At 47.3% G+C, this 57,671-nt stretch carries 58 protein-coding genes, 1 tRNA gene and 1 riboswitch (2 of these 60 cut by a window edge); of the genes, 22 read left to right on the forward strand and 37 right to left on the reverse strand.

Features of this window, described 5'->3' with window-relative positions; genetic code table 11:
* Together putP and C3B52_RS13360 are read left to right on the forward strand one after the other, a co-directional pair.
* Positions 1-444: the 3' end of a sodium/proline symporter PutP gene (gene putP / locus C3B52_RS13355; RefSeq protein ID WP_164684776.1), read on the forward strand. 1,020 nt of this gene lie to the left of the window's left edge; the window shows 444 of its 1,464 coding nt (coding positions 1,021-1,464); its start codon lies beyond the left edge, outside the window; its stop codon occupies positions 442-444.
* Between the two features lie 167 nt (positions 445-611).
* Complete coding sequence (locus C3B52_RS13360; RefSeq protein WP_103106584.1) at positions 612-1,184, forward strand: GNAT family N-acetyltransferase; 573 nt, start codon at positions 612-614, stop codon at positions 1,182-1,184.
* A gap of 83 nt (positions 1,185-1,267) precedes the next feature.
* On the opposite strand, the gene C3B52_RS13365 is transcribed toward C3B52_RS13360, so the two are convergent.
* The 4 genes from C3B52_RS13365 to C3B52_RS13380 all read right to left on the reverse strand — a co-directional run bounded on the left by C3B52_RS13365 (position 1,268) and on the right by C3B52_RS13380 (position 7,093).
* The gene (locus C3B52_RS13365; protein WP_103106585.1) at positions 1,268-1,708 is read right to left on the reverse strand and encodes a zinc ribbon domain-containing protein; all 441 of its coding nucleotides are present in this window, start codon (positions 1,706-1,708) and stop codon (positions 1,268-1,270) included.
* Positions 1,709-1,860: 152 nt separating this feature from the next.
* Positions 1,861-3,207, reverse strand: a complete 1,347-nt coding sequence (locus C3B52_RS13370) for a PepSY-associated TM helix domain-containing protein (RefSeq protein WP_103106586.1) — start codon at positions 3,205-3,207, stop codon at positions 1,861-1,863.
* A gap of 272 nt (positions 3,208-3,479) precedes the next feature.
* Positions 3,480-5,447, reverse strand: a complete 1,968-nt coding sequence (locus C3B52_RS13375) for a dynamin family protein (protein WP_103106587.1) — start codon at positions 5,445-5,447, stop codon at positions 3,480-3,482.
* A complete protein-coding gene (locus C3B52_RS13380) occupies positions 5,444-7,093 on the reverse strand; it encodes a dynamin family protein (RefSeq protein ID WP_103106588.1) in 1,650 nt (549 codons plus the stop codon). Before C3B52_RS13380 ends, C3B52_RS13375 begins: the two co-directional genes overlap by 4 nt.
* Before the next feature lie 197 nt (positions 7,094-7,290).
* Here C3B52_RS13380 and C3B52_RS13385 point away from each other — a divergent pair, with 197 nt between their 5' ends.
* The 4 genes from C3B52_RS13385 to C3B52_RS13395 are packed head-to-tail and all read left to right on the forward strand — an operon-like array spanning position 7,291 to position 11,174.
* Positions 7,291-8,868, forward strand: a complete 1,578-nt coding sequence (locus tag C3B52_RS13385; RefSeq protein ID WP_103106589.1) for a spore germination protein — start codon at positions 7,291-7,293, stop codon at positions 8,866-8,868.
* A complete protein-coding gene (locus tag C3B52_RS13390; protein ID WP_103106590.1) occupies positions 8,865-9,971 on the forward strand; it encodes a GerAB/ArcD/ProY family transporter in 1,107 nt (368 codons plus the stop codon). Before C3B52_RS13385 ends, C3B52_RS13390 begins: the two co-directional genes overlap by 4 nt.
* Entirely contained in the window at positions 9,964-10,158 is a 195-nt protein-coding gene (locus tag C3B52_RS37310) for a hypothetical protein (RefSeq protein WP_235615702.1), read from the forward strand. Before C3B52_RS13390 ends, C3B52_RS37310 begins: the two co-directional genes overlap by 8 nt.
* Positions 10,158-11,174: a Ger(x)C family spore germination protein gene (locus C3B52_RS13395; protein WP_235615703.1), complete on the forward strand. Its 1,017-nt coding sequence runs from the start codon at positions 10,158-10,160 to the stop codon at positions 11,172-11,174. The genes C3B52_RS37310 and C3B52_RS13395 overlap by 1 nt, the downstream gene beginning before the upstream one ends.
* A 223-nt stretch (positions 11,175-11,397) precedes the next feature.
* Here the strand turns inward: C3B52_RS13395 and C3B52_RS13400 are convergent, their stop codons facing one another.
* The 6 genes from C3B52_RS13400 to C3B52_RS13425 form a co-directional block, all read right to left on the reverse strand.
* Positions 11,398-11,931 carry a type 1 glutamine amidotransferase domain-containing protein gene (locus C3B52_RS13400; RefSeq protein ID WP_103106591.1) on the reverse strand — a complete coding sequence of 178 codons (534 nt, stop codon included), beginning with the start codon at positions 11,929-11,931 and terminating at the stop codon, positions 11,398-11,400.
* Positions 11,932-12,096: 165 nt separating this feature from the next.
* Positions 12,097-12,179, reverse strand: a tRNA-Leu gene (locus C3B52_RS13405).
* Positions 12,180-12,332: 153 nt separating this feature from the next.
* Positions 12,333-13,541 carry a cytochrome P450 gene (locus C3B52_RS13410; protein ID WP_103106592.1) on the reverse strand — a complete coding sequence of 403 codons (1,209 nt, stop codon included), beginning with the start codon at positions 13,539-13,541 and terminating at the stop codon, positions 12,333-12,335.
* An 87-nt stretch (positions 13,542-13,628) separates the two neighbouring features.
* Positions 13,629-14,645 (reverse strand): anti sigma factor C-terminal domain-containing protein, encoded by a 1,017-nt coding sequence (locus C3B52_RS13415; RefSeq protein ID WP_103106593.1) that lies wholly within the window; start codon positions 14,643-14,645, stop codon positions 13,629-13,631.
* Positions 14,635-15,159 carry an RNA polymerase sigma factor gene (locus tag C3B52_RS13420; protein ID WP_103106594.1) on the reverse strand — a complete coding sequence of 175 codons (525 nt, stop codon included), beginning with the start codon at positions 15,157-15,159 and terminating at the stop codon, positions 14,635-14,637. The genes C3B52_RS13415 and C3B52_RS13420 overlap by 11 nt, the downstream gene beginning before the upstream one ends.
* A gap of 55 nt (positions 15,160-15,214) precedes the next feature.
* Positions 15,215-15,718 (reverse strand): hypothetical protein, encoded by a 504-nt coding sequence (locus C3B52_RS13425; protein ID WP_103106595.1) that lies wholly within the window; start codon positions 15,716-15,718, stop codon positions 15,215-15,217.
* A gap of 135 nt (positions 15,719-15,853) precedes the next feature.
* Here C3B52_RS13425 and C3B52_RS13430 point away from each other — a divergent pair, with 135 nt between their 5' ends.
* Positions 15,854-16,087, forward strand: a complete 234-nt coding sequence (locus C3B52_RS13430) for a hypothetical protein (RefSeq protein ID WP_103106596.1) — start codon at positions 15,854-15,856, stop codon at positions 16,085-16,087.
* A gap of 112 nt (positions 16,088-16,199) precedes the next feature.
* The gene (gene fosB, locus C3B52_RS13435; RefSeq protein WP_103106750.1) at positions 16,200-16,625 is read left to right on the forward strand and encodes a metallothiol transferase FosB; all 426 of its coding nucleotides are present in this window, start codon (positions 16,200-16,202) and stop codon (positions 16,623-16,625) included.
* 4 nt (positions 16,626-16,629) lie between these two features.
* Here fosB and C3B52_RS13440 read toward each other — a convergent pair whose 3' ends face one another.
* On the reverse strand, positions 16,630-16,809 hold the full coding sequence (locus C3B52_RS13440; protein ID WP_103106597.1) for a hypothetical protein: 180 nt from the start codon (positions 16,807-16,809) through the stop codon (positions 16,630-16,632).
* Positions 16,810-17,087: 278 nt separating this feature from the next.
* Here C3B52_RS13440 and C3B52_RS37780 point away from each other — a divergent pair, with 278 nt between their 5' ends.
* Both C3B52_RS37780 and C3B52_RS13445 read left to right on the forward strand, forming a co-directional pair.
* Positions 17,088-17,213, forward strand: a complete 126-nt coding sequence (locus tag C3B52_RS37780; RefSeq protein ID WP_268811886.1) for a hypothetical protein — start codon at positions 17,088-17,090, stop codon at positions 17,211-17,213.
* Complete coding sequence (locus C3B52_RS13445; protein ID WP_201264884.1) at positions 17,210-18,808, forward strand: methyl-accepting chemotaxis protein; 1,599 nt, start codon at positions 17,210-17,212, stop codon at positions 18,806-18,808. The genes C3B52_RS37780 and C3B52_RS13445 overlap by 4 nt, the downstream gene beginning before the upstream one ends.
* Here C3B52_RS13445 and C3B52_RS13450 read toward each other — a convergent pair.
* From C3B52_RS13450 to C3B52_RS13475, 6 genes are all read right to left on the reverse strand, one after another.
* Positions 18,805-19,923: a hypothetical protein gene (locus C3B52_RS13450; protein ID WP_103106598.1), complete on the reverse strand. Its 1,119-nt coding sequence runs from the start codon at positions 19,921-19,923 to the stop codon at positions 18,805-18,807. The genes C3B52_RS13445 and C3B52_RS13450 overlap by 4 nt on opposite strands.
* Positions 19,924-20,120: 197 nt before the next feature.
* The gene (locus C3B52_RS13455) at positions 20,121-21,428 is read right to left on the reverse strand and encodes a nucleobase:cation symporter-2 family protein (RefSeq protein WP_103106599.1); all 1,308 of its coding nucleotides are present in this window, start codon (positions 21,426-21,428) and stop codon (positions 20,121-20,123) included.
* A 64-nt stretch (positions 21,429-21,492) separates the two neighbouring features.
* Positions 21,493-22,062 carry a xanthine phosphoribosyltransferase gene (locus C3B52_RS13460; RefSeq protein ID WP_103106600.1) on the reverse strand — a complete coding sequence of 190 codons (570 nt, stop codon included), beginning with the start codon at positions 22,060-22,062 and terminating at the stop codon, positions 21,493-21,495.
* A 223-nt stretch (positions 22,063-22,285) separates the two neighbouring features.
* Positions 22,286-22,387, reverse strand: a riboswitch (purine riboswitch).
* Positions 22,388-22,795: 408 nt separating this feature from the next.
* Positions 22,796-23,881 carry a ribosome small subunit-dependent GTPase A gene (gene rsgA, locus C3B52_RS13465; protein WP_103106601.1) on the reverse strand — a complete coding sequence of 362 codons (1,086 nt, stop codon included), beginning with the start codon at positions 23,879-23,881 and terminating at the stop codon, positions 22,796-22,798.
* A 246-nt stretch (positions 23,882-24,127) separates the two neighbouring features.
* Positions 24,128-24,370: a hypothetical protein gene (locus C3B52_RS13470; protein WP_103106602.1), complete on the reverse strand. Its 243-nt coding sequence runs from the start codon at positions 24,368-24,370 to the stop codon at positions 24,128-24,130.
* Positions 24,371-24,526: 156 nt separating this feature from the next.
* On the reverse strand, positions 24,527-25,768 hold the full coding sequence (locus tag C3B52_RS13475) for an MFS transporter (protein WP_103106603.1): 1,242 nt from the start codon (positions 25,766-25,768) through the stop codon (positions 24,527-24,529).
* Positions 25,769-25,976: 208 nt separating this feature from the next.
* Between C3B52_RS13475 and C3B52_RS13480 the strand changes: the two genes are divergently transcribed.
* Positions 25,977-26,699: a HutD/Ves family protein gene (locus C3B52_RS13480; RefSeq protein ID WP_103106604.1), complete on the forward strand. Its 723-nt coding sequence runs from the start codon at positions 25,977-25,979 to the stop codon at positions 26,697-26,699.
* Between the two features lie 51 nt (positions 26,700-26,750).
* Here the strand turns inward: C3B52_RS13480 and C3B52_RS13485 are convergent, their stop codons facing one another.
* The 8 genes from C3B52_RS13485 to C3B52_RS13520 all read right to left on the reverse strand — a co-directional run bounded on the left by C3B52_RS13485 (position 26,751) and on the right by C3B52_RS13520 (position 34,179).
* Positions 26,751-27,377, reverse strand: a complete 627-nt coding sequence (locus C3B52_RS13485; RefSeq protein ID WP_103106605.1) for a YcnI family copper-binding membrane protein — start codon at positions 27,375-27,377, stop codon at positions 26,751-26,753.
* A gap of 12 nt (positions 27,378-27,389) precedes the next feature.
* Positions 27,390-28,670, reverse strand: coding sequence for a copper resistance CopC/CopD family protein (locus tag C3B52_RS13490; protein WP_103106606.1), 1,281 nt, complete (start codon positions 28,668-28,670; stop codon positions 27,390-27,392).
* Positions 28,671-28,843: 173 nt separating this feature from the next.
* The gene (locus C3B52_RS13495; protein WP_103106607.1) at positions 28,844-29,152 is read right to left on the reverse strand and encodes a YmaF family protein; all 309 of its coding nucleotides are present in this window, start codon (positions 29,150-29,152) and stop codon (positions 28,844-28,846) included.
* Positions 29,153-29,348: 196 nt separating this feature from the next.
* Positions 29,349-30,401 (reverse strand): ABC transporter substrate-binding protein, encoded by a 1,053-nt coding sequence (locus tag C3B52_RS13500; RefSeq protein ID WP_103106608.1) that lies wholly within the window; start codon positions 30,399-30,401, stop codon positions 29,349-29,351.
* Positions 30,402-30,422: 21 nt separating this feature from the next.
* Complete coding sequence (locus C3B52_RS13505; protein WP_103106609.1) at positions 30,423-31,214, reverse strand: ABC transporter permease; 792 nt, start codon at positions 31,212-31,214, stop codon at positions 30,423-30,425.
* On the reverse strand, positions 31,211-32,014 hold the full coding sequence (locus C3B52_RS13510) for an ABC transporter permease (RefSeq protein ID WP_235615712.1): 804 nt from the start codon (positions 32,012-32,014) through the stop codon (positions 31,211-31,213). The genes C3B52_RS13505 and C3B52_RS13510 overlap by 4 nt, the downstream gene beginning before the upstream one ends.
* A 44-nt stretch (positions 32,015-32,058) precedes the next feature.
* Entirely contained in the window at positions 32,059-33,045 is a 987-nt protein-coding gene (locus C3B52_RS13515) for an ABC transporter ATP-binding protein (protein WP_103106611.1), read from the reverse strand.
* A 189-nt stretch (positions 33,046-33,234) separates the two neighbouring features.
* Positions 33,235-34,179 carry a DMT family transporter gene (locus C3B52_RS13520; RefSeq protein WP_103106612.1) on the reverse strand — a complete coding sequence of 315 codons (945 nt, stop codon included), beginning with the start codon at positions 34,177-34,179 and terminating at the stop codon, positions 33,235-33,237.
* A 131-nt stretch (positions 34,180-34,310) separates the two neighbouring features.
* Between C3B52_RS13520 and C3B52_RS13525 the strand changes: the two genes are divergently transcribed.
* Together C3B52_RS13525 and C3B52_RS13530 are read left to right on the forward strand one after the other, a co-directional pair.
* The gene (locus tag C3B52_RS13525) at positions 34,311-35,660 is read left to right on the forward strand and encodes an aminotransferase-like domain-containing protein (protein WP_103106613.1); all 1,350 of its coding nucleotides are present in this window, start codon (positions 34,311-34,313) and stop codon (positions 35,658-35,660) included.
* A 159-nt stretch (positions 35,661-35,819) separates the two neighbouring features.
* Positions 35,820-37,013 (forward strand): multidrug effflux MFS transporter, encoded by a 1,194-nt coding sequence (locus C3B52_RS13530; RefSeq protein WP_103106614.1) that lies wholly within the window; start codon positions 35,820-35,822, stop codon positions 37,011-37,013.
* Between the two features lie 58 nt (positions 37,014-37,071).
* Here C3B52_RS13530 and C3B52_RS13535 read toward each other — a convergent pair whose 3' ends face one another.
* The 4 genes from C3B52_RS13535 to C3B52_RS13550 form a co-directional block, all read right to left on the reverse strand.
* Positions 37,072-37,554, reverse strand: coding sequence for an HPP family protein (locus tag C3B52_RS13535; RefSeq protein ID WP_103106615.1), 483 nt, complete (start codon positions 37,552-37,554; stop codon positions 37,072-37,074).
* An 84-nt stretch (positions 37,555-37,638) separates the two neighbouring features.
* Positions 37,639-38,544, reverse strand: coding sequence for a hypothetical protein (locus C3B52_RS13540; protein ID WP_103106616.1), 906 nt, complete (start codon positions 38,542-38,544; stop codon positions 37,639-37,641).
* A gap of 9 nt (positions 38,545-38,553) precedes the next feature.
* Positions 38,554-39,021, reverse strand: coding sequence for a GNAT family N-acetyltransferase (locus tag C3B52_RS13545; protein ID WP_201264885.1), 468 nt, complete (start codon positions 39,019-39,021; stop codon positions 38,554-38,556).
* Between the two features lie 170 nt (positions 39,022-39,191).
* Positions 39,192-40,046 (reverse strand): manganese catalase family protein, encoded by an 855-nt coding sequence (locus tag C3B52_RS13550; RefSeq protein WP_103106618.1) that lies wholly within the window; start codon positions 40,044-40,046, stop codon positions 39,192-39,194.
* A gap of 190 nt (positions 40,047-40,236) precedes the next feature.
* Between C3B52_RS13550 and C3B52_RS13555 the strand changes: the two genes are divergently transcribed.
* From C3B52_RS13555 to C3B52_RS38195, 3 genes are read left to right on the forward strand one after another with little or no spacing between them, the layout of a single operon-like run.
* Positions 40,237-40,782 carry a GNAT family N-acetyltransferase gene (locus C3B52_RS13555; protein ID WP_103106619.1) on the forward strand — a complete coding sequence of 182 codons (546 nt, stop codon included), beginning with the start codon at positions 40,237-40,239 and terminating at the stop codon, positions 40,780-40,782.
* Positions 40,783-40,812: 30 nt separating this feature from the next.
* Positions 40,813-41,241, forward strand: coding sequence for a DUF2243 domain-containing protein (locus tag C3B52_RS13560; RefSeq protein ID WP_373419725.1), 429 nt, complete (start codon positions 40,813-40,815; stop codon positions 41,239-41,241).
* Between the two features lie 32 nt (positions 41,242-41,273).
* A complete protein-coding gene (locus C3B52_RS38195) occupies positions 41,274-41,747 on the forward strand; it encodes a CBO0543 family protein (RefSeq protein ID WP_103106621.1) in 474 nt (157 codons plus the stop codon).
* An 8-nt stretch (positions 41,748-41,755) separates the two neighbouring features.
* On the opposite strand, the gene C3B52_RS13570 is transcribed toward C3B52_RS38195, so the two are convergent.
* Positions 41,756-43,897, reverse strand: a complete 2,142-nt coding sequence (locus C3B52_RS13570; protein WP_103106752.1) for an ATP-dependent Clp protease ATP-binding subunit — start codon at positions 43,895-43,897, stop codon at positions 41,756-41,758.
* A gap of 259 nt (positions 43,898-44,156) precedes the next feature.
* Between C3B52_RS13570 and C3B52_RS13575 the strand changes: the two genes are divergently transcribed.
* On the forward strand, positions 44,157-44,702 hold the full coding sequence (locus C3B52_RS13575; protein WP_103106622.1) for a PadR family transcriptional regulator: 546 nt from the start codon (positions 44,157-44,159) through the stop codon (positions 44,700-44,702).
* 91 nt (positions 44,703-44,793) lie between these two features.
* On the opposite strand, the gene rbsK is transcribed toward C3B52_RS13575, so the two are convergent.
* Positions 44,794-45,696 (reverse strand): ribokinase, encoded by a 903-nt coding sequence (gene rbsK / locus C3B52_RS13580; protein WP_103106623.1) that lies wholly within the window; start codon positions 45,694-45,696, stop codon positions 44,794-44,796.
* Between the two features lie 337 nt (positions 45,697-46,033).
* Between rbsK and C3B52_RS13585 the strand changes: the two genes are divergently transcribed.
* Positions 46,034-46,888, forward strand: coding sequence for an alpha/beta fold hydrolase (locus C3B52_RS13585; protein WP_103106624.1), 855 nt, complete (start codon positions 46,034-46,036; stop codon positions 46,886-46,888).
* Between the two features lie 145 nt (positions 46,889-47,033).
* On the opposite strand, the gene C3B52_RS13590 is transcribed toward C3B52_RS13585, so the two are convergent.
* From C3B52_RS13590 to C3B52_RS13605, 4 genes are all read right to left on the reverse strand, one after another.
* On the reverse strand, positions 47,034-48,416 hold the full coding sequence (locus C3B52_RS13590) for a M14 family zinc carboxypeptidase (RefSeq protein WP_103106625.1): 1,383 nt from the start codon (positions 48,414-48,416) through the stop codon (positions 47,034-47,036).
* A 39-nt stretch (positions 48,417-48,455) separates the two neighbouring features.
* Positions 48,456-48,947 carry a GbsR/MarR family transcriptional regulator gene (locus tag C3B52_RS13595; protein ID WP_103106626.1) on the reverse strand — a complete coding sequence of 164 codons (492 nt, stop codon included), beginning with the start codon at positions 48,945-48,947 and terminating at the stop codon, positions 48,456-48,458.
* 75 nt (positions 48,948-49,022) lie between these two features.
* The gene (locus tag C3B52_RS13600; RefSeq protein WP_103106627.1) at positions 49,023-50,252 is read right to left on the reverse strand and encodes an MFS transporter; all 1,230 of its coding nucleotides are present in this window, start codon (positions 50,250-50,252) and stop codon (positions 49,023-49,025) included.
* 270 nt (positions 50,253-50,522) lie between these two features.
* Positions 50,523-51,452 carry an NAD(P)-dependent alcohol dehydrogenase gene (locus tag C3B52_RS13605; RefSeq protein ID WP_103106628.1) on the reverse strand — a complete coding sequence of 310 codons (930 nt, stop codon included), beginning with the start codon at positions 51,450-51,452 and terminating at the stop codon, positions 50,523-50,525.
* A gap of 206 nt (positions 51,453-51,658) precedes the next feature.
* On the opposite strand from C3B52_RS13605, the gene nfi reads away from it, so the two are divergent.
* Both nfi and C3B52_RS13615 read left to right on the forward strand, forming a co-directional pair.
* Positions 51,659-52,336, forward strand: coding sequence for a deoxyribonuclease V (gene nfi / locus C3B52_RS13610; RefSeq protein WP_103106629.1), 678 nt, complete (start codon positions 51,659-51,661; stop codon positions 52,334-52,336).
* A 49-nt stretch (positions 52,337-52,385) separates the two neighbouring features.
* Complete coding sequence (locus C3B52_RS13615; protein ID WP_103106630.1) at positions 52,386-52,757, forward strand: VOC family protein; 372 nt, start codon at positions 52,386-52,388, stop codon at positions 52,755-52,757.
* 44 nt (positions 52,758-52,801) lie between these two features.
* Here the strand turns inward: C3B52_RS13615 and C3B52_RS13620 are convergent, their stop codons facing one another.
* Entirely contained in the window at positions 52,802-54,046 is a 1,245-nt protein-coding gene (locus tag C3B52_RS13620) for an MDR family MFS transporter (RefSeq protein ID WP_103106631.1), read from the reverse strand.
* A gap of 139 nt (positions 54,047-54,185) precedes the next feature.
* On the opposite strand from C3B52_RS13620, the gene C3B52_RS13625 reads away from it, so the two are divergent.
* Positions 54,186-56,039, forward strand: coding sequence for an SgrR family transcriptional regulator (locus tag C3B52_RS13625; RefSeq protein WP_103106632.1), 1,854 nt, complete (start codon positions 54,186-54,188; stop codon positions 56,037-56,039).
* A gap of 94 nt (positions 56,040-56,133) precedes the next feature.
* On the opposite strand, the gene C3B52_RS13630 is transcribed toward C3B52_RS13625, so the two are convergent.
* Complete coding sequence (locus C3B52_RS13630; RefSeq protein WP_103106633.1) at positions 56,134-56,721, reverse strand: DJ-1/PfpI family protein; 588 nt, start codon at positions 56,719-56,721, stop codon at positions 56,134-56,136.
* 178 nt (positions 56,722-56,899) lie between these two features.
* Between C3B52_RS13630 and C3B52_RS13635 the strand changes: the two genes are divergently transcribed.
* Positions 56,900-57,671: the 5' portion of a LysR family transcriptional regulator gene (locus tag C3B52_RS13635; RefSeq protein ID WP_103106754.1), read on the forward strand. It continues 116 nt past the right edge of the window; 772 of the gene's 888 nt are visible here — the first part of the coding sequence; the start codon lies at positions 56,900-56,902; its stop codon lies off the right edge, out of view.

The following is a 57,671-nucleotide window of genomic DNA, read 5'->3' on the forward strand; positions in this document are numbered from 1 at the left end:
GTGACCTCCAGCTCTTTGACCGAGGACATTTTCAAAACGTTTTTGAAGCGCTCCGCATCAGACAAGGAGCTGGTCATGGTTGGCCGCTTCTCCGTTCTGCTTGTAGCCGTTATTGCCTTTTTACTCGCTCTGAATAAAAACGATACGATTCTCGATCTTGTAGGCTACGCGTGGGCTGGTTTTGGAGCTTCGTTTGGTCCCGTCATTCTCTTGTCTCTCTACTGGAAGCGCATGAATAAATGGGGTGCTCTTGCCGGAATGATCGGCGGTGCCTTGACCGTCATCATCTGGACCCGTTTCGATGTATTAAAGGACTTTTTGTATGAGATGGTGCCTGGTTTTGCAGTTAGCCTGCTTGCCATCGTGATTGTAAGCCATCTGACAAGTAAGCCTTCGAACGAAGTATCCCAGCAGTTTGACAAGTACAAAAGCATGACAGAATAATTTCGTGCCCCCTTTCGTTGAACGATCGTTCAACATGAAGGGGGCATTTCTTTGAAACTGCTCTTTCAAAAAGGATGATTTCCTGACATTTTAGAGCTATGAATTGGAGCCAGCTTGTTTTACATTTATTGTAACCAAGAGACTAGTAAGGAGAGAGGAGTACATAAATGAACGTACATCTACAAGGCAAAAAAGTGGTACTTCGCGATATCAGACCTGAGGATGTCCCAGAAATTTACTATTGGAAATACGAAGCAGAAGATCGCGAGCATCTCAACTGGAATGGACCATACAAACCTTTAGACCCGCTCACAAAAGAAGAATATGTCAGTCTCCCCCGCTACGCCGAATCATTGGCGCTTGTGGGAACGGATGCCGCTCGAACCGAGCTAATCATCGAGATAGATGGGCAGCTAAAAGGCAGCGTGGGTCGCTACTGGATATCTGAAGAAACAAACTGGTGCGAAATTGGCATCGTCATTTACGACTCGCGGTACTGGTCGAATGGATACGGCCGTGAAGCTTTCCAAATGTGGATCGATTACTTGTTTACACACATGGATACGGTCCGTCTGGGGATTGGCACCTGGTCTGGAAATGAGCGCATGATGCGGCTGGCAGCTTACTGCGGAATGATCGAGGAAGCGCGGGTTCGCAAAGCAAGAATTGTGCGCGGAGAGTACTATGACGCAATCAAGATGGGGATGCTGCGCGAGGAATGGGAAGCACGCCAGGCATAGGTGGGCAAAACCATGTGGATTTGGAAAAGAAGAGAGCCCTCCTTTGTAGAAAAACCTGCAAAGAGGGCTCATCTTTATTTCGATCAAGAACGTGAATCGTTCCTTGGATCAGTAGTATTCTTCGTTTCATGAAGCGGTGGCACAACCGCCGAGATATCAATGATCTCTGGCGGCATACTAAATTGATGACCGCAGGTTGGGCAAAATTTTGTTTCGAGGGCGACGATCTTTCCGCAAGCGCACTCCTTTTCGTTGTTCAGCTCCTTGATTTTGATATGGAGCTGCTTGATTTCCCCCTGTATCGTCACAATCTCTTCGCAGTAGCCTTCGATTTCGGGTGTAGCTGTCACTGCTTGATTTCGGGAGAACCGCTCAAAAACGACCTCACCAATCTTGGCTTGCTTTTCTTCTACCTGCTTTTGCAAGTCCTGTGCCTGGAGCTTCAGGCGATTGATTTCCACGACCGTCTTTGCCTTTTGCCCTGCATCGGTTACTCCCTGCTTCAATTTATCTAGAAAGCTCATATGGACCTCCTCTCTTCTTCTCTGGCGAACACCTTTTGCTTCGTGCCTTGCCTGATTTCATCCACGTTTTATTACTCTATATGGATATGGATATTCGTCATTGCTCCAGCCGATTACTGCGGTACTAGCGTTGGCTGTCCGCTGTCAGTACGTCAGGCTGTTCGCCCTCTTTTTCCTCTCGTGATGTGTAAAATACCTTCAATCAATGCCACGACGAGCAAAGAGATGCCAAACAAAGGCATGATCACTCCTAAAACCACAACAAAACTGAGGAACCCAAAGGAAATTGGGCTGGAAACCTTTGGTGGAGCAAACTCCTGCTTCTCTGCCTTGCGTGATAGCCATGTCTTAATACCCCAGAAAATAACAAGCAGGAAAGCGAGGCAAACAACCGTATTCAGCAGCTTATTTGCCCAACCAAACAAATGTCCCTCATGCAATGGAATTCCCCACGTAAACCATTTTGCTAAAATGCCATAATCTTCATAGCCAGTTTGCGCAATCAATCTTCCACTATACTGATCGAAATAGGCGGTCATTTCCTCATAAGGACTGACATCCAAGCCTGTAACTCCTGTATTGCTGCTTTTGGACACGGTGTACACACCATCATCGCTGCCTGGATAAACAATGGAATATGGTTTGGAGATGCGAGCTTCCTCTATTTTTTGCATCAGCTGTTCAATCGGCAGCCGATTGCTTTCATTGGTCAATTCTGTAGCAGCATTCATCCCGCCGTGATGAGCATGTGCATCGGTAGAGGCTGGCGCTTCATTTTTACGGGTAGCCCATGGAACCTCGCTCATGTCAGAAGTGAGTGCCTCTACCTGCGGCTGCCCGAGTGAAGGATATTTTTGCGAGGCTGTGTAAATGAAATCTCCCATAAAGGCAGACCAGGGCAAGCCGGTAAAAATAATGATGATCATCGGAATCGTAATGATCGTTCCAACAATCGCGTGACGCTTCTTTTTGCTTTGTCGCGGCGACAGCTTCGGGCTTTGCTTCCAAACTCGCCCTTTGAAGGTCAGGTAGAGGCCAGACACTAGTAAAAATATCGCCCAGGTTGCCGCCAGCTCGACCAGATAATTCACGACGGTTCCACCCACAAAGAGTGAGCTGTGCGTCTCGCGCATCACATTGGAAAAGGTGTACCTGGCATCCTGACTGCCGATCGTTTGGTTTTGCTCATCCAAAAATACGTACTTTTGCTCACCCGCAGCATTTTTCATGGTCAGGCGCGTATTGTATGGCTCATCTAGCATAATGACCTTGGAAACAGCAAAGCCATCGAATTGGTCCCTCGCCTGTTTGATCCCCTCATCTACCGTGAGCGTTTCTGTCTTGCTGCTTTTTCCAAAAAACAAATCCGCGTACGCCCTGTTTTCCACATCCGTGTAAAACAAATAGCCGATGCCGCTAAGCGTCAGTGTGATCAGTAGCGGTGTAATAAACAGCGCCGCATAAAAATGCCACCGCCAGAACCGATTGTAATTGCCCATTTCCACTTCTCCCCCATGTCGATTTCGCCCGAGACCTGCCGCCCATTTACGTTGCCGCAATGATTCGTCTGGGCTTCATTTATGAAGAGTATAAAATTTTTACGGGCTCAAGCTGAATGACTCGACATGGCTATTTTCGATAGCAATTGTGGCGGCTGCGTGAAAAGAATGTGAAAAAGGTGTGCCAAAAAAGCCCAGGGAGCACGACTGAAGGCGCTCTCTGGGCTTTTTTCTTCTTTGCTCTATGCTGTTACAGTGGCGGCAAATCTGCCTTACGCTAGCTCAGCAGCTACGCGATTCATCTTGGCTTCCAGCTCACCCAGATCGACATTCATATCGAGTGCAGCAAAAACACCTGTGAAATAGGCGTCGATTTGCTCGATGACACGCGCACGCTCGCCAGCTGCCATTTCGGTAAACAGCGTTTGGAACTGCTGATCGAGCTGCTCACTGCCAGTCGCCACATAAGCAGCTACCGGATCTTGCAGACGCTTTTCCAAGTCTTCACGCATCTTCACCTTGCCATCCTGCTCAAAAAAGTCCTTCGTATTTTTAAACAGGGAGAGCGCTGGCTGGAATGCAGCCTGTGCCACAGGCAGGTCCTCAGCAAAGGAAAGCGTCTCAACTTGACGTGCCTGGTAGGGAGCCAGTGTCAGGCTAGTAGCGTGGGTTTGAACATCCTTTTGCCATGCCTGCACCAACGAAACACCCTGCTTGTTGATGAACTTTTCCAGACGCAGTGTAGTTGCACGCAGCTCCTGTGCCAAATCGTAGCTGATGGAGCGCAACAGGTCAGTCAGACAGCCTTGTAGCGCCTGCTTCAGGTTACGGCCATCTTCTTTAAGAACAGCCGGATTAAACGCAAAATTATAAAGCTCAGCGAATCGGAAAAAGAGGCGCTGCTTCACGTAATAAACCAATTCTTCCCGCTCTTTTGCCAAATCACGCTCCAGTGAGGTAGTTGACAAGGCTTCTACTGCTGAGAGGGCTGCCGTTTGTGCTGCGGTTGCCGCCTCCCGACGTGCCAGACGCTCGCTTTCACCGGATTGCGCCATCCGCATGAATTCACTCAAGGTATCGTATGCCCGGCGGATTTCACCCACGGCTGCGTTCACAGCAATCTGAGTCAGCTCTTCAATCGTAAAGCGCAGGAAATCTGCTTCAAATGAAGCCATACCAGACAGCTTGAAAGCCTCATCGGCAGCCATCAGCGCCTCGCCTTCCGCTGTTTGCGTGCGTTGACGGTATACTTTTTCAGCCGATGCCGCCAGCTTGCCTTTTTCGTGCATACGCGCCAGCAGTGCGGTCTGACTGGAAACCGGATAAATTCGCGGCAAACGAATTCCGCAGGTCAACAGGTTTTTCTCCACATGGGTAATCACGCCTTGCAGCTCTTCCTCCGATGCAGCCAAATCAGCTGCATTGACAATAAAGAACATTTTGTCCATCTCAAACGTATCTTTTACACGTCCCATCTGCAGCAAAAACTCGCGATCCGCTTGTGCAAACGCGTGGTTATAGTAAGTAACAAACAACACGGCATCCGCATTTTTCATATATTCAAAGGCAACACCTGTATGACGCGCATTGATCGAGTCAGCACCAGGCGTATCTACCAAAACAATACCTTGGTCAGTCAACGGGCAGGAGTAGAACAGCTCGATGTACTCAGCAAAACATGCTTTTTCTTCCTTGGCTACAAAACCTTTAAATGCCTGCATGTCAACCAGCAGCTCGCCACCCAGATGACTTGCCATGTCTCCCAAGCCCTTTGTGACGGCCTTCAGGAAGGTATAGTGCGGCTTCGCTGTTGGTGGGATTTGTGTAACATCAATGTTGCCCAGCTCAGCAAGTGCGTCTTCCAGCCCGCTTGCGGACAGGCCAAATACAGCAAGGGAACGAAGCACGTCCTGCTCGATTGCCTCTCTTTCCTTCAGTACAACGCGCACAGTCCCATGTGGATGCGCTTCATCCGGGGGCATGATTTTGTTAATCGCTGCTGTCGTCGGGTTTGGCGACACTGGCAGCACGAGATCACCCATCAATGCGTTGGCAAAGGATGATTTTCCGGCACTGAACGCCCCGAACAATGCCACAGTAAAACGGTTGGCTGTAAGGCGGTCTGCACGATCCAGCATAGCCTCCGCTTGCGCCTGCATACCTGGCACGGAGGTAATTACTGTACTTGTACGGCGCAAGCGCTCTGCTGCAGCCACTAGTTTGTCTCGTAGTTGATTCATGATTCCTTGTCTCCTTCACGCATGATCGCCTGCAAGCGTTCTTTTGCTGCTTCTTCGCCCGCAGCGAGGCTAGCAAGCTTTTGGTGTACATCAGCCAGCTCACGTAGTGCCGCGAGCTTCTCATGCCCAGCCGCACCCTCTGACCTCGCCTGCTCTTCCAATCGTGCTACTACCTGCTCGATGAAAGCAAGACCGACACGTCTGTACTCCAGCTTGATGCCAGCAGAAATATCGTTACAGTAATTCATGACATATTCACGCGATTGTGCCCCATCCTTGATGTGCTTGGCGAGAAACTCGGAGGTAATCTCGATTTTGGTCGCATGGACACGAGCATGATACTCGTCATCACGGATGTCATACACTTGTGGTTGTTTTCCCATCAGTTCTTTGAAATGGAAGTCGAGATTACCCGCCACCTTCTCACGGAACTCTGCCAGCAACACTTCTTCACGACGCGTACGCTCTTCCTCTGTCTTTTTGCCCGCGAATAAAAAGCCCAGCTTGAATCCAGGCTTGCGACTCTCCAAATAGCTCTCTGCCGCCTCGTTTGTGCTGTAATAGGTCAAACGAGCGTTGTCGAGCAAAACGCCCAAGTCCTTCTCCATCTGTCTGCGTGCTTCCTGCGAACGATTCTCCAGTGCTTTTACATGCGACTGCGCCTCTTGCAGAGCAGCTGCAACTTCTTGTGCACTTCGGCTGTCAACACCTGCTACCTCCAGGCTGTCCAGCTTGCTTTCCAGCTCTTGACGGCTGCTTGCCTGGCTTGCTTTTAATACCTGGATGTGTTCGTCAATCAGATGTGCCGCTGCACTGCGTACACTTTCTGCAACCAGCTCTTCGCGATCCTTGATTAGCTTACCGAGCATGAGTCTGAACTCTTCATACTGATTCTCCAGATGATCCGGCTCAGCAAGTGAAGTGTAGTAAATGCCGTCTGGCTTGATATTCCAGGTAGCAAAAGCTTCTTCCACACTTTCCTTGTAGCTGTCAAAGTCCAGCTCGAAGTCCAGGTGCTTGTCGATCATGTTGACGACCAAATAAACCGGTTTGCCCCGGTCTTTCAGCGTTTTGGTGAAATTGAAGTTTTCCTCTGCCTGCACATGGTTGTAATCCATCATGTAGATGACGACATCCGCCAAATGAAGCGCTGATTCTGTCGCGATTTTGTGTGCTGCATCAGTAGAGTCGATACCTGGTGTATCCAGCAGGCTCGAATACTCATCCAAAAATGTGCCCGGATACGAAACCTCAACGGATTCGACGGTATCTCCATCTACAGCAAACTGCTTCAGCTTTTCCATTTCGGTATCTGGATCAAAGGTAATGACGCCGTTTGCATTTGTATACACACGAGCTGCCTTTTCGCCACCACGAATCTTCACGACATTTGCACTCGTTGGAATCGGATTGGACGGCAGCAGTTTTACTCCGAGGAGTGTATTGATCATCGTCGATTTCCCTGCAGAAAAGTGTCCGCAAAAAGCGATGTTCAGCTCCGCCCGCTTCGTTTTGTCAGCCAGCTGCAACAGCTTGGCAGGTGTTGTCTTGTCACCTTGTTCCTTCATCTGTTCAGCTAATTGTTCCCATGTATGTGCAAGCCGGGAAAAATCCGTTTCCCGTACCAATACCTGGCTATTAAGCACTACTATCCCACCCTCTCCAGTATTCCTGCTCTCTCTACTACTCTCTATTCTACCATGCCGAATGTATCATACCTTATGGGGTTGTTCAATTCTTTGTATGAAAGTTTATCCGTGGAATTTTCATCCGCATAATTTTCCTCTGTTCTGGAAAAAATCGCACTAACATGATATTCGCATCCTGAACGGGAGGGACTTCCATGTTGCGAAGATTTTTGACTACGCGTCGCAAAAAGAAAACCTCCTCCCCTTTCATACAACGGGCAATGCAGCAGCAATCGCCTGCTGTATTGTTGTCCACCAGCCTACAGGAAAACTTGGAGACAATTAAATCCGAGCTCGGAGCTCCTCACGATCTGCTTATCCGCTCACTGTTGATCGGCAACACTCGCCATACGTGTGCGATTGTAGCTATTGACGGGCTCGTGAATAGTGACATGCTGCACGATCAAGTGCTCAGCCATATTCAACTCATGATATCCATGGCAGGAAAAAGCGTTCCGGATGAGCCACAAACGATTCTCGGCCTGTTGTATGAGGAAGTACTTTCTGTCAGCGAACTCAATAAATCCTCAAACTTAACTGATGTCATGGATTGTGTTCTCTCTGGCGATATTGCCCTTTTTGTGGACGGGACAAGTGAAGTCATCATCATCGACAGCAAAGGCTGGAAAACACGTGCCACAGAAGAGCCTGTTTCGGAGGGCGTGGTACGCGGCCCGCGGGATGGCTTCACGGAAAATATCCGCGACAATACAGTTCGCATCCGCAGGCGGGTAAAGGATAAACATCTGAGATTTGACGGCTCCTACGTAGGGGTTCGCAGTAAAACCGCGCTTATCATCGCCTATATTGACAGCATCGTCGATCCCGAGATGCTTAATGAAGTCAAGCGTAGAATCGCCACGATCGATATCGACGAGGTAGAGGAATCCGGCTTTGTCGAGCAGTGGATTGAGGATGATTTCTTATCTCCCTTTCCGCAGATTCATAATACGGAGCGACCCGACAAGGTGGCAGCCGCCCTGTTCCAAGGCCGTGTTGCCATTTTGCTCGACGGCACGCCCATGGTCCTGATTTTGCCCATCACGATCGGTTTGCTTCTGCACTCGCCAGAGGATTATTACGATCGGTGGATAGCTGGCACACTTGCTCGGCTGCTCCGCTACCTCGCTGCTTTTTTAGCTGTTTTTTCGCCTGCTTTTTATATCGCGCTGGTCACGTTTCATCCTGGACTTATTCCATCCGATCTCGCATTTTCGATTGCGGCTACACGGGATGGGGTTCCTTTTCCTGCCTTTGTAGAATCACTCATGATGGTCACCACGATGGAGCTGCTGCAGGAAGCAGGATTGCGCCTACCCAAACCGATCGGTCAAACAGTCGGGATTGTGGGAGGTCTGGTGATTGGAGATGCAGCCGTATCCGCCGGCATTGTCAGTCCGGTCATGGTTATCGTCGTTGCGCTCACGGCGATCGCTTCCTTTGCCATTCCTTCGTATCCTTTGGCCATTGCGTTTCGGATGCTCCGTTTTCTCGCTATGTTTGCCGCTGCCATTTTTGGCATATACGGGGTCGTGCTGACCTTTATCATGATCATGATCCATTTAACCAATTTGACGAGCGTCGGCTATCCGTACCTGGCTCCTTTTACCCCGCAAATGCCGCAGGATTGGAAGGATTTGATCCTGCGAGCACCCATTACGTTTTTGCGGAAGCGACCGGGATCATTGCATCCAAAAGATGAAACACGCACCAGAACAGGGGACTCCACATGAGTGCACAAACGCTTGCGGAAAAATTAATAAGTAAAAATCATATGGGGATCAACATTGCCTCTGTAACAATTGGAGTCGGCATCCTCACGTTTCCCCGTACCTTGGCAAAAGCAACCGGAGCGTTTGATGGCTGGATTTCAGTCATCCTGAGCGGATCAATTGCGTGGGTGATAGGCTGGATGCTGGCCAAGCTGGCTGCACGCTTTCCCAGGCAAACGTTTTTTGAGTATACCTCCATCATTGCATCCAAGCCGGTAGGATATGTGCTGACAGCTTTGGTCTGTGTATACACCATGATGTTCGTCTCATTCGAAATCAGAGCCATTGGAAACATTTCCAAACAGTATTTGTTCTACAATACGCCTGTCGAAATGATCACCCTGAGCTTTTTGTTGATCGTCCAATATGCGGTTGCCGGTTCGCGGATTGCGATGCTGCGTTTGAACCTTCTGTTTCTCCCGGTTGTCTTTGTGGTGATAGCCGTAGTGCTGCTGTTTACGACGCAGCTAGTTGAAATCGAGAATGTACGCCCGTTTTTTTCCTCTGACTGGCGCTCCTTGCTCAAAGGCACGGAGGGGGTTGGCCTTTCCTATTCCGGCTTCGAAATCATTTTGTTTTACACCATGCTGATGCGAAATCCGCAGGATGGACCTCGGGCGATCGCGCTTGGGCTTGCCATACCCGTTCTGCTGTATTTGACGATCTATATGTTTGTCATCGGGGTGTTTTCGGCAGAGGTAGCTAAAAATCTCACCTACCCAACCATTGAGCTGGCCAAAGAGGTAGAAATCCCCGGCGGCTTTTTTGAACGTGTTGAATCGATCTTCTTCACCATTTGGATCATGACCATATTCAATACATGCGCCATGTGGCTGGATATCACGATCATCAATCTGACTTCGATGTTTACGCGGATAACCAAGATTGTTTGGATTCTCATCCTCTCACCAATCGTCTATTTCATCGCAATGCTGCCGCAAAATCTGGTCGACTTTTTCTCGTTTGCCGATAGACTGACATACTCTGGCTTTATCATTGTGTACCTCATTCCTATCATTCTCTTGCTTATGGCGAAGATGCGAGGGGTAAAAGGTCATGAATAAGCGCATCGTTTCCCTTTGCCTGTTCGTCACCCTTTTGACCTTGGTAGCAGGATGCTGGGATCAGGTTCAAATTGAGGAACGAGGATTTGTCGTCGGTGTAACGATTGATGTTCCACGGTCCAGCGAAACGGAAAAAAAGCGAATCAAGAGGCTCCTGACAAGCCTAAGGGCAAGCAGCGTTTTCTAATGACGCATCAAATCGTCATTCCCGGGGGTCTGATCTCAGGCTCGCAAGGAATCAGCGGCGGGCAAAATACGACAGATGAAGCCTTTCTCAATCTCGCTTCAGAGGGCGATTCCCTATTTGAGGTATCACGAGAGTTGTCTACCCGTATCAGCCGAAACCCCTTTTATCAGCACTTGAAAATCCTTGTTGTTTCAGAGGAGATCGCTCGAAAGGGGTCAACGTTTTCCGATGCAGTGGATATTCTTTTGCGAGACCCGGACTCGAGACGCAGCAGCAAGGTTTTCATTTCCAAGGGGGACGCTAGAAAGGTCATCGAGGTAAGGCCCAAAACAGAAAAAATCCCTGCCCTTTATATCAATTCTGTAGGCGAAAACATCAACAAAAATTCACGGATGCTACCCGAGGTCACAATTGGAGATGTGCATCAGTATTTGTTAAATCAGTACAGCTTTGTAATCCCTCGTATCGTAGCGGAAAAAGAAGAAGTGAAGGTTGCTGGCTCAGCCATTTTTTCCGCAAAGAATAAATTGATCGGCTTTTTGGGCGAAGAAGAAACAGAAGGTCTCAATTTTATTACGGGACACGTTCAAGGCGGATTGCTGAAAGCAAAGTACAAGGATAACCTGATCGTGTTAAATATCCATGGTGCCAAGAAAAGCGTTGAAGCAGACATTCGGGACAAAAAACACATCAAGTTCACGATCAAGATTCAATGCGAAGGCACGATTTTTGAATCCTATGCCAAAATCGATTTATTGAATGCAGCCATCATGCAACAGCTGCAAGCTGCCTTTGCCAAAGAAATTGAGCGCTTGTGCCGTGACACTATCCGAAAAGTGCACCATGATCTGAAAGCGGACGCCATTGGCCTTGGCAGCCATCTCAAGCAAAATCATTATTCCCTCTGGAAACAAATCAGGGATGACTGGGAGCAGGGTCAAAAGCTTTTTGAAAAAAGCGAGATACATGTAGAAGCGAATGTCTACATCCGCAACATTGGTGGAATCAACAAGTAAGAAAAATTAGGCGGTGCATAGGATGACCAGAATTTTCGGATCTCTCCCTCCCTTTTTTACATTGGTAGGTGTCATTCTCTCGTTCTTGATCCCATTTGTCGCTTACAAGATTACAAGCACGATAAAAAAGTACGGAAATCCCCCTTGGAAAAATGGGAACGACAGCGGGTAACGAAAAAGGGCAGCCGAAATGTATCGGACATGCCCTTTTGTTTATTGAATTTCATTCGTTTGCTTGCTCAGCCAGCAAATCAGCAAATGCTTTGGCGTAAGCAGGCAGATCTGGTGGACGGCGCGAACCGACGATGTGCCCGTCTACTACCACCTCTTCATCCACCCAAGTAGCTCCGGCGTTTTCGATATCATCCTTAATACCTGGCGTGGAGGTCGTTGTCACACCTTGCAGTATTTTCGCAGAAGCGAGTACCCAGCCAGCGTGGCAAATATGGCCGATCGGCTTTTTCGCCTCATGCATAGCGGCTACGAACGACAGCACCTCTGGATAACGGCGCAGTTTATCTGGCGCCCATCCGCCCGGCACCAGCACACCTGCATAATCCGCCGGATCAATTTCTGCCATGCCTTTATCCGTTTCACATGGAACGCCGTATTTGCCCATGTACACATGATTTGCTTTTGGTCCAACGAGATGAACGACGGCTCCTTCTTCACGAAGTCGCAGAACCGGGTACCACAGCTCCAAATCCTCAAACTCACCTTCCACAAAACAAACGACTTGTTTCCCTGCGAGTCTCACCGTATCCGCCTCCTTTTGTCTCTCTTATTGTAGCAGGTAGCCGCCTAAAAGACAGCCAGCTTGCTATAAATGAAAAAAAGTGAGAAACAGGTCTAACTCACTGTTTCCCACCTTATTAGAAAACTTGGCTATGCCAAGCCTTTTGGCGTATATGTATAGTGCTGATGGTGCCGGTAGAGGGACTTGAACCCCCACGGTTTCCCTCACGATTTTGAGTCGCGCGCGTCTGCCAATTCCGCCATACCGGCATATAGTAGCCAGGTCCAAAACCCATGTTGATCCAATCGCATCTTTCGACATTATTCGCTAATTGCATCAACAATTTATTACTATATAGGTCATTTGGTGGAAAAGCAATACCGGATTTTTTTACCAGCTACAAAAGCCCTATACATCAGGCTTTATCCATTTCCTTTTTCAAATGTTATCGGAAACTGCTTCACTCCGTAAACAAATGGGCTTGGAATCGGTGTAAGCTCTGTTCCAGAGACAAAACGAATATGCTGAAATCTCTCTACGATGGCTTGTATCGCGATCTGGCCCTCTAAACGGGCGAGTGGCGCTCCCAGGCAAAAGTGAATGCCGAAGCCGAAAGCTAGATGCGCATTTGGCTTTCGATCCACGATAAAGGTGTCAGGGTCTTGAAATTTTGCCTCGTCACGGTTGGCCGCTGCCACCCAGGATATCACTTGCTCCCCCGCTTTGATTTGCGCATCCCCAATCTGCACATCCTTGGTTGCTACACGACCGATCGCTTGAACCGGCGGATAAAATCGCAGGACCTCCTCGATGAATCCAGGAATGAGCGTTGGCTGCTCGCGAAGTGTCTGCTGCAATTTTTCATCCTCAGTTAAGCGACGTACGGCATTTGTAATCAGATTGGTCGTCGTCTCGTTCCCCGCTGCTAGCAGAAGGATAGAGAAAATGATGATTTCTTTATCATCGAGCTTTTCTCCGTCAATCTCTGCTGACAGAAGTAGGGAAATCAGGTCATCCTTTGGCTCCTGACGCCGCAGCTTCATGATTTCCGCAAAGTACACATCCAGCTCTTCGCGCGCCTGTGTTCTTTCCGCCATCACTTGAACGAATAGCTCTTCTGTATTTTTGGCTGGCCCCTTTACTAAAATATCCGACCAGTCTTTAAACAGCTTCCGATCCTTCGTCGGTACACCTAACAGCTCCGCTATGACGATGACAGGCAGCGGAACGGCGAGGTCGTGCACCATGTCCATCTTTCCCTCGTTTTGTACCGCATCCAGTAGCTCATCCGTTATCGATTGGATGCGTGGAGCCAGATCGGCAATCACCTTTGGCGTAAAGGCTTTACTGACTAATGCCCTCATTTGTGTATGCCTTGGTGGGTCCATCATGAGGATCGACTCATTTTCCTCCCCACCTCTTCTGGACGAAAAGGTAGCTGGGTCTTTCAAAATGCGATGGACATCCTCATAGCGAAAGACATCCCAGCAATTTCGATTTTCATCATAGCGAACAGGAGTTGTGTCCCGCAGTTGCGCAAAAATCGGAAAGGGGTTGAGCTTCTTCTCGATCGTATTTAAATCTTCCATCGGTATGATGTTCGCGTACCGCTTCTTATTCGTGGTTTGCATATTTCATTTCTCCCATGCTTGTCTTCTTGGTGCATTCCTCCTCTATCGTCCCCATCCCATTCATTTTCATTCCTTACACGTAGGCCACTACCAATTCCATACCTCGATCCTGCCCAAACGGAATTCATGGAACTCCGGATCTTGCCGGAGCTTCTCCAGCTCGCGCACAGGACCAGTGACAAGCGCACCATAGACTGTGATGCCATGCTTTTTCAGATAAGCGAGTCGTGGCTCATCGTATATTTCGAATCTACTTTCCCCATTTGCCAACACATACTCCAGGTCGGGAATAAACTGCTTTTCCGCACTCTCCACCGATTCGGTTAAATCAGCAGTCGTCTGTGACAGTCTCGATTCCTCGTCATAGAGCACTTCAGGTCTAAGCACTAGGAAAGGAACATAGGTTTCATCACCGCGAGAATGGGAGGGCTCAAACGTCTTTAGCTCTCCTGCATACACAGGCATTTGTAAAATAGAGACGTCATATTTGGAAAGCAGCTTGCGCATTTGTTCCGGTGTTTGCGGATTGATCGAAGAGAGAGCCATTTCTGCCACATAACCGTCGGAGATGTGCTTCAGCTGGTCCCATATACGCTCCTGTTCTTTGCGTTCTTTGATCGGACTATCACCAGTGAGTGAGCGCGGCAGCGCAAATTTAAATGTCCCATCCCGATCATCCAGTTCTTTTTGCTGATAGTTGATCTGATAGCTCATCTCTCCCCAGAAAGGTTTTTTTACGGTTACCGACCCAACAACGAGCTCCCATTTGCCAATCTGCTTGTACAAGGGCATCGTCGTCTCCTGTGTCAGCCACGGAGATAGCTCAACTGTCGGACGCTCCCACTTGCCAACCTTTAATCCCGAGTAATGCGTCTCGATGAGGGTCGTAGCGTAACGAACTAATGTCTCTTCCTTTCCGAGCTGCTTGTAGCCGATCTGGATGGCCATCATATAGAGTGCATACAAAAACCAAATGATCAACAGAATATGTATAATGTTTCGCCATAGAGTAAATCGTGCTTTCCATACCATTCGTCTTGCTTTTTTCTCATCCCATTGCAAGGTCGGCTCTTGCCAGTCCTTTAACAGCTTGTCATCTTCCATTTCGCTTGCCTCCTTCGGCTCGGGCTTCCCACTCCCGAAATTTTTCTCTCGCCCGGTACAGGGTGACTTTCACCTGATCCAGACTCAAATCAAGCGTTGCGCCCAGCTCTTGGTAGCTGAAATCCTCGATCTCACGCAGATACAAAATCGTACGCATTCTTTCCGGGAGCTGCTGCATGACCCACTCTATCTTCTCTTTATCTTCCTTTTGACGTAATGCGACTTCCGGCTCGTATGTATAAGAAGCTGCTGGAATGAGTCTTTTGATGTTTTCCAGCATTTTTTGCTCAGACGTTTGCCTGCGCAGCCAATCGACGTAAAGGTTGCGGGCTACCTTATAGAGCCACGCCCGGACCTGTCTGGCATCCTGAATTGAGAGGGAGAGCATGGCACGGTAAAAGGTTTCCTGCAGCAGCTCCTCGGCGACCTCGCGTGAACCACACATGCGAAATAAATAACGGTACAGCGGATATTGATAATCAGCGAATAACTCGCTCCATGTCTGCGCCTTCATCTCCCACCTCCTCTCTTATCAACGAAGTCGCGCGTAAAATGTTACCAACTTTTTTTCATGCTCTTTTTCGCCTTCTCCTTCCGACACATGGCGCACAGCATCCGGCAAAAGGTCCCCGGCGGTTAAAATCACGTGGCAAATTAAACGGATAATCCAAGGGATGACGACCGAATACAATCCAGCGTCCGTCTTGGCGTTTTTTCAATTGATACACACGGAAAAAACGATCACTTGGGTCAAATTGAAACCAGACCGCAAGCGTAACACACCTCGCTCCTTCCGAAAGCACCTGGGCTTTGACGATCGGGGGTGCTCCGATCCCGCCACCGATCGGGATTGCGAGCTGGCCATTGATTCGGCGCAAATCGAGATTGCCGATCACACGACTTGCCAAGCAAGGAGTCATCGTCTTTTCTAAAAACCTGCGAATTTTCTGCCTCGAATTAAATCTTGTCGGCAAAATATTGCCGCGTTCTCCCACCCGTTTGTTTGCTGAAAAAACGATGGTCCAAAAAGCCTGTTCAGTCTGCCGCACTACTTGCACCCATTTCTTTTTCATTAGGCATACCTCCCTCATAAAAGGGTATGCATTCAGTGGTGTATGCGGTTGGGCTGTGCCTGCCTACATATTCATTCGTAAAGAAGGACATAGTATCAGGGTGTGCCAAAGAACATTTCATGGAGGAGAATAACCATGCCTAGCCAAATCAACACGGATTCACTCAAAAAAGCTGAAGTTTCTGCTACCCTTGCAAAATCAATGATTACCCAAGCAATCGAACAATCTGCCGCAAATCCTCAGCTTGCTGAGGAGGCGCTAAAAACTGCTTCACAAGAAATTGCTCAGGCGCAAACAATGGTGTCGCAGGTCCAATCCACTATTCAAACCCAGCAGCAGCAACAGCAACAACAACAGCAAAAATCATAAAAAGCTCCTGTACACGTAAAAACAGGCAGACCCTGCGTCTTCACGGGTTTGCCTGTTTTTCTTCACTCTTTTACAATGAGAAAAAACGCTTGTGAAAGAGGGGATTTGCTTGCTGCCACAGCTTATAGGAATTAACCATCTATTGTTCTCTGTGTCCGATCTGGAGAGATCCTTTTGCTTTTATCGTGACGTGATGGGAGCCAAACCACTCGTACGCGGAAGAAAGCTCGCTTATTTTGATTTGCATGGGCACTGGCTCGCTATCAACGAGGAGCAGGACATTCCTCGGAATGAAATTGCCCACTCTTATACACACCTGGCCTTTTCGATTGATGAAGCCTCGTTCGATGCCTGGAAAACTCATTTGGAGAAGCATGGTGCCAACATATTGCCAGGACGCGAACGCGATGAGCGAGACAAGCGCTCTCTTTATTTCACCGATCCGGATGGTCACAAATTCGAGCTGCACACGGGCACCCTGCAAGACCGTCTCTCCTATTACCGTGAAGAAAAAGGGCACATGACCTTTTTTGAATAAGTACTCAGGTTCTTTTGTTATAAAAGGAAATGATTCGATATACAAAAAAGGCCAAACCGGCAAAGCCCGCTATCCCTGCCAAAATCAGTAGCGGATACATGGCGGAGAATATCATGCTGCCCAGAAACACTAGAAAGCAAACGATGAATCCGAGAACGTTTGGAAATATGTTATTTTTTTTCATAGATAAAAATCATTACCTTTCTTTTCACTATTTTTTCATTATAAAGGAAGACTCCACTCCATAAACATTCACAAATTTACAATAGTTCAATAGTAGCAGTTCGATCCTCGTGATATTATGATGGAAGTAACCAGAATTGATTTCAGTGTGTTTGCAACTGACCTATTCATTTGGTGATAGGTCAGTTTTTCTTGTACAGATCGCTGGGCATTATGGTTCATTTGGAATGGTATATTTATTCGTAGAGAATGCATGAGAGCAAAACGCGGAGGGATAGTATGTTTGTTAAACGGGGGGAGTCTGTCACAACCACCAAGATTCAGCCAAGCGATATACCAGTGACAGAGCAATTGGAAGGAAAAGTAAAATTTTACAGCTCAATCAAGCGGACCTGGAACGCATGAAGCAATTGGAGCCGTTACTGTCTAAACATCTCGACGCAATCACCGACCGCCATTACCAAATGCTTCACGAATATTCCCATTTGATGCACATCATCGAGTCAAATACAACGATAGATCGCCTGTCTAAATCATTTCGAAACTATTTGCAATCACTGCCAAATACGCAGCTGGACGATACATATGTAAAAGGCAGAGAAAAAATCGGCGAAGTCCACAGCAGAATCGGTCTTGCACCTGAGTGGTACACGGGATCCTATTTGCGGGTATATGAATATTTGATCCCTTCCGTCGTTTCTACCTACACAAAAAAACCACAGGAAGCATCCGAGATTTTGCTTGCACTGATCAAGCTGCTGACACTCGATTCGCAGATCGTTCTACAATCATATCAGGAAGATACGGATTACAAGGTAGTGGACCGACTCGGACGAGTACTGGAGCTCGTCATGCAGATCGATAAGATTAAACATGTTCTCGATACGGTAGAAACGACTACAGACGAAGCGAGCAACGTCCGTTTTGCCGCTGAACAGCTCAGTCAGTCCGTACAAAAAGTGGCTCAGTCTGCTGTTTTGGTAGCCGAGAATGCTACCACGACCATGGAGCAAGCGACAACCGGTAAAGAAATTATCCAGGCATCGCTCAAGAGCTTTCTTTCGATGGCTGATGAGTTCAATGACATGCAGTCGAAAATTTCTCAGCTCATGGCAACTATTGAAAACGTTTCCCAAGTGGTTCAGGTCATCCGCAGCGTCGCTGATCAAACAAATCTGCTGGCACTGAACGCTTCCATCGAGGCGGCGCGTGCTGGTGAGCATGGCCGCGGCTTTGCGGTTGTTGCCGAGGAAGTCCGCAAGCTGGCCGAGCAAACGAAGCAATCTGTGCAAAACATTACCTCCACGATGCAGAACGTGCAGCAAGAAGCCAGTCAAGTCAAAGACTCGGCAGCTCAGATGAGTGAGCATTTCAGCAAGGAAGCCATTCAGACGCGTGACGCGATCGATCTGATGGGAGACATCGTCCAAAATATCGAAAAGGTTGGTCATTCTACCGGACATATTGCTGCACAGGCCGAAGAACAATCCGCCGCCACCGATGACATTTCTGAGCGAATCTCACAGGTCCAGACGAATATGGAGCTAATCGCTGAACACGTGTCCCATGCCGGGAAAAACGTCTATGACATCGGGGCAGGCATTAATGATCTGCATAAGCTCAGCATCAGTCAGCTGACTCAATTGAAAGCGAAGCATCATTTGCGTATCGTCAAAACGGATCATCTGCTATGGAAATGGTGGCTGTACAACTACATGCTGGGCTACCACAAGATCGAGGAAAAAGATTTGGTTGACAATCTGCAATGTCGCTTAGGTGTCTGGTATCAAGAAGCCAAAAACGATCCAAAAATCAACTCGCTGCCTTCTTTCCGGAAATTGGATGAACCACACCGGAAGTTTCATGAGGCAGTCCGCAGCGTCTATCTATTGGTCAAAGCTGGCAAACAGGATGAAGCTGAGGCTGTCTTTCATAGCTTGGAAGCCATTTCAGATAATGTCTTGGATTGCCTCGACCAATTGTCTGCCGAAATGCGCTAATGCAAGCCTTTTCGTTTTTGCTTCCTTTGGTTTGCCTTTCGTGCTCTTTTGGTCACAATCGTACCCAATTGTGCCGCAGATAATGGCTGCGTGCGCATTGGGTTCTTTTGCTTTTGTCCGTTAGTGCTTACCTGTCCGCGACTGCCCGCTGCTCTTGCTACACGGATACCAAAAGCCTGCATCGCCCATTGAATCGGAAAAGCAATAGAACGTCTGCCATCAGCCGAGCCTGCAAAATTGACAGCTGCCGCATAGTTGCTCTCTGTAAGCCAGACGGAGCCGGAATCACCAGGCAATGAGACCGCAACTGTCCCACGAATGACGGTTTGGTTACGAAAACGAATCGTTCCAAGCCCGGCATGATTGCCATAATCAACGTCAATATCGGTATGGATCGACTCTACAACCCCGCTGACTCGTCCCGTCGTCCGTCCCACTTTTTTGAATCGATTCCCAACGCCATAGGAGCGCACATGTCCACGCACCACTCCAACTGTCGCGTATCGTGGAGCCAAGAGTCGATTGGCTGTCGGGATCGATAAGGCCGCATCGATGTAGTTAACCCCATTTTTGCGCAGACGAACAAAGCGATACAACCGTCCGATTCGATCTCTACCTGAGCGACCACCGTCCGCTCCCCCTGGCTGTATCGTCTCGGTATAGCCACCTGTATTGTTTTTATTGAGGACATGATTGTTGCTAAACAAATACCGCTGTGCACTCCGGGAGGCACTTTGGACGATCAGACCGGCTGTGCCCGAGGCTCCCGGATAGCCTACACTGTAGCCCGCGATGACCGGACGAATTCTGCCGCGATATTGTCTGGCGAAGGCCCTGTCCCGAACCTGTACGTGGCAGCAGCACCGCCCCGAGGTGATAGTCCGAACCGGAACCGCTACTCGTCCGGCTGCTTTTACACTTCGGACAGAAACACATCGCGGGCAGCTTCGTTTTACCGAGGCGCTTGCATTTACCGTGTACAAAACAATACAAGCTCCGCCTTTTCTGTCTTTTCCGTTCGCATAGCCGATTCCTATGCCTATGACACCCGGCATCTTTTTCCACCGTTTGACCAAATGCTGCTTGGCTTGGATCGCTTCCCGAAAAGTGGCCATCTCTCCCCGTCCTCTCTCACAAATAATCCGATACATTGCCATCGTATGCTGTATGCAGAGAGGGTCACGGGGCTTATGACTCTGCGTGACGAGAAAAAGGCTGGGGCTTCTGACTGGCTCCATGCAAAAAGCGAAGCCGCGCCCAAAGTAGAAAAAGCCATCCTCTACACTCGTAGAGAATGGCCTTTTTCGCTCATTTAGGAAGCTTCGGAGATGGCGTTTGCCGGCGTTGTCTTTACTTTTTTGTTCGTGTGCACGAGCAGGATGTTAAGCACGACTGCGGTCAAAGAGCCTGTCACGATTCCGTTTTGCATCATCATTTTCATCAGTGTCGGCAGTTGGTCAAACATCGTCGGCACCGTTGCGGAGCCAAGTCCTACTGCGATACTGCATGCAGCAATCAGCAGGTTTTCGTTCTTGCGCAAATCGACCTGAGACAAAATATTGATCCCAGACGCTACAACCATTCCAAACATGGCGATCATCGCTCCGCCGAGAACAGCGTTTGGCACAACCGTTGTCAAAGCAGCCAGCTTGGGCAAAAGTCCGAGAACGACGAGAATTCCGCCTGCCCCGATCATGACATCACGTGATTTGATTCCTGTCAGGGAAACAAGTCCTACGTTTTGGGAAAACGCGGTATACGGGAATGCGTTGAAAATACCTCCGAGCACAATCGCTACGCCTTCTCCACGCAAGCCTTTTACAACATCTTTATTGGTTACTTCGGTATTTGTCACTTTGCCGAGCGCAAAGTAAACGCCTGTAGACTCAGCCATGCTAATGATATTGACCAAGATCATCGTTAAAATTGCAACGATACTAAACTGTGGAGTTCCAAAGTAAAACGGTTCAACGACACTAAACCAGGAAGCAGTCGCCACATTTGCAAAGCTGACCATTCCCATCATGTACGCTGCAATCGTGCCGACAGCCAGTCCAAGCAAAACAGAGATTGCGCGAATGAAGCCTGTAAAGAATCGATTAATAAGCAAGATGATGACGAGTGTACCTAAAGCCAGAAGCAAATGCTCCGGGGCACCAAAGTCAGGTTTTGTTGCATCTCCGCCAGCGGCGTTGGTCATCGCTACCGGAATCAAAGATAGCCCGATAATCGTAACGACAGAGCCTTGCACCACCGTCGGGAAAAAGCGGAGGAGCTTGCCAAACAGAGGAGCAGCGAAAACGACGAACAAACCTGAAATGATAATAGCCCCATACGCTGTCGCCAAATTGGTCGAGGAAGCGATGGCAATAATCGGTCCCACCGCTGTAAAGGTACAGCCGAGCACGACTGGCAGGCGAATTCCTGTGTAGCGCGTCCCTACTACCTGTAGCAAAGTGGCGATCCCACTCGTGAACAAGTCTGCCGCAATCAAGTAAGCGATTTGGAGCGGTGTCAGCTTCAGTGCTGCGCCGATAATCAAGGGCACGACGACAGCTCCGGCATACATGGCTAAAACGTGCTGCAATCCCAGGGTGACAACCTTTTGTTTGGATAGCATGTGTGTTTGTTTCTCTCCTCTAGTGTAGTGTCATAAAACCGCTGCCTGTAATGCGTTTATGCCATTAAATGAACTGAATTCCTTCTGGAGACATCGATTGGATGCGAGCTAGTGATTCGATACGAACCCCTTGCTGCTCTAGTAGGCCGCGGCCTTCCTGAAAGCTTTTTTCAATGACTGCCCCTACTCCTACGAGATGAGCACCTGCATCCTTGATAATTTGCGTCAGACCTACCAGCGCAGCACCCGTAGCCAAGAAATCATCTACAATCAGTACACGATCATCAGGTGACAGGTACTGGCGTGACACGCTGATTTGATACGTTTCTTGACGTGTAAAAGAATGAACAGGTGCGGAGTATACTTCTTCCGTCAAGGTGACTGCCTTTTTCTTTTTTGCATAGACAAACGGTACACCCAGTGCGAAGGAAGTCGCCAGCGCAAAATGAATCCCACTTGCTTCAATCGTCAAAACCTTAGTAATCGGCTCGTCCGCAAAAAGCTCGGCAAAACGCTTGCCTATATTCATCGTCAATTGCGGGTCTACCTGATGGTTTAAAAAAGCATCTACTTTTAACACTGATGCGGACAACACCTTGCCGTCCTGTACAATGCGGTCTTGCAATTCCTTCATCTGATTTTCCCCCTTGAATTATCCCTACATGTTCCCAACAAAATAAATAAAGCCCAGAGCGGACAGGTCACGAGCTGGCTGACAACACAAACCAACACGAAGTGAAACCTGTCCCTCTGGGCTTTTCTCCCTCAGGTGTAACACGCGCATAATGCGTGCCAGCGCCGCTTGGACCAGCCCTCTCACCCCTGCCTATTAGCTGGCAGAAAAGGAGAAGCGGAACCCTAGACGCTCTTTCACTCGTAGTCAGGTGATTTACGGTCACCCGGTAGAAACTGCTGGGCCTTATTCCCAAAATTATACGAGCATGAGTTATGGGGCACCTAAAAAATATTCGACGCAAAACGTCACTTTTCGAGGTGCTCATATGCTTTTTCGATAAAATCAAATCTATCATATGTGTCGGCTGGGGGGCAAGCGTTAATTTTTGACGGGGTCGGGCGCTTAGTTATCTGATAGGCTGTACTGGAGGAGAGGAAACAGGAGAAAACGCTCCAGGTACTTGGGACACTAGCGCGGGTGATTCACTGCACCGCTCCGTTGCAAAAGGGAAACCGCGTCCAAAGTAGCGGTTTCATGGAGTGCCTCAGAGGTGGACGCTTAAAGGCGTGTTTCCCTTTTTCCACTCCGCCTCGGTCGGTGTCCCAAAGACCTGCGCTTATTTCTCCTTTTTCCTCTCACCAGCCTCGGTCTTCCAATCGCAAAAAGCCCTCGATTTCTCGAGGGCTTTGGGTTAGCGCTTTGGTTTTCTTTGGCGCATTTCTACGTTGATTTTTTTCCATTTATCTTTTTCAGCGGCTTGCAGTCTGGCGTCTTCCTTTCGTGCCAGATGAGCCAGCTCTCTTTGCAGCTTGAGGTAGCTGTCAAAGCGGGCTTTTTCCAGGCTGCCATCCTCGATGGCTTCGCGGACGGCGCAGCCGGGCTCACGTACGTGCTGACAGTCGTTGAAGCGGCATGCTTCGGCGATGGATTCAATATCGTCAAAAGCGCCGCGGAAGCCCTCATCTGCTTCCCATAGCTGCAGCTCACGCATACCTGGCGTATCAATCATCAAGCCGCCACCAGGCAACAGGAACAGCTCACGGTGAGTCGTTGTATGGCGACCGCGATCGTCACCCTCACGCACTTCACTTACGCGCTGCATCTCGCTGCCGCTCAGCTTGTTGATCAAGGTAGACTTCCCTACCCCCGATGAACCCATCAAAGCAATAGTCTTGCCTTCACCCAAATAGGGTGCGAGCTGCTCTAAGCCTTCTCCCTGCTCGGCGCTCACTACATGGAAAGGCACCCCGATTGCTACCGACTCTACCTCAGCCAGACGTGCATCCAGATCTTCGCACAAATCGGCTTTGCTGAGCACGATCACAGGAGACGCTCCACTTTCCCATGCCAGGATGAGATAACGCTCCATCCTGCGTATATTAAAGTCATTATTCAGTGCATTGACGAGAAATACTGTATCTACGTTGGCAGCTACAATCTGTTCTTCGACTGTATCTCCGGCAGCCTTGCGCGAAAACTTGCTCTTGCGTGGGAGCAAGGCATGAATCGAGGCTTTTTTCTCCTCTACGCGCGGGCTAATCACAACCCAGTCTCCAACAGCCGGATAATCCTCGCGGCCTGTTGCCTCATATCGCAGCTTGCCTGTTACCTCGCCCAAGAGCTCGCCATGCTCACTCAAAAGACGATAGATGCGTTTATGTTCCAGCGTGATACGTCCCACGCTGTAGCCTTGTGCGGCATAAGGGGCAAAATGATTGGCAAAATACTCATTCCAGCCCAATGTTTTCAATGCTTGCTCGTTTGTTAGATGATTCACTACGGATTCCCCCTGCAAATGGTTAAATAAATGGCTTTCGCCAAACCAGTCACAGTCGAATCCTCATTTTGGTGAACGGTTTATTGTTCGCTTGAAAGGAGGATTCCTGCGACCCCGATACCTACACTCTGTGCGAAATTTGTGTTTGACATATAACATCTCTCCTTTTCAAACCGAACGAACCATTCAGGTTTGGATTCATATTTCCCAATTATTGTACCACGAAATTCAGGTGATGCAACAGAGTCAGTCTCCCCCGCCTCCGCCGCCATCTCCACCACCGCTGTCACCGCCACTGTCGTAGCTACCATGGTGTCCGTCATGATGATGGTGATTGTGGTGATGATGGTGGTGATCGTCTACGTAAAATGGCGTGCTGCTATCCGTGGACGAGGAATAAGAGCGTCTGTTCACACCTTTTTTGGCTTTGGACGCCAAGACCAGCATAACGACCACAAATACAATAACGACGATGATGAACAACTCCATCAGCCTCACGTCCTTTCTAAATCACTGGAAAAAGTAATTACATGATCAATTATAGCATACGAAATCGGCAAGACTGTCATGGGCCGATGACCGAGCACAATGGCCCACCGCATAGAAAAAAGGCATATACCCATATCGAGTACATGCCTTCCTTCATTATCGTTTTCGCAGCACCCGTCCAAACACGACCAGAATCGGTGCCAGCAATATCCCCGCCACCACCAAAGAGGCGCGTATGGACAATCGGTGTCCGATCCATCCCACAACAGGTCCGCCTGCCGTTTGACCGAGCGCATTGGATTGGCTCATCATCGACAAGATCGTTGCACGAACATTGCTTTCAATATTCAAGTTGAGCCAAGTATCATAGAGCGGGCTGCTCAACGCCTCTATAACCCCAATCAAAAGAAGGCATACGAGCGCCCATTCAAAGCTGGGTGCCAAGGCAAAAGAGATGACTGCCGCAATCTTCAAGCCAGTCAGGACAAACATGCCGACAACGACAATGCGTTCATTGTTCACATCTAATCGCTTTTCTGCAATCCCCACAGCCACCAGACTGAGAAGGGCAGAAACCGCTGCGATGATACCAAACCACATCGGCAACGATAATGTCCCTACCAACGGAAACCCGATTTCCGAAATCAGATGTGCTTCCCAGAGGCGGTCATACCCTTCCGAGGCCGCACCCGTAAATAGAGTGACCAGCAATATAAGCAGAAGAATCGGTTGGCTGCGGATAACTCTCGCGCCTGACATCCAAGTAGAAGCCATTTCCCTGAAATGCGATGCTCCCTCTTCTCGCTTCTTGCGAGTAAAGGCGGTCTCTTTCATGAACAGGATCAAAAACACCCCGAGGAGCAAATACAAAATGCCTCCAGCCAAATACGGCAAGTTCGGCGCCCATGTCGATAATCCGACACTAAGTGCAATCCCCAGCAAGGTTGCCAGCAGGGAATAACGCTTCCCTTTCATGAAAATGGTGCCGATCTTCTCTTCGCCAACCTCATCTACAATCCACGCTGTATCCGCCCCACTGACAAACGTATCCCCCACGCCAAAAAAGACTTGGGCCATAAGCAACCAGACCATCACAGGAATAAACGGAAGCATGCCTTCCAATGCCGGGATGACACCTTGCATGACAAACCCTGTACCAATCACGAACATCCCAATAATGACCGAGAGACGCCGACTGTAGGTATCAGCGACCACACCCGTTACTCCCTCAAACAAAAGAACAGACAGCTCCAGAACCATTCCGATCAGCAGCAGCTCAAACGGATTGAGTCCGAGCGCAGTAATGTAATAAATCGCATAAGTAGTAAACATCGTCGTATTCGCGAGCGATGTTGTAAAACGCTTGATCATATAAACCTTGGTTGCATCTAAAAACATCGAGACAGTATCCACCTTTCAGGCAGAGGACACGCTCTCGTTTTCACATACGCAATCGATTCTACAGCCAAATCATAGTAGCGAAACTACGTACGTGCCACTCTACCGCTCATCATTTTTCCTACCTGTACTTGCGTGCTCTCAACAAATGTTTTTAACATTTTCTTACACCTCCGAAAGTAATTAGTCCTTATTATAAACGATTCCCATGAAAAAGTCTGATCATTTTTTATCTTTGCCGAACTCAATTGAAGCAGTACTATTAGAAGGAAGAGTATCATCGCAGCTCATTTTCACGATTGACAGAAAGGATACTACTATGACCTACTCCATTCACCTCAGCAGAAAAAGTGAACAGAATACTAGCCAATGGTCGGGAGGCTCCACGACACAGCTCGCTATTTACCCAGACGGAGCAGATTATAGCGATCGCCGCTTTGCGTGGAGAATCAGCTCGGCAAAGGTTGAAGTCGAAGAATCATTATTTACTCCCCTGCCTGGCTTCTGGAGATTATTGATGATCATCGAGGGAGAGCTGTATATCGAGCATGAGGGTCATCACAGCGTGACCTTACAGCCATTTGAACAGGACAGCTTCAGTGGGGGATGGACGACCCGAAGCAAAGGAAAAGTAAGAGATTTCAATCTCATGCTCGCAGAGGGCTACAGCGGCGAACTGAAAGCCATCCATGTCGCTCCAGGAATTCACCAGGAGCTGATCGGAGTCCGAGATAACGATGCTCGCCATGTAGACGAAGCATTTTACTGTGTAGATGGCTCGCTCACCGTGCTAATCGATGAGGGTACGATAATCTTACAGGAAGGTGATTTTATGCTCATCAGCAGGATGAGCTCAGCAAAAAAGATTACGATTTCCAACCAGACACAAGAAAAAGCGACTCTCATCAAAACATCCATTCTGTATGGCTAAAAGCAAAAAGCCGCGTAGACTCTACCTCTACACGGCTTTCTTTTGTTTCGACTACGCTTTTTTTCTAAACAGACCTACGATGGAAATGAGCAGTGCCAAGCCAGACAGAACCAATGGCAGAGTGTTGCTTGATCCCGTGCTACTTGCAGTCTCTTGGGCTGGTGCAGCTGCTGGTGTTTGTGCCTCACCATGCTCATGTCCTGCTTCCCCAACCCCTGCTTTCACGGTCGTAACAGATGCTGGCGTTTTGGAATCCTTGTCACCTGTCCACTCTACTACTTCACCGTCTGCATAGGTTTGGTATGCTTTCCAGGCGAGACTCCCCTCTTCTTTTGGATTCGCACCTACGAAAGCGAATTCCATAAACTCATGTGCCTTGATTCCACCATCTGTCGCAGTCCATACTAAGGCAGTATTGCGTCCATCTTTATCTTTTTCGAATTCATAGCTCCAGCCCGGGATTGGTTGTACGGTGCTTACCTTCACACCAGCAGGGAACTCGAGCTTTACCTTCGTTGTGTTTACATCTTTTTCAACTGGAACCCGTACTGTATATTTTTCATATGCACCAGTCGCGGTCTCTTTTGGGTATACATTCACGTGCGCTTGTGCAGCCGTCGCCAAGGTCAAAACCGCTCCAGCTACCAATACGCTGCTCATCCATTTAGTCCATTTCATCGTCAAGCCCTCCTAGTATAAATCCGTTTGAATAGTTGCCTGTGTGCTTGTAGTAGCAGTCGGATAGTTGGTCTGGCTCATCCACAGCCCTGCCAAGATCGCGACGATGCCCAAAATAATTTCCCAGCGCAAAAGAACTTGCTGCAAGGTATTTTCCTTGCGCCAGCGCTTTGTTTGCCGATAAGCCAAGCCAAGCATTACAATGATACAAATTACTTTTCCGTACAGCAGATAGCTCCATGTAAGCGAGCTTTGAAAAACACTAGCCAGATCGGTCTGGACCAGGAGCATCAAAACGCCAGTAACGACAGCCAGCAACGCTGCCATGGCAACCGTCCGTAAAAAGAATGCTTTAAACTCTTTCCTATCGCGTTCTGCCTGTTTTCCCGCTAGCAGTAAATAAACAAGAGCTCCCAGCCACAACGAAACAGTCAGGACGTGCAGTAGCCGCAAAACGATCGATAGCCAAACAGGAGCGATCCCCCAGGCATGACCTCCAAAGGCTTGTGCACTGACCAGCAGCACCCAGATTCCCACATACCAACCGCTAACCATGTTAGGAATCGAGAGCAGGAGCATAAGCACAAAAGAGATGATCAGCATGATTGCAAATGGCGACTGTGCAAGCAGCTTTCCGTCCAGCTGCCACAAAGCCTGGGTCAAAGAAACAGAAGTCAGCGATTCATCGTATAAGAACCAAAGAAAGATGAGACCAACCAGTCCGAGAACCCAACCAATCTGTCTTCCGATCCCAAGCAGCTGTGCCATCGAAGGCAATCCATAACGCTGCGCCCACCAAGCAACCACGTACAGCCCGCCGCCAAGCAAAATAATGCCCTGGGCCAAATAGCGGTATACAATCAGGTAGCTGCTATCTGTTTTCTTTGCCGTAGAAGGCTCAGCCACAACCGCGCTCTTCTGTCCAATCGAAAAGGACAAGCGCTCTTCGACAGGATGTCCATCCTCCGATACGACCGATACAATTGCCGTATAGGTTCCTTCGGCCAATTCAGGTAACGGTACGTTCACTTGTGAAGCATCGCCAGGCTGCAAGGTCGGACGCTCCAAGCTGATTTCTTTTCCATTCCAATCGTACAATTTCATGGAGACCAAATCCGGCTCCAACGTTTCGGTAAATCGCATGGACAGCTGTCCTGGATTTGTTTGTAGTACCTCTCCGTCTTTTGGCGTGCTGCTCATTAATCCTGCATGGGCTTGAACTGCGGAATTCCCTGTTGCAAGCACCAGGAAAAAGGCTAGCCAAAGTAAGGTCAGGTATCGTTTCCACCGCATAACCACTCACCCACCCCCATCGCCTTTTCGTCCTTAATCCTATCATTAGTGATTCCGAATCCATATGGCTCACTTGGGCTAATTGCTGTGACGATTTATTGAAAGGGCCTGGCTAAAAATGGGAATGAAAAAAGCACCTTTCAGACATGTTGCCCGAAAAGTGCCTCGTGTTATTACGGTCTGCTATCCCGAATGACTCGGTTGGTGGTGGTTGTACCTTTTACCCTGTGACGATGTCCCTCAGTGATTTCAGTCAGCTTATCGAAGTTGTGAAAATGATTTGGCCCTCCACCAAAAGGTCCACTCCCATTAATAGACAAGCCCGTTCTGCCAAAATAGACATGTCTGTGACCATCTGCAGTCGTTGTAATGGCGCGGAACAGATGAAAATGGGAGCGTGCACTTGGCACTCGAACAACTACGTCTGTCACGTTGCTGATCAAATGCCGATGTCCACGAACGAGAGACGTAACTCCCTCCATTCGATGCCTTATGCGATTGACGAATTGCTGGGTTGCCTGCTGCTTTTTCTTCTTCTTTTTTGCGATCGTAATTCCCCTCCTTTTCTCTGAAGTTATCCTATTTTTATGAACAAGCTGTATGATTGGAAACGGCGCTTGTTATATTCATCTAGATACAAAAAAACCGAGACTGGTATCTCCAGCCTCGGCTCGTATGTTATCGGCCACTCTTCATTTCTGTCCAGTAGCGATCGTATTCTTGCAAAGTATCTCCCACGTCTACCAGCCACTCCGCACGAGCAATATCAGCTTTGTCGAGGAAGATCATTTTGTTGGCGCGGTATTCTTCGCTGTGCAGCGGGTACGCTTTCTCGTTCGGATTACTGTAGCCAATCGATTCGTAGTTTTTCACGCTGACTTCAGGGTCCATCAAATAGTTGATGAACTTCTCAGCCAATTCCTTGTGCTTGGCACCTTTTGGAATTGCCATTGTGTCAGCCCAGATTGTAGCGCCTTCTTTTGGAATGATGTATTCTACATCAGGATTTTGTGCTTGGATAAAAGCTGCATCCCCGGACCACACTGTACCAATCCATGCCTCTTCAGCAATCATTTTTTGCTTGATGTTATCCGTATCAAATGCAACTACACCAGGAACGAGCTTTTTCAAGTCAGCAAACGATTTTTCCAGCTCTTCTTTGTTCGTGGAGCTGTTGGAGAAGCCGTTTTTGATCAGGGACATGCCCATCACTTCACGCGGATCGTTCAGCATGATAACACGGCCTTTGTACGCTTCGTTCCACAGATCGTTCCAGCTCGTCGGCTGTTCTTTTACAAACTTTTTATTGTACGCGATCCCTGTAATTCCCCATGTATATACAACAGAGTGCTTGTTATCAGGGTCGAATGGAGGTGTCTGGAACGTGGACACGATGTTTTTCATGTTTGGAATATTTTCTTTGTTCAAGTCTTCCAAAAGTCCCAGCTGAATCATTGTTGCTACCATGTAATCGGACGGCTGGATCAAATCATAGCCAGATGCGCCTGCCTGGATTTTTGCAAGCATTTCTTCATTGCTGCCATACACGTCGTAGTTGACCTTGACATTGTACTTTTGCTCAAAGTCTTTCACTACATCCGGGTCAAAGTTATCTGCCCAGCTGTAAATATTGAGCACCTGTGCTTCCTGCTCTGAAGAAGAGCAGCCAACTACGGTAAATGCGAGTACGGCGGACAATGCGCCGATCATCAAGGACTTCATACGTTTCATCTTTCTCTCTCAACCTCCAACTCAATAAGTTATCGTTTTGGAATCCTTACGGCGGAAAAGCTCAGCGACAATAACCAAAAGCACTGTACTTACGATCAGCAAAGTCGAAAGTGCGTTAACTTCAGGTGAAACACCGCGCTTGACCAAGCCGTAAATATATAGCGGCAAGGTGGTCGAATTGGGACCAGCCACAAAAAACGAAATAATAAAATCATCAAGCGATAGTGTAAAGGACATCAGAAAGCCTGCGACAATGCCAGGCATGATCAGCGGCAAAGTCACATAGCGCAGCGTTTCCCACGGAGTCGCTCCGAGGTCCTGTGCTGCTTCCTCCAGCTCTTTGCCCATATCAGCCAGTCTGCCTGAGATAATGACCATCACGTACGGCATACTAAACGTGACGTGCGCCATAATCAGCGTCGCTTTGCCCAGCTCCATATGAATCTGGCTAAACAAAACCAAGAGAGCAAGTCCCATCATGATTTCCGGAATCACAATCGGCAAATAGATGAGCCCGTTGACAATATTGCGCCACTTCAGCGAGTAATGCTTGATCGCGAGTGACGCTGCTGTTCCGAGCACGGTTGCCAGTAAACTGCTGATAACCCCGATCGTCAGACTATTTGCTAGCGCCTGCATGACTTGTCTGTTATCAAATAGCGATATGTACCACTTCCAGGTAAAGCCGCTCCATACCGCATTGATTCGGGAATCGTTAAACGAGTAGAGCACCAAAATGGCAATCGGCAAATATAAAAAGACAAGCATCAGCCAGGAGTAGCCAGAAAGTACGTGTCGACGCCGTGTGTTCATACTGCCCCCTCCTTTGATTCACTCGCTTTGGTCGCGCGGAAATAGAGGAGAATCAACAGCATGGACAACAGCATCAAAACGATGGACAATGCCGAACCGAACGGCCAATCACGCGCCGATAAAAACTGGTTCTGAATGACGTTTCCAATCAAAGCTGACTTCGCTCCACCCATCACATCCGGAACGACGAACATTCCGATGGAGGATACAAACACGAGGATGGACCCGGTCACGACCCCCGTTTTGGTCATTGGCAGTGTCACGTGCCAAAATGCTTTCCAAGGCGTCGCTCCCAAATCGTACGCTGCTTCCAGCTTGCGACGATCCATTTGCTCCAGAGAAACATAGATCGGCAGAACCATAAATGGTACGAGTGTATAGACCATTCCCAGCAGCACTGAGCCAGAATTGTACAGCAAAGGCAGTGGTTCCGAAATAATGCCCATCGATTGCAGCATCGTGTTCACGACACCTTGGGAGCGCAAAATAATGACCCAGGCATAAGAGCGAACAAGGAAGTTGATCCAAAACGGAATCATCACGAGCAATAGCCAAATCTTTTGCTTCGATTGCTCTAGCCGCGAAATGTAGTAGGCCAATGGATAGCCGCTCAGAATGGACAAAAGGGTCGTCAGGATAGCGACTACCAGCGTGTCCCAAAAAATTTGCCCGTACAGCGGGTCCCAGATGCGAATATAGTTGTTCAAGGTGAATTCATAGACAACTTGCCCGTATGTTCCTCTTTTTAAGAACGACAGGGCCGCGATCAAAAGCATGGGCAAGACGAAGAGCGCACCCATCCATACAATGGCCGGAAGCGCGAGAAGTTTCACAGGTTTCTTGTTTAACAAGGAAGAATCACCTCGTCCGTCTGTGCCCATCCAATGGCCACGTGATTATCCACCTGCCAGTCGAGACCGTCACCCGCATATTGATGCGCCATGACTGTCATATCAGTACCGTCAATCCGGATGTACAGCTTGCGCAGATTACCGAGGAACACTACATCCGTGATACGGCCTGTTTTCTTGTGCTTGTCCGTCTGTTCATCTGTTCGATACAGCTTGATCTTTTCCGGGCGAACGGCAGTGACTTTTCCACCATCTCTAAATATGTTGTTTTCGCCAATAAACGTAGCCACAAACAACGTCTGTGGGGTGTTGTAAATCTCGGCAGGAGAAGCAATCTGTTCAATCCGTCCTTTGTTCATGACCGCGATCCGATCTGACATCGCCATCGCTTCTTCCTGGTCATGTGTTACGTATATAAACGTGATGCCCAGATTTTTTTGCAGGTTCTTGAGTTCTAGCTGCAAGCTTTTCCGCAGCTGATAATCCAATGCTCCCAATGGCTCGTCCAAAAGCAATACCCGCGGGTTGTTGATGATTGCACGCGCAATCGCCACCCGTTGCTGTTGTCCTCCAGAGAGCTGCTTCGGTGTTCGGCTGCGAAGCTCCGTCAATTGAACGTATTGCAGCACTTCTTCCAACCGTTTCTTCTGCTCGGCTGTACTCACCTTTTTCATTTTCAATCCAAATAAAATGTTTTGCTCCACCGTCATATGTGGAAACAAAGCGTATTGCTGGAACACCATGTTCATATCCCGCTGATACGGCGGTATGTGGCTCAGAGGCTTTTCGTCTAGGTATATTTCCCCAGAGGTTTGCTCTTCAAATCCAGCAATCATTCTGAGCAGCGTTGTTTTACCGCAGCCACTAGGTCCAAGCAACGTCAAAAACTCCCCTTCTTCAATAGATAGAGAAAGAGGGGGGACGACGACATTGCCGGCGAATTGCTTTTCAATTGTATCCAAATGAATAATCGTTTTCATTGCGTCATCTCACCAGTATGTCATTATACTCATAGTAATCTAGGTTACTATATCGTGTATGATTCATTTTGTAAACAGTTTCAGACCCTCTCGATTCAATTTTTTGTCGGATTTTCTGTAAGTGATCCTATGAAAAAAAGAAAGAGGCGGATGTATATCCATCCACCTCATTGCCTGTTCGTTTCTGTTTTACATCGATGTTGATTTTGGACTCGCTTTGACTTTAGGCACTGCTGATTTGGCTCCAAGGAAGTTCGTCCCGACCACCCCGACGATAATCATCAATGCCCCGATCAGATGATAGTAAGCAAGCTTTTCTCCCAAAAACAGTACGCCCGCAACGATCGTAACCAAGGTCGATAAATTATTAAACACGCTCATACGTGATGCTTCCATTTTCGATAAAGCAAAATTGGTTAATAGCGATGTCACCAGCGATGATAGCACCCCTAAATAGACGATCGAGATGACAAATGGCGTATCGGCAAAAGGTGCGAAATACGATGAGAGACTCCCCTCGGCGATGTGATTATACAACGCCATGGCATTAAAGGATAAAAATCCGATGATCGTTACCATATATGTGACGTCTATATAATGAAAGGACTTTGTCATCTTTTTTGCCAGGACGCTGTAGCCCGCCATCGAAAGGGCGGACAAGAGGATCAAGATCGTGCCCAGGCTGTTCCCTGTTGCCACGCTCATGCCCTTCATGGCAAAAATGTAAATGACACCTACAACTGACAAGAGAGTTGCCAGCTTTTGCAGCCAGGTCGAATATTCCTTTAAAAAATACGTTGCCATCAGCATCGTAAAGATCGGAACGGTAGCTTGAATAATGCCTGCCTCCGAGGAGGACGTATAAACAAGCCCAAACGTTTGCAGCGCGAAAAATAACGCTGGATAAAGAGAAGCAAGCGGGAGTAAACGCAGAATATCCTTTGCCCTGATCGACAGACGAACCCATCCGAATAATACGGGAATGGTTGCCGCTGCCAATGACATGGTAAACCGATGTGCCAAGGTATCAGTCGGAGTCGCGCTAGTCAGTGCTATCTTGACGAAAATAAACGACAGTCCAATGATGAGTGCATTGAGCAGAGCTGCCATTATCGCTTTTTGTTTATCTTGCATGGTTCTCATCTCTCCATTCGTATCACAGACGGCCGTCTTCTTACCTTCATAGTAATGGGGCCACGCTCATGCTACAATGCAAATATATACGATCTGTACCGGTACAAAATATATATCAGAAGAGGTAAGCTATGCATAAATACTTGCATTTGCAAAATGAACTGGAGTCACTGATCGAGGGCATTTCGTATCAGGAGGGAGACAAGCTGCCCTCCATCCGCGATCTGGCCACACGGTATGAATGCAGTAAAAGCACGATCATACGAACTTTGGAAGAGCTGGAAAAACGGCATCTTATCTATTCCGTTCCCAAAAGCGGTTTTTATGTGGTCAAAAAACAAGGAGCGGTGTGCCCTACAAAGGAACGTATCATCGACCTTGCCACCTCTGCCCCTGACCCGGATGTGTTTCCTTATGTGGATTTCCAGCATTGTATCAACAAAGCGATCGAAACGTACAAAAAAGATCTGTTCATCTACGGAACGGCAAAGGGACTTCCTTCTCTAATCCCGGTGATTGCCAAACAACTGGCGAAGCACCAAGTGTTCCCCAATCCACATAGCATTTTTATTACCTCTGGCGTTCAGCAAGCATTATCAGTTCTTTGCACGATTCCGTTTCCAAACCAGAAGAAGAAAATTTTAATCGAGCAGCCATCTTATCATCTGTTCATCGACTATATACAGGCACACAAGCTGCCCGTTGCAGGCATCAAGCGCACCGCACAAGGCATCGATTTGGATGAGCTGGAGCATCTTTTCCGCACGGAGGATATCAAGTTTTTCTACACGATGCCTCGCCTCCACAGTCCTCTGGGAACGACGTACAGCCGCTTGGAAAAGCTGCAAATCACCGAGCTCGCACAAAAGTATGATGTGTACATCGTCGAGGATGACAATATGGCTGATCTCGAACACGACAGCAAGGCCGATCCTTTATTTTCGTACGACCGCTCCGCTCACACCATCTATTTAAAAAGCTATTCCAAGATCATTTTTCCTGGACTGCGCCTAGGCATCGCCGTCATCCCGGACGCTCTTGCAGATGCATTTACTCTCCACAAGCGTCTTCAAGACATCGACAGCTCAATGCTTTCTCAGGCAGCACTGGAAATTTATTTAAAAAGCGGTATGTTTGAACGGCATAAACAAAAGATTCGAGAATCCTACCGAAAAAGGTCCATTACGCTAAATGCAGCGCTCGTCGAGCATGCAGAGAATGCCCGTGGGCTGTATGCATACCAGCCTCCCAAATATCCAGGGATACACACGCACATTGTGCTGGACGACCGTGTATCTGTACCGCGTCTGATCCAGCAGCTCAAAAAGCGATCCATCCTGCTGGAGAGTGCGGACCATCATTATTTGCCCGATTTCCCTCGCGAAAACATTCTCAAGCTCAACGTCTCCAATGCCAAAGAAGAGGACATTCCTGAAGGCGTACAGGGGCTTGTAGCTGTCCTTTGCAAAATGAGGTTGTGATCGAATTCATTTTATTGCTATGATGTTGGAAACAATCCCCCTATTAGTAAAAAGGTGAAAAGTATGCTTTCCTTTACTCGACTATGTAAATGCAAACCCCCGATTCCGTAATTTCTCCTTACACTGCTTGAGATTTTCAGCTTGTAGGGGGAATGAATTGTGGAAAGAAAAATCTCAACACCATCGTTGTTACTCTTTATTATTCTTGTGGGCTTCCCGCAAATCAGTGAAACGATCTATACTCCATCTCTGCCGGATATCGCCACCCATCTTCAAGCAAGTGGCAACGCGATCCAGCTGACTCTGAGTATTTACTTCCTTGGCTTCGCCTTTGGTGTTTTTTGCTGGGGACGGCTGTCTGATTCCATCGGCAGACGCTCTGCCATGCTGTGGGGAATCCTCGTGTATGGCCTCGGCAGCCTCGGTTGTTATTTGTCCGACTCGATTGAATGGTTATTGCTGAGCCGCTTCATCCAGGCTTTTGGCGCAAGTACCGGCTCGGTCGTTACCCAAACGATTTTGCGCGAGAGTATCGATGGAGCCAAACGTCATGCAGTATTTGCACAAATATCGGCAGCGCTAGCCTTCTCTCCAGCCATCGGACCACTAATTGGCGGGTGGGTAGATCAATCACTTGGTTTTCGAGCGGTGTTCTTCACCCTGGTTTTAATGAGCGTTGCGATATTGATGTACACGTTCACTTCACTGCCAGAGACACGAGTGCCTAGTAATGCAAGCATTCGTACCACTTCTGTAGCCAAGCGTCTGATTGCGGACAGGAGGGTATGGTCTTTTGGTTTTCTGATCGGGGCAACCAACGGCATCCTGTTCAGTTATTATGCCGAAGCCCCGTTTATTTTCATTGAATTTTTCGGCATGACGCCTGGCGCATTTGGCTTTTTTGGGATTTTCGTAGCATTGTCATCTGTGATCGGTGCGATGCTATCGAAAAGACTGTTAGCCAGCTTCGCGGCAGAGAAAATCATCCTGATCGGTGCTCTCGTGACAACGCTCGGCGCTTTATGTCTCACGGGATTCACCCTCATTGGTGTGAGCTCTTCCGCACTCTCGTTGGCTGTTATGGTTGCCTCTATCTTCATCCTTCTTCTGGGGATCGGGATTGCGATACCAAACTGCCTGAGCTTGGCACTTGTTCACTATGGCGATGTACTCGGCACAGCAGGTGCTCTGTTTGGTTTGGGCTACTACATTGTTGTCAGCCTCATTACCAGCGGCATGAGCTATCTGCATAATGGATCGCTAGTGACCATGCCTCTTTATTTCCTCCTGCTGGCATTTTTCATGGTGCTTGTCAGCAGAAGGCTGAACATGAGGGCTGAAGCGAAGATCTAAAACAAAAAAGGCAGTGGTAGTTTCGGACAAGAAACAAAGTCCAAGACTGCCGCTGCCTTTATTCAGCTTTTGAGCCCGTTAACAGATTCATTCCAAATTTAGCGATTCCAGACTCCGCCCAAATCTTTTCGAGACGCTCGGCTACATATAAAAATAGCATGAGGCCGAGTAGCACCGCGCACACGGATACCGGTATGAACCAGAGATGAGTGGAGTGCGAGAAAAACGGAATGAGTGAGACTGCCACAATCGGTGGCGCATTCCATTTGAATTTTTTAATCATCCAAATCGTTAAGAGTACATTGACAAACAACGAAATCGAGCTAGGGTACATCGAGAAAAGCAGGGTCCCGAGCACACATGAAACAGACGCACCTACTGTAATTTTACCAATCTCCGAAAAACGGAAGGAACGTGTGATGAATAAAAAGCTAAATGCTCCTACCGTAGGGAAAAAGAGTGTATCCAGAAAAGGAACATGCAAGGAAAGCCAATAGATAAAAGCGATATATGTACAAATAACTACTATTTTTATATTCATTCTAAATCTTTCAACCCCAATAAAACGGAAATTTGATGCAGCATGCTACACACCTGCTACATTTTATCAGGTTTACCCGGGCTGTCAATGATCTTCTTTTTGTAGGTCAAAAAAATAATCCACTTGCTGCTCACAACTATGTGATCTCGCGGAGCCAGAGGATGTCACAGTCTCTTCCAGCAGCTGCGGTCTTTTACAGGTAGTGATGTAGTATCCTTTAATGGGGAGTTCATCGTTTGTAATCTCGATTATTTCCTCTTCCTGAATTCTATATTTGTTTGATTTTTTTACGGCATAGGAGTTCATTTCTCCATCACTGATCAAGTAATTCTCTTCGCCTCCATTCGTTGCAGACAATTGCCTGATCTGGGCTTGATCCAACACCTCAAAAAACCTCGACGCAAAGACAGTACGATCGAATTGCCCCCACTGTTCGCCCACTTTTGTACGTTGAATCGAATATTCTTTCGTCTTTGCTAAGTAATCAATATCATAAAGAATGAATCCTTCCCCCGATCGGCTGACTACATTGTACGACAGTCTTTCAATCTCCCCATCCTTTTGATACTGTGCATGAAAGTTTTCCAGGTGAGCATTCGGATCGATTTGCATATGATCCTTGATCACCGTCCAATCGTTTGTAAATTGAACCTCGTAAATATTCGAGCTGGAGGCTGCTACCTCGCGCGGATATTCGTAGATGTACTCTTCCACGTATGGAACGATCAACTGTAACAGGTAAAATGCCAGACCGAGATAAGCAGAGTGCTGTTTTGCTTTGACGTTCTTCGCTGGGCGAAAAAACAGAAGAAAAACAACGAAGCCTACAGGCAGCGCATATTCGTTAAAGCGAAAAGTAAAAGCCCCCAAGAGGTAGTAACCAACAATTTTATAGCCGAGATTCGCTTCAGCCTCTTCTCGATTTCTGTAAATAAGGACGAACGCCACGATGACCAATCCAGTCAATATAATGACAAATAGCTGCTCCATTCCCATCACCTATTTTAATTTTAACTCCAAATATTTGGTTCCTACGATGGGATTAAAACGATATGGCTCAATTTCATAAAACCCTAGTGAACTGTAAAGAGAAATGGCCTGTTCCATTGTCGGAAGCGTATCTAATCTGATATAGCGGTAGCCTCGATTCTTTGCTTCCCCAATAATCGAGGAAGCCAGCCTTTTGCCGATTCCTTTTCCTTTAAAATCTGGCTTCACATATAGTCGCTTCATTTCACATACGTCTTCTTCGATTTTCCGCAACGCGACACACCCTGCTACCTGCTCTTCGTACATCGCGAGCAATATACAGCCTTCCGGTGGGGCGTACTCCCCCGGCAAGCTTTGCAGCTCTATCGTAATATTTTGAAAGCTTAAGTCAATGCCTAGCGAATCGACATATTCAGTGAAAAGCTCTCGTACCTTTGCGTATTGGGACTCTTCCGTTACTCTCCCTATTCGAAACAAACAAACACCCCCGATTCGATCTATTCTTCCCTACTATTTTCTAAATATCGTTAAAATTTCCTGCTCGAACATAAAATACCCCGTAACGTTAGCGTAGTCTAACAATCACGGGGTGTTCATTTTACTCGGCAGTCCGCTTCCCAGAGGTACCTTTATTGGGAGGAAAAGTTTTATGTATGTAAGTCGTGTAACCCCGGGCTATGCTCATTCGGTAATTCTGGCATAAGTGGGACTGGGAATCCTTCAGGTGGTGGAGTGACTTCCAGGCTACCCCCATTTCGGCTCGGTGATGGTCCGTTAAACACTTCCCCAATCCTTGTGCTATCCAAACGGAAATTAAACTGGGCATTATGAAAGCCCATATCTACATATTTACGACATTCTGGATACTTGTTTATATCGTAATTGGGTACAGGGAACAATTTCCCCCACTCAACCCCTAACGTCTCAAGTGCCTTGGCAAAAGCATTCTGATGCGCGTTATCACGTACGATCAGGAACGCCAATGTTTCGCGGAATGTCTTGTTTGAACTCATCTCATAAATCCGCGATTTTTGAAGAACCCCTGTAGATTCAAGGACTAAGTTATCTAGAAGGTCACTGATCAAGTTCCCATGATTATACACGTAGTTCCCCATCCATGGATTTCCAGCTGCATCAACGGGCAATGAGCTTTGAGCACCAACGATAAAATGGTGCGGATTTGCATGTTTAACTGCTTCGTCAAGCGGTGCTCCGTCAACCCCCGCATTCCCCGGCTGGTCTACTCCACTACCTGTGAGCAATTGATTAATGGTATGTTGGACGAGTTCCACATGTGCTATCTCCTCTAGAAAAACTCCCCTCAGCAAATCACGGTACTGTGTGGCTTTGCCTCGAAAATTATTGCTTTGAAAGAAATACTGCATCATCGTACGCATTTCACCAAAACGACCGCCCAGAATTTCCTGAATGACTTTTGCTGCAGCAGGGTCCGGCTGATCTGGAACAATCATGTTAATTAAATCTTCTTTATAAAAATACACCTCTGAGCTACCCCCTTCAAAGTCGCAATTCAGCTTAGTGTGATTACGATGGATAAAATTTATTCGGAAGCAGAGTAGTATCATCTATGCTTAAATTTACCGTCATTAATAACTCCCATTTTTGTAAACAATATCGTCTGTAGAATAAATGACTCATGGTGCTTCTCATTACGAGCGCGGAGGAATGCTCATGGAATGGTATGACCGGCTAACTGAATACTTTCCAGAACATGAAATGAAAAATATCGGTCAGATACAAGCGTTAATCAATGAAAAAAAGGATATTTATCACAAAATTGAAACCGATCAATTTCTTTTGCTATACGCAGAGTTTCCAACGTTTATTTTCATTGATTATCTCTTGATTGATCCTTCCACGAGAGGACAAGGAATTGGAACCAGCATCATAAATAAGCTCAAAGCCAAAGGAAAAGATATTCTACTTGAGGTCGAACCGATTGATCATGAAGATGAAGATACAGTGAAGCGAGTCCATTTTTATCGGAAAAATGGGTTTGTAAAAGCTGACAGGATTCAATATCGGTGGTCAGATGAGAATGGTGAGGAATATGAAATGAAGATTTATTACTGGAGTCCTGATCATCATAAAGTACCGCAAGAAATGATATTAAAAAAGATGATAAAAGCATGTCAAGAAATCCACAATTTTCGCTCTAAACAGTACTATGGTCGAATGGTCGCCGATCCTGATGAAGTACTACATTTGAAGCACTGATTTTCAGAGATGTTGAAGGAGGTCTGCATCTTGAGAAAAACACTGATTGGTGCATTCCTTTTTGGTATTGGCATGATTGGAATGCTCGATGGGATTGTCTTCCACCAAATTTTGCAGTGGCACAGTGTGAACATGCATGCAGACCGATTTCATCAAATTATGAGCGATGGCTTTTTTCATTTATTCGTAACGGTTATCATATTTATTTCAGGCATTCTCCTATGGAGAGGTGACTCAATTGGGACCTCCAAATATTTTTGGGGCAGCTTTTTCCTTGGAGCAGGTACATTTAACTTGATTGAAGGCATAGTAAACCACCATGTATTGCAAATTCATCACGTAAAGCCGGGGCCAGGACAGCTCTTATATGATGTTTTCTATGATGGATTTGCTCTTGTTCTTATCATTATCGGTTGGTTACTTGTTAGACGAGCAAAAACAATTGTACCGAGTCCATGAATAGCAATTATTACAGTTGCTGGAGATCTTAAATGTTAAATAATATTTTGCTAGGATTTGTCATCCCTTGGATATTTGGTCTATGGCTATATACCGTAAACCCCAAATTGGTTCTAACGATGGCCCCTTTTTCTTCCGTAATCTCGTTTTTAGTAAATCATTGGGGAATATATAATGGGTTGTGGATATTAACCCCTATCCTAAAGATTAAAACAACTTCAACCATCCCGATGGATATCGGGCTATTTCCTATCATTTCATGCTTCACTTGCTACTTCATACAAAAATCCAGATTCCATCCATTCCTTTGGATCTTGCTGTTTTCTACAGGCCAAACGATCTTAGAATTGACCGCTTATTTTTACGGAAAAGTACTCTATTCTAACGATTGGAACTTTGCAGGTACCTTTCTTTCTTATTTGATCCCAGGCCTGATCACCTACTATTATTTTTGTCTCTTGAGAAAAAAGAACGTGTTTGATAATGAAAAATGGACTCGCCCGTAGGCGAATCCTTATGCTTTCTTCACGCGAATGGTATCATTCTCTACCTCAATTACAATCGCGCTCACATTTTCTTCATCAATCACCAGATCTGCAACGCCATCCTCCACGTATTGCTGAATCACCCGACGCAGCGGACGTGCACCAAAGGATGGGTTGTAGCCCAGCTCAACCAGCTTTTCCTTCGCCGCATCGGTAATGCTCATTTCCATGCCTTGCTCGTGAAGACTTGCCTTCACATCCTGCAGCAAGAGGTCAACGATTTTGACCAAATCCGCTTTTTCCAAATGGGTAAAGGAAATAATTGAGTCAAAGCGATTCAAAAACTCTGGTTTAAAGAATCCGGCGAGTGATTCCAGTACAGTTGCGACCTTTGGTGTTTTTGCTCCAAAGCCAACCTCGATTTTGCGTTCACTCACACCTGCGTTGCTGGTAGCGATAATGACCGTTTCCTTGAAGCTTACTGTGCGTCCCTGGCTGTCAGTTAAACGACCATCCTCTAAAATTTGCAGGAACATGTGCTGAACGTCTGGATGAGCTTTTTCAATTTCGTCCAGCAAAATAATGCTGTAAGGATTTCTACGCACACGCTCGGTCAGCTGGCCAGCTTCTTCATGTCCAACATAACCCGGAGGCGAACCGATCAGCTTGGATACCGAATGCTTCTCCATGTACTCGCTCATATCCAAGCGAATCATGGAATCGGGTGTGCCAAACAGCTCTTCTGCCAATGCTTTCGACAATTCGGTTTTCCCGACTCCCGTAGGACCAACGAACAGAAAGGACGCAATTGGTCTGTTTTTTGGCTTCAGCCCGGCGCGGCTGCGACGAATCGCTTTGGCTACGGACGTTACCGCTTCAGACTGACCGATGACCTTGGTTTCCAGATGAGCCGCCAGATTTTTCATTTTCGCCTGCTCATCGCTTTGCAGCTTGCGAACAGGAATGCCTGTCTTCTGCTCAATCATTTCCTGAATGTCTGCTACTTCAACAGTAGAGCGCTGCTCAGCTTTGTCCAGCTGATCCATTTTTTCGAGAAGACCAGCTTCTTCATCGCGCAGACGGGCTGCACGTTCGTACTCTTCCTGATGCGTAGCCTCGTTTTTCTCTTTTGCGATTTGTTGCAGACGCTCATGCAGCTCTGTCGTATCCTGTGTGGAAGAACGCAGATTCAAGCGGGAGCCAGCCTCATCCATCAGGTCAATCGCCTTATCTGGGAGAAAACGATCCTGGATGTAACGATGGGAATACTCTACACATGCACGAATCACATCATCCGAATAGGAGACATTATGAAAGGCTTCATATTTCGGACGCAGTCCTTTTAAAATCTCGATCGCCGCTTCTACACTTGGCTCTTTTACCATCACTGGCTGTAATCTGCGTTCCAGCGCTGCGTCTTTTTCAATTACACGGTACTCTTTTAATGTCGTAGCACCAATCAGTTGCAGCTCGCCACGAGCCAAAGCCGGTTTCAAAATGTTCCCTGCATCCATGGAGCCCTCTGCTGATCCTGCACCAACGAGGAGATGAATCTCATCGACGAACAGAATCACGTTTTTGCGCTTTTGCAGCTCAGCAATGACTTGCTTCACTTTCTCTTCGAATTGTCCGCGAATGCCGGTGCCAGCCACAAGTGAAGCGACATCGAGAATGTAGACCTGCTTGTTTTTCAGCTTGGCAGGAACTTGTCCTTCCGTAATGCGCAAGGCCAATCCTTCGGCGATCGCAGTCTTTCCGACCCCTGGCTCACCGATTAGAACCGGATTATTTTTATTGCGGCGGTTCAAAATTTCAATCACTCGTTCGATTTCTTGTTCGCGCCCAATGACGGGATCAATCAACCCAGCTCGGGCTGCATCGTTTAGATTCCGGCCCAAGTCATCCAGGATGCCACCACGGTCAGGCGATTGCGCCTCTGATTGTGGCTGAAAACCGGAATTGCCTTGAGCCGATGCAGATTTCGCGAAGTTTTGAAAGAATTCGTCCAAGCCGGAGAAGGATGAAAATGGACTGAAGCCCATACCGATCCCCATTTTGTTGCTTAGCTTGGCATTGCATTCACTACACAGATTGTACTTCTGTTGCTGATTTTGCAGCTTTATATGAACCGAGACTGTTGCCTGGCGTTGTTTGCAGATTTCACATTGCATCATTCATTACCCCCTACATGTTCTTTCTTTAAAATAGATACTTTCTATTGGTTAAGCGAAAGGTTCAACTTCATTTGACCATTTCTGACCTTCGCTGATTTCATTATAATTTGACCTTCTTTGACTTTCAAGAGGATTTGTTTGGAATCAAAAAAATCCTTTCGGAAAACCTATTTACGTAGGACTTTACGCTATTGCCTCACTATGAATCCCTTCCTATAATGATCATGAGATAGATAAATGTCAGGGGGCTCTTCACTTGAACACACTTGCATATGGACTCCTAGGGCTGGTTGCCCGAACGCCAAGCTCTGGCTACGATTTGATGCTCCAGCTACAGCCCTTTTGGCAGGCCAAGCACAGTCAGATTTATCCGCTTTTGGCCAAGCTCGAACAAGAAGGCTATCTGGAGTTCACCCGTGTCCATCAAACGGATCGGCCAGACAAGAAGGTATACTCCATCACCGAGAAAGGACAGATTGCTTTAAAGCTATGGCTTGGTCAACCAGCAGCAGAGCCGGTGGTGCGTGATGAGCTCGTGTTAAAAGCATACTGTATGTGGCTCGCCGACGAAAAAATGGCGAATGCGATCTTCACAGAGCGCATGGACCATTGCAAAGAACAACTCCAAATGTATGAGGATTACATAAAGGAACTCTCAACAGACTGTGAAGGTGTCCCCGATCATCCGGACCATCCTTCCTTTGGTGATTACATTCTGCTTTCCTGGGGTGCTCGCCGGATGAAGGACGATATTAGCTGGTGTGAATGGGTAATGGATTTACTGAAGAAACGCTCGAAATAAATATGTTGTTTATACACGACAAAAAAAACGAGTCCCGGAACCTTTCTCCTGGACTCGTTTTGCTATTGCTATGCTGCTGTAAGGCTTTGTTTTAGAAAGAATGTGCTTCTACTTCTTCTATCGTAGGAAGAGAGGGTTGTGCGCCTTTCTTTGTTACGACCAATGCTGCCACTTTGCTGGCGAAGCTCGCTGCTTCCTCTTCGGACATTCCTTTGGTAATGCCGACAGCAAATGCAGCTGTAAAGGAATCGCCTGCTGCGGTGGTATCCACCGGCTCCACAGGGTAAGCAGGAATGTGCGCAGCCTTGTCTGCCGTCACAAGCAACGCCCCCTTTTCCCCCATCGTCACGATTGCCCGTTTCGGACCGCTCTCCAGAAGCTTGCGAGCTGCTGCCTGTACTTCCTCCAACGTAGTTACTGGCATTCCAGTTAAAATCTCCAGCTCTGTTTCATTTGGCGTAACTGTATGAACGGCACTCAATAGCTCACCCGGCAGCTCGCATGCTGGAGCCGGATTTAAAATGACGAGCTTGCCCATTTCAGTGGCGCGCTTGGCTACATGCAAAACAACAGCAAGCGGGATTTCCAGCTGAAGCAAAATCACGTCGCTTTGCTCCAAGAGCGCGATGTTTTGCTCCATATGCTCCACACTTACCAGCGCATTTGAGCCGGGTACAAGCACGATGTTATTTTCGCCGTCATCGCTGACATTGATAAAGGCCATGCCCGTGGTCCCTACTCGTGACACTCCTTCTACATGAACCTTGGAATCCGACATGCCAGAAAGTAAAATCGATCCATTCTCGTCTGCGCCGACCATGCCTACCATAGAAACATGTGCGCCTAAACGCGCTGCGGCAACCGCCTGATTCGCTCCCTTTCCCCCCGGAATCAGTTGAAAGGAATGGCTCGATATCGTCTCGCCTGCTTTTGGCAGATGATGCACATGGGTGACGAGATCCATGTTGATGCTTCCGACTACTACGATTTTCACTGTTAGGCTGCCTCCCTTGTCTTTCTCTTCTCTATACACGTACATCATTATTGATTTCAGTCAGTTCTGTGGTACTGTGCCCAATCGTTAATGATAACATCGACAGTTGTCTCTTTCAATAAACCGTTATGCGATCCTCCTGTGTTATAATTCGAGATGAGGGACCATCCCTCCTATACATGTTGGAAGGAGCTGCTCGCCATGATTATCAAGTTCATTCGCTTGCGATAATCGAAGGTACTTTTCAGTATTGCTCACTTTTTTTCATTGAAATGAGTGGGTTTATTTGAATGTGCTCTTTTGTATCACGCAAACCGAATGAAACGAGGAGATCATGATGAGAGAACAGATCCAGAACATTAATGGAATTGATATTTGCAGCGAAGCTTTTGGGAGCCCAGCCGATCCGGCAGTCTTACTGATCATGGGGGCTACGTGCTCTATGGTTTATTGGGATGAAGAGTTTTGCCAACGTCTGGCGGACACGGGCAAATATGTTATTCGCTTTGATAATCGAGATGTTGGCCGCTCTGTAACTTACGAGCCAGGGACCTCTAACTATACCGTGGCAGATATGGCTAATGATGCTGTCGGCTTACTCGATGCTTATGGTATTGCAAAGGCTCACATTGTTGGGATGTCGCTCGGCGGAATGATTGCACAAGTGATTGCGATCAAGTACCCGCAAAGAATGCTGACGATGACCTTGATTGCTTCAAGCTTTTTCGGCTCCGAAGACAACACACGGAATCTCCCTCCGATGGACGAAAGAATCCTTGCTTTCCATGCGAAAGCTGGCACGCTGGATTGGTCCGACCATGACGCAGTTGCCAGCTACATGGTGGAAGGCTCTCGCTTGCTCTGCGGCTCCAAACGAAAATTTGATGAAGAGCGTGTATACAAGCAGGTCACAACAGAAATCAAGCGAGCCAACCAATTGCTCAGCATGTTCAATCACGCTCTGCTCACTGGCGATGATTTCTATGAAGACAAAATAAATGAAATTCTCGTTCCGACACTTGTAATTCACGGAACAGATGATCAGGTGCTTCCTTATGCACATGGCCTTGCGCTGGCAGAGGAGATACCACATGCCACCCTGCTTACTCTTGAAGGGACAGGACATGAAATCCACAGTGATGATTGGGATCAGATGATTGCTGCGATCTACACACATACGCTTCATTCGTAATTAGCAAATCTCCGAAGCCTTGCGTGCTCTGTTTAAAAAAACGAAGCCGACTGCGATCTGCAGCCGGCTTCTCTCTTTTGTGATCACAATAATTTTTTGATCCATCAGGGTTCTTTGCATCCTGTTTGTACCCATAATCGATCGTTCAATCCCGCAATCTACGCGAGGATACGATCAAACCGCTCTCGACTTGAATCTGCACCAGCTTTTGAATAGGAACGACCGTGTAATCGAGTTCTTCCTCCAGCTTTCTACAGCTTTCTTTTAAATACTCCGCTGCCCGGCTTCGCGCGTCCTCTAAATCAATCAGCGCTTGCTCATCGGCCTTGTCTTCCTTTTTCAACCGCTCCATCTCGTACTCTGCCCCACGAGCGATCAGCCCAGCCAATAGGCTGTTGTAGAACCTTGCGATGACAGTATTGTCCAATACTTCTGAAACCTTCGCAGGAAGCTCGAATTCCGGTGCTTCCGCCCATTTTCTTTTTGCATCGTCTGACGATTTCCCGTATCTAATCATCTGTTCTACCAGAATGACAAACGGATTTTCAGGCACGATGTACTTCCGAATGCCCGATAAGAATTCGTCTATTTTGGCATAGTGCTTTTGATTGATCTCGATGTTTTTCCCGATTGCTTCACGTCTCGTGATTGTACTGTCACTCATATCCTGGACCCGTGCATCGAAGAAATACGGCAGCTCCGTCAATAGCGTCACACAGTCGTTTTTCTCAAGTGCGTAGTCTGCGCTGCTGGTCCCGCATGGGATGAGCGACTCTGGTGCCACATCCGAATATTTCTCCAAATAGTCGTACTCTTCTGCAGCCCCGATCATTTTATAAATCGCTTCGGATAATTTCGTGCAAGAAGGGGATTCCGGCTCCCCCAAGTTCAACGCCACACCATGCTTGATTGCCGTTGCACGCAGCTCCTCGTAAATATCCTCGTACTCATGGGTAATGTACCAATAGGCGCCACCGAAGCCTGCGTTGTGCAACGAATAAAGAAACTCTGGCTTCGTCTCATCGATGACTTTCATGATCGCCTGTGTTTCCGGCATTGGGTCGTTGTAATGTAAGTTTTTGTAGTTGATCGGGAATGTCCATTCCACCTGCTCGGCACTACCCGGTCGATAGAAATTTTTGACGTAGGTGTAAATATTGTAAGGTCCTTTAAACCAGCCCTCATTCAACTTGGTCCCATCTGGATCTGCACATTTGATCATGTACCAGGTATAGCCGGATTCTTTACGAAATTCTTCATCCTCAGCCAAAGCCCTCGACAAGTATTCCAGTGTCATCGCTCCGATAGGCTCATTTGGATGTGGTAGGGCAAAGAGAAGCGCATTTTTCACCCCTTCTCCTATTTTCAGCCCCAGGATCGGGTGACCAGCTCTGGACTTTCCAGCTTCAAAAAGTGTCACAACATCCGGGTATTCACTCGCCAGCTGCCGCGTACTCGCATCCAGTTCATCAACCGTCAGAAAGGTTTCGTAATTGGGGACATTTTCGACAATCTTACTAATGTTCATTTAAAAATCCTCCTCTACTTAACCAATTGCATATTATTCTTATTCCGTTCTGGTTTCACTTTTTTTAGAACGCACGTCTGATAAAAATTGCTCATATTTTTCTATGAAAAAATCCGCTGCTTCAATAGATTCTTTGAATCTTTGGTAAACGATCTCATCATCTTTAACTAAGTGCTGATATTTTTTGAATATTGCTTGTCTCGAAATTATCTCCATTAACAAATGGCTCACGTCTTTTTCAAGGGAATCGGAAGCCAGGATGTAATAATTCATACGATCACCAATAAGCGTCTTTTTTTCTACAATCCCAATCTGAATTAGCAAGTTTACATTAGTAGAAACCGCTCCAAGGCTTATTTGAAGTGTCGACGATATTTGTTGAGAAGACAACGGACCGTTTGTTACCATGAGAAGTCCCATAATGCGCCCAGCGACTCTTGGCAGATGTTGGCGCTCATAGTCTAAACCGATTTCTTCAATAAATGTGAGAACTTCGGGGGTAATATTACTCAATGTTGATGCTCCTTCCATTAACCATGTCTTCCTTCAATTATTTAGCAAGTTGTATGTTTGCGCTACGATATTCACTTAAAGTTTGGTGATTTTCTATCCGCGTTCAATCTCGTTTGGTCTTTCCCTAACCCACAACGAAATGATTACCGCCAGCATCGCACCTAAAACCAGAAAACCAAATCCGAATTGAAAAGAAAACGTATTGATAATCCACCCCATAGCGATCGGTGTTAGCATATTGGCTAATTTTCCTCCAAATAAAAGCACACCGGTTCCGATCCCCAAAACATTCGGGGGAATAACTCGCATCGTTAGTCCGATTACTGGTTGTGTAGTAAGGGAGAGGAAAAAAAGGGCAACCGATTCGTAAAAAACGAATTGTGGTACAGTCGATGACGTTAGCATCAACGAAAGAAAAATGGCTGAAACAAGCAAAGAAGGTACTACCATACTGCGAAATTTCTTGCTAAAGTAACGATCAAATAACCGTCCGCCCAAAAGGCTGCCGATTGCCCCAATCAAAAGTGGCAACGACGTAGCCATACCCACCTCAGTTAACTCGAGACCTTTCTCTGTTGATAAGAAAGTAGGTATCCAAGTGAAAACTCCAATATTTACGATATTAAGTCCAAACATGATCCCTGTTAATTTCCATATGAACGTATTGCGTAGGACATCAACCATTCTCATTTCCGTACCTGCACTACTTAATTGTCCCTTTTCTTTTGCGGTTTTTATGTTGGGTTCCAATGATGTATCTGTATGCAGAGGTCGAGGCAAGAAAAATGAGATGATTAGTGCCAAGATTAGACCAAAACCAGCAGCTACGTAGGAGGTCTTGTTCCAACCCATCATAGCTATCATCGAACCGACAATTATCGGAGCGATCGCTCCACCGAACAATTCAGCTGAAAAGACAAAAGCATTTGTTGTCGTACGAACTTCTACTGAGGTTCGTTCCGCAATAGCTTTCATGGTAGCCGGAGCTAAAGGGGCTTCAATAATCCCAAGCAAACACCGTATGCCGAGCAGAATGGCTAACCCAGTTACCATTCCAGTGAATGCAGTTAGTATAGCCCACAAAACTAATCCAATTGTAATGATACGCTTTGAACCTACCTTATCAGCTATCATGCCGCCAGGGATAGTAAAGATAGCACTACCAAGGAAGTATGCGCTTACAATTGTTCCCTGCTCCACAGCGTTTAGTTGAAGTTCCTCTGCGATTAGTGGTAGTGCCATAATAATTACGAAGGTACCAATGACCGATACGAACACCGAAAAAAATAAGATAATGGCACTGATTGGCGTAGACGTTTTCACGGCGTATTCCTCACTTTACAGGTGTTGTACAACCATTTCGCATTTCTTACAATTTCATACAACTTCACTAACACTCCCATTTTTTTGAGCTTTTGTTTCTGTGTTACTAATAGTATTACGTTTAGATATTTTAGTAAATACTAAAATTAAAGAAAATAAAAAAACATCTAAAATTTATAAAAGATAAATCAACACATATCCGTCGGTATAACAAGAAAAAAGCGAATCCAAAATCTTGGGTCCGCTTTTTTCTCATTCCTGTACCAGGCCCTACTGCTTATAAGCTGGTTGCTCAATCGTAATCACTACATTTCCTTTTTTATGTCCTTTTTCGACGTATGCATGAGCCTCGCGCATTTGTTCCAGTGGATAGCATCTGTCAATAACTGCTTTAATCTGTCCTTGCTCTATCAGCTCTTTGAGCAGCTGGATATGCTCCATTCGCACCTTTGCAATCCCGCTTCCTTCTACGGATACGAATTTCCCGCTCGGAGAAAGTAGCACTTTGCAGGCAGATTTTACGCTTTTTGCTACTGCATCGAAGATCAAATCATAATGCTCTCCTCTTTTCGAAAAGTCCCCCCTCGTATAATCCACCACTTGATCGGCTCCGAGTGATTTCACCAGCTCTACGTTTGACGTACTGCATACCCCTGTAACCTCTGCCCCAAAATGCTTGGCAAGCTGTATGGCAGAAGTCCCGACCGCGCCAGAAGCTCCATAGATCAGAACCTTTTGTCCGCGCTGTATATTGCCTTTCCGCAAAAAATGTAGGGCTGATGTTCCAGCAAAAAGCACGGACGCGGCTTCCTCATAGGTTGCATTCGCAGGCTTGAGCGCCATCAGACTGTCTTCCCGCAAACAAACATATTCGGCATGGCCACCTAACCCCATTCCCGTAAACGCAAAAATTTGATCTCCTTTTTTATATCGGCGCACATGCTCTCCTACAGCTTCCACCTCTCCCGATAGCTCGGTACCCAGTATCGCTTTTCGTGGTTTTCGCAAGCCTAAAACGATCCGCATCGGAATCCAGTACGCGAGCGGGCTGTGAAAGCCTCGTATCCGGCAATCTCCTGATGATACGGTTGTCGCATGAACCTTTATCAACACCTCATCTTTTTTAGGGATGGGCTTTTCAAGCTCTTGCAGCTCCAGAACATCTGGCGATCCATATTTGGTGCAAACCATTGCTTTCATGATGTTCCTCCAAACCTCATTGTTTGCAAACAGTATAGATGCAGCTTGTTAAGCACTTGATTCTTATCCTGATTCCATATTCCATATTTCATATTTCATATTTCATAGTATCAAGTTTCATTCCAATCGTCCCCATATTATGGAAAAGATCTGGTACAATAGAATAGCACTACGCGTAAATTTTTGACTGAAAAGGTGAGCAGCTCATGGAGCCAATCGTGCGTCATCGCTGGGATTTAAGTGAAACGGAAGCGATCCACACCCAACAGACACTGTCCAAAAACGTAATCACGGAAGATCAATTCACAACCATCAATTATATAGCTGGTGTAGATGTGGCCTATTCCAAACAAGAGGATGTCTTGATCGCAGCAGTCGTCATACTAGATGCCCACACTTTGAACCTAGTGGAATCTGTCGCAGTTGAAGACACGGTTCACTTTCCCTACATACCAGGCTTGTTCTCTTTTCGAGAGCTCCCCCCGATCATTAAGGCATTTCGGCAAGTGACTACTCCCCCAGACCTGATTGTCTGTGACGGGCAAGGAATCGCTCATCCCAGAAGGTTTGGATTAGCGAGCCACTTAGGTGTTCTGTTCGATATCCCTACCATCGGCTGCGGAAAAACGAGACTGCTAGGAGAGTATACAGAGCCTGACCAAAAAAGAGGGGCAACCTCCCCACTGACAGACAATGGGGAAGTAATCGGAGGCGTATTACGAACACAAGCCAATACGAAGCCGATCTACGTGTCAATCGGTCATCGCATTGGCTTGCAAACAGCTTGCGAATGGATAGTAAAGCTCTCGCCAAAGTATCGTCTTCCCGAGACTACCAGGCTCGCGGATCAGCTCGTGAATAAAACGATTCGTCAGCTTGGCTAATAGTGTTTGTAGACGAATCGTTGATTTAGATTAAAGGAGGAGATCGGTCTTGTCTCAGCTCGAAGCATTACTTCACGTACAAATCCCTGTCAAATGTCTGAATGAAGCTATCTCATGGTACTGTGATCACTTAGGCTTTTCTTTGCAAGCGAAGTTTGATAAATCAGCTTTTCTCGCCTTGTCTGCTGGACCCACCCTGATGCTTTGGGAAACTGCTGATGAGTCCTCTGCCACCTTTACCGTCGACAGCCAGCCCATGCCTGTTTGCCTGTACACAACTGCTGATATTCATTCCCTGCATGATCACCTGCAAGCCCAAAAGGTTACGATTACGCATTATCAAAATGATGGCTTTGGCTGGGTTCTGAAGTTTTTTGACCCCAGTGGGAACATGCTGGGAGTCATTCAGAAAAATGAGTAGGCTTACGGTACACAAAAATGGCCAGGACAAGAGCCGCTGACTTCTCAGCCGGTAGCTTGCGCTGTCTTCTCGCTGCCGCTGTTTTGTGTTTGTTTGTGCTCCCAAATATGTTGACCCCGCTGATAAAACGGAAAGGCGATAAAGGTCAGCAGCATGAGAATACCGAAAATGATCGGGCCTTGGTCAAATCCCAATTGTCCCAGCAGGATACCGCCGACCCATGCACACACACTTTGCCCAATAAAAGCAAATCCACTTGCCCCGTAATACGCCCCTCGCATATGCCCGGGTGCAATCTCCCCGATAAGGACGTCACCTATGACAAAGCACAAGATTTCCCCAATCGTAAACACGACCATCGAGCAAGCGAGCATAAACAGATTGTCAAAAATTCCGAAGCCGAACAGTCCCAAACCAAAGAAGAGACAGCCGATCTTCAATGCCGTGAGCGACGAGAAGCGCTTCATCAGCTTGGCCAATGGATACTGAAAAATGAGTACAGCCAGTGTATTGATGACAAAAAGAAAGGAATACGCCTCTACCCGATCATGCCCGATGTATTGAGACAGTGTCGTATCGAGATGGGAATACGCTCCCGCCACGAATATATTGCCGAGCAAAAAATAGAGAAAAACTTTATCGGTAAAAACGATTCGTGCCATCTTATTGATCGATATAACGGCTGACTTTTCCTTCGCCTCCAGCTTGAACAGCAGCATGAGCACCACGAGCAGAATCGCATAGAGTGCAAAAATAGCCGCACTTACCATAAACGGATGCAGCGAGGAGGAGCCGCCTGCGCCAAGCTTCAGTCCAATCAACGGACCGATTGCGCCACCCACATTGATAGCAAAGTATCTGGCATTAAAAGCATCCGTACGCCGATCCTCTGGCGTTACATCAGCGAGCAGTGCCCGCGCTGTCGGTTCAAACACATTGCGGAAAAGACCGTTTAAAGCGCTGAGCACGAAGAAAATCCATGTCTCACTGGCAAAAGCAAATCCAACCAGTACAAAGCTCCATGCCCCCATCGCAGCAATCATGACTGGATACCGGCCCAATCGGTCAGAGAGTGCCCCGCCAGCAAAGCTGCTCACAGTTCCGACCAGCAAGCTCATGGCTAAGATCGCACCCACTGTCGCTGGATCAATGCCTTTTTCTTTGCCTAAATAAATCCCCAAAAACGGCAGCGTCATAAAGAAGCCAGTTCGTGACAGAAAAGTTCCAATGATGACTCCCCATGCGACTGGATGAAACTGTGCCTTGCGAAACAACGTCTTGAAAAACATGTGATCCACTCCATTCGTCTCCCGCTCATTCTCTATTTGTTATCCTTGCGTTATGTTCAGTATATCTATCTAAAAAAGGGTAAAAAGGGTATGATTTGAATGAATTGCATCACCTTTTAGAGAAGAAAAGGAGTCCGCTATGGTATCCGTCCTGCATTTTTTAGAGCTTCGTTCCTTTTTTCAAACAGAAGTTATTAACCATCCCTTTTCTGTCACGATCGAAAAGCTGACGGGCATCTGGCACTGTACGCCGCGCTATGCCAAGCAGATCGTGCGCAAGCTGAGTGAACTCGGATGGATTGAATGGCAAGCTGGACGAGGACGCGGGAATACTTCTATGCTGACCTTCCTCGCTGCCTCTGAGGATATCCTTTTGGCCGAAGTAAAGCTGCGCATGGAGCAGGGCGATGTGAAGGAAGCCATGGAGCTGATGAACCGCTACGGCAGCTCTACAAGCAAGGATCAGTTTATGGATTGGCTGTCAGAAGGAATGGGCTTTTCCACACAAGATAGAGCCAATCAGATGCATGACACCCTGCGTTTTCCTGTGTACCGCAAAATTGTCACGCTTGATCCGGGCTCGGTTTATTATCATTTCGACGCACATGTAGCCGGTCAGCTATTCAATACATTGGTTACCTATGATCAAGAAACCAAATCGATCCACCCGTGCATCGCGCATTCATGGGAAACCAGTCACGATTGCTCTGAATGGACGTTTCATCTGCGAAAAAATGTGTTGTTCCACCATGGACGAGAACTGACTGCCCAAGACGTCATTTTTTCGCTGGATCGGCTCCGGCTCCACCCAGAGCGTTTTGAGGCAAGCTGGATGCTGCAGGACATTGAAGAACTCAAAGCAATCAATTCGAAAACAGTTCGGATTCGTCTAAAAGAACCGAATCACTTGTTTTTGCGCATATTGACAACCGTTCCCACCAGCATCGTTCCTGAGGATGTCGTGCGTAATGACGAGCTTTCTTTTGCACAGAAGCCAGTGGGAACCGGCCCATTTCAGCTGGCCAGGCTCAAGGAGGATTTGTGTATTTTGGAGGCTTTTCCCGCTCATTTTCTAGGTCGGCCACAGCTGGATCGGGTAGAAGTGCTCATCTTCCCTGAATTGGAATCAGGTCGCATAAAAGAGCCGGACTGGACTTCTGTCATTGTTTCACATGGCGTCACTACACGAGCTGAGGCTCTGCGCGAGGCTGTCATGAGTGGCAGTAGCGAATGGTGCAATCTCGAAACGCTCTTTTCCTGCTGTAATTTGCTAATTTTTAACCAATGGAAGCGCGGTCCGCAAAATCATCCGAAATTTCGCCAGGCGCTTGACCATATCATCGATCGCGAGCAGATGATCGCCGATTTGGGCGGTGACCGAATCTATCCAGCATTCGGCTTTCGTCCGTTTAATCCAGCTACTGACCAGCATAGAGGCCGTACTCCTCGTCTCGGTCGTGCCGAAATCATGAAGCTGTTAACGGAAAGCGGCTATCAGGGCGAGACGCTTCACTTAGTGACAACGAACTATCATGAACCCGACGCGCTTTGGATCAAGGATCGCTGCCTCTGCTTCGGGATTAAGCTCGAGGTTGAGGTGAGGGATCAGGCTGAGTTTGCGTCCCGCGACCTTTTGCCAGAGCATGACTGTCAATTGTTTGGGAATGTGTTCAGTATGGATGAGGTAAGCGAGCTGGAGATGTACATGCAAAAAAATTACTTTCTCCCCGCCTTTGATGAGAATCTGACGCAGGAAATAAGCAAATTGACGGTATCCATTTTTCGGGAACCGGACGAGGGCAAGCGGCGTAAACAGCTTGCACATATAGAAGCACGTATTCTGGAAAGCCATGCTGTCCTGTATTTAGTGCAAAAGAAATCCCATACCTCCTTTCACAAATCCGTCCGCGGTGTAGCGATCAATTCGTCTGGATGGCTCGACTTTCACAAGATTTGGTTTCACCCTCAATCGATGGATAGCACTAGCCCATAAGAACGTGAGTGAAGCTTTTGCCGAGGCATCCGTTTTGGAGAGACAAAAAGCCACAGCCTTTTTAACGGCCGTGGCTTTTCACTTTATGACACCCTTAACGAAAACCCATTAGTCGCTTTACCTCTTCACCATTTTCCTTGGACGTGAGCATTTCCAGCAGCTTGAATGCCACATCGAAGGCAGTTGAAGGATTGTAAGAGGTAATGATATTTCCATCGACGACGATGGGCTGATCGGGGACAAGCTTCACTCCGAATTCAGACAGCTGCTTTTGTCTGCGTCCCTCACCCAGATTGTACGTAGTCGCTTCTCTCCCCTCAAGAATTCCGCTTTTACCAACAGGAAGTGCTCCGACGCAGATGGAAGCGATAATTTTTCCCTTTCGTTCAAATTCTCTGATGACCTTTAAAAAGGGCTCGCTGTACGCATCCTCATAAAATCCCGCCTCTTCAAAGCCTCCCGGAATAGCAAGGGCGTCAAATGAGTCTATATCCATTTCGCTTACATGCATTTCAGGGATAACCGTAAAATTGAAGGTGCATTTCAGCTGATCATGCAATCCTACCGTAACCAGCTCAGTAGTCCCGTCTCCCTCCAATTTGTTCCAGCCGATCACATCTGTGAATACACTCGCTTCTACAGCTTCAAAACCGTTCGCCAGCAATAAGCATACTCTTTTCATTCCTCTACAGCTCCCTTTTCCCCTCATGGGGCTTGTTGCTGTTAAGTATAAGGTCTTCCATTCTCATCAGTAAAATTGAAACAACTGAAGGAAATGATCGAACTATCTGATATGATCAATGTACAAGCTCTCTATCGAGGCCTACTCGCTGAGGACACAAAAGAAGGGGTCGGAAATGATGGAAATCAGACATTTACACACGTTTCTGGCGATTGTCGATACAGGGAAATTTACGAAAGCATCGGAGCAACTAGGGTATGCGCAGTCCACAATTACCTCACACATTCAAATTTTGGAGGATGAATTGGGGGCACCGTTGTTTGATCGCTTGGGGAAAAAAGTGATTTTGACAAATCTGGGCAGAGAATTAGTTCCTTACGCTAGAAAAATGCTGGATACGTACAAGGAAATCAAGAGTCTGGCAGCAGAACAAAGTGGCGTCTCTGGGGATATTGTTATCGGTGCCGCGGAATCTCTCTCGATTTATCGGCTGGGAGAAATTTTGAAGGAATACAAGAGAAGCTATCCTGGGGTAAACATCATTTTGAAGAATGCCATCTGCAATGAGCTACGCGGGATGCTGTACACGGGCGAGGCAGATCTGGTCTTTACAATCGAGCCTCCGGTAACAGACCCCCAGCTAGTCGTGACGACTTTAAAAGAGGAAGCGATGGTCATTATCGGCGCCCCTGAATCTGCCTTGTCGCCTGCGACGTTCTCTCACGAGCAGGCACGTGAAACTATCATTCTCAGCGAAAAAGGGTGCAGCTTTACAAACGGCTTCGAAAAATACTTGCAGCAAAAACAAATCGCCTATGGAAATCCTTTGTCTTTTTCCAGTATGGAGGCGATCAAAAAATGCGTCATGAATGGATTGGGCATCTCCTTTTTGCCGCTCTATACGGTGAAAAATGAAATCGAGCAAGGCAGCTTAACCATCATTGAGGAAA

The organism is Brevibacillus reuszeri (genome assembly GCF_002897295.1).
Taxonomy (GTDB): Bacteria; Bacillota; Bacilli; order Brevibacillales; family Brevibacillaceae; genus Brevibacillus; species Brevibacillus reuszeri_A.

Bases quoted from the DNA above. Each gene is read 5' to 3' on its own strand.
- C3B52_RS13360 (WP_103106584.1), top strand. From the start codon at position 612: ATGAACGTACATCTACAAGGCAAAAAAGTGGTACTTCGCGATATCAGA.
- C3B52_RS13365 (WP_103106585.1), bottom strand. From the start codon at position 1,708: ATGAGCTTTCTAGATAAATTGAAGCAGGGAGTAACCGATGCAGGGCAA.
- C3B52_RS13370 (WP_103106586.1), bottom strand. From the start codon at position 3,207: ATGGGCAATTACAATCGGTTCTGGCGGTGGCATTTTTATGCGGCGCTG.
- C3B52_RS13375 (WP_103106587.1), bottom strand. From the start codon at position 5,447: ATGAATCAACTACGAGACAAACTAGTGGCTGCAGCAGAGCGCTTGCGC.
- C3B52_RS13385 (WP_103106589.1), top strand. From the start codon at position 7,291: ATGTTGCGAAGATTTTTGACTACGCGTCGCAAAAAGAAAACCTCCTCC.
- C3B52_RS13390 (WP_103106590.1), top strand. From the start codon at position 8,865: ATGAGTGCACAAACGCTTGCGGAAAAATTAATAAGTAAAAATCATATG.
- C3B52_RS37310 (WP_235615702.1), top strand. From the start codon at position 9,964: ATGAATAAGCGCATCGTTTCCCTTTGCCTGTTCGTCACCCTTTTGACC.
- C3B52_RS13395 (WP_235615703.1), top strand. From the start codon at position 10,158: ATGACGCATCAAATCGTCATTCCCGGGGGTCTGATCTCAGGCTCGCAA.
- C3B52_RS13410 (WP_103106592.1), bottom strand. From the start codon at position 13,541: ATGCAAACCACGAATAAGAAGCGGTACGCGAACATCATACCGATGGAA.
- C3B52_RS13415 (WP_103106593.1), bottom strand. From the start codon at position 14,645: ATGGAAGATGACAAGCTGTTAAAGGACTGGCAAGAGCCGACCTTGCAA.
- C3B52_RS13420 (WP_103106594.1), bottom strand. From the start codon at position 15,159: ATGAAGGCGCAGACATGGAGCGAGTTATTCGCTGATTATCAATATCCG.
- C3B52_RS13425 (WP_103106595.1), bottom strand. From the start codon at position 15,718: ATGAAAAAGAAATGGGTGCAAGTAGTGCGGCAGACTGAACAGGCTTTT.
- C3B52_RS13430 (WP_103106596.1), top strand. From the start codon at position 15,854: ATGCCTAGCCAAATCAACACGGATTCACTCAAAAAAGCTGAAGTTTCT.
- C3B52_RS13440 (WP_103106597.1), bottom strand. From the start codon at position 16,809: ATGAAAAAAAATAACATATTTCCAAACGTTCTCGGATTCATCGTTTGC.
- C3B52_RS37780 (WP_268811886.1), top strand. From the start codon at position 17,088: ATGTTTGTTAAACGGGGGGAGTCTGTCACAACCACCAAGATTCAGCCA.
- C3B52_RS13445 (WP_201264884.1), top strand. From the start codon at position 17,210: ATGAAGCAATTGGAGCCGTTACTGTCTAAACATCTCGACGCAATCACC.
- C3B52_RS13450 (WP_103106598.1), bottom strand. From the start codon at position 19,923: ATGGCCACTTTTCGGGAAGCGATCCAAGCCAAGCAGCATTTGGTCAAA.
- C3B52_RS13455 (WP_103106599.1), bottom strand. From the start codon at position 21,428: ATGCTATCCAAACAAAAGGTTGTCACCCTGGGATTGCAGCACGTTTTA.
- C3B52_RS13460 (WP_103106600.1), bottom strand. From the start codon at position 22,062: ATGAAGGAATTGCAAGACCGCATTGTACAGGACGGCAAGGTGTTGTCC.
- C3B52_RS13470 (WP_103106602.1), bottom strand. From the start codon at position 24,370: ATGGAGTTGTTCATCATCGTCGTTATTGTATTTGTGGTCGTTATGCTG.
- C3B52_RS13475 (WP_103106603.1), bottom strand. From the start codon at position 25,768: ATGTTTTTAGATGCAACCAAGGTTTATATGATCAAGCGTTTTACAACA.
- C3B52_RS13480 (WP_103106604.1), top strand. From the start codon at position 25,977: ATGAAAAAGTCTGATCATTTTTTATCTTTGCCGAACTCAATTGAAGCA.
- C3B52_RS13485 (WP_103106605.1), bottom strand. From the start codon at position 27,377: ATGAAATGGACTAAATGGATGAGCAGCGTATTGGTAGCTGGAGCGGTT.
- C3B52_RS13490 (WP_103106606.1), bottom strand. From the start codon at position 28,670: ATGCGGTGGAAACGATACCTGACCTTACTTTGGCTAGCCTTTTTCCTG.
- C3B52_RS13495 (WP_103106607.1), bottom strand. From the start codon at position 29,152: ATGGAGGGAGTTACGTCTCTCGTTCGTGGACATCGGCATTTGATCAGC.
- C3B52_RS13500 (WP_103106608.1), bottom strand. From the start codon at position 30,401: ATGAAACGTATGAAGTCCTTGATGATCGGCGCATTGTCCGCCGTACTC.
- C3B52_RS13505 (WP_103106609.1), bottom strand. From the start codon at position 31,214: ATGAACACACGGCGTCGACACGTACTTTCTGGCTACTCCTGGCTGATG.
- C3B52_RS13510 (WP_235615712.1), bottom strand. From the start codon at position 32,014: ATGGGTGCGCTCTTCGTCTTGCCCATGCTTTTGATCGCGGCCCTGTCG.
- C3B52_RS13515 (WP_103106611.1), bottom strand. From the start codon at position 33,045: ATGAAAACGATTATTCATTTGGATACAATTGAAAAGCAATTCGCCGGC.
- C3B52_RS13520 (WP_103106612.1), bottom strand. From the start codon at position 34,179: ATGCAAGATAAACAAAAAGCGATAATGGCAGCTCTGCTCAATGCACTC.
- C3B52_RS13525 (WP_103106613.1), top strand. From the start codon at position 34,311: ATGCATAAATACTTGCATTTGCAAAATGAACTGGAGTCACTGATCGAG.
- C3B52_RS13535 (WP_103106615.1), bottom strand. From the start codon at position 37,554: ATGAATATAAAAATAGTAGTTATTTGTACATATATCGCTTTTATCTAT.
- C3B52_RS13540 (WP_103106616.1), bottom strand. From the start codon at position 38,544: ATGGAGCAGCTATTTGTCATTATATTGACTGGATTGGTCATCGTGGCG.
- C3B52_RS13555 (WP_103106619.1), top strand. From the start codon at position 40,237: ATGGAATGGTATGACCGGCTAACTGAATACTTTCCAGAACATGAAATG.
- C3B52_RS38195 (WP_103106621.1), top strand. From the start codon at position 41,274: ATGTTAAATAATATTTTGCTAGGATTTGTCATCCCTTGGATATTTGGT.
- C3B52_RS13570 (WP_103106752.1), bottom strand. From the start codon at position 43,897: ATGCAATGTGAAATCTGCAAACAACGCCAGGCAACAGTCTCGGTTCAT.
- C3B52_RS13585 (WP_103106624.1), top strand. From the start codon at position 46,034: ATGAGAGAACAGATCCAGAACATTAATGGAATTGATATTTGCAGCGAA.
- C3B52_RS13590 (WP_103106625.1), bottom strand. From the start codon at position 48,416: ATGAACATTAGTAAGATTGTCGAAAATGTCCCCAATTACGAAACCTTT.
- C3B52_RS13595 (WP_103106626.1), bottom strand. From the start codon at position 48,947: ATGGAAGGAGCATCAACATTGAGTAATATTACCCCCGAAGTTCTCACA.
- C3B52_RS13605 (WP_103106628.1), bottom strand. From the start codon at position 51,452: ATGAAAGCAATGGTTTGCACCAAATATGGATCGCCAGATGTTCTGGAG.
- nfi (WP_103106629.1), top strand. From the start codon at position 51,659: ATGGAGCCAATCGTGCGTCATCGCTGGGATTTAAGTGAAACGGAAGCG.
- C3B52_RS13620 (WP_103106631.1), bottom strand. From the start codon at position 54,046: ATGTTTTTCAAGACGTTGTTTCGCAAGGCACAGTTTCATCCAGTCGCA.
- C3B52_RS13625 (WP_103106632.1), top strand. From the start codon at position 54,186: ATGGTATCCGTCCTGCATTTTTTAGAGCTTCGTTCCTTTTTTCAAACA.
- C3B52_RS13630 (WP_103106633.1), bottom strand. From the start codon at position 56,721: ATGAAAAGAGTATGCTTATTGCTGGCGAACGGTTTTGAAGCTGTAGAA.